Genomic DNA, 57,671 nt, shown 5'->3' on the forward strand with positions numbered 1-57,671 from the left:
AGAGGCTGAAAGAGATTATGAAAAAGCCCATGAGCTCCTTGAAGAGAGCGAAAAACTTCATGCTGAACTGAAGAAAGCAATGAGCAGGTGGGAAGATCGCAAACAACAAATTTATGAAAGAACAGAGGAAAAAGCAGAAAAAGCATTGCTTAAAGCGCGTCAAGAAGCAGAAGAAATTGTTCAGATGATGCGGAATATGAAAAACCAATCCGGAATGAAAGAGCATGAATGGATAGAAGCCAGAAAAATGCTTGATGAAGCAATGCCCAACCTGAGCAAAGAAAAACCAGCTGTATCTCTTGAAAAGAAGCAGGAAGAGAGCGAGTTAAAGCCAGGAGATGAAATTAAACTTCTTACGGTGAATCAGCTTGGCGAGGTTGTCAGTAAAGTTAATGATAAGGAATACATGGTACAGGTCGGCATTATGAAGGTAAAGGTGAAAAGATCTGATTTAGAGCTTGTTAAGAAGAAGAAAAAGAAACAGGCGGAACCAGTGGCTACTGTAAGAGGGAGTAATCAGCACGTAAAAACAGAATTAGACCTGCGCGGCGAGCGTTATGAGGACGCAATACACAAACTGGAAAAGTATGTTGACGATGTATTACTGGCTGGATATGCTCAGGCATCAATTATTCATGGCAAAGGAACCGGCGCATTACGAAAAGGGGTTCAGGAATTCGTTAAGCGGCATCCGCATATTAAAGGCTCCAGGTCAGGTGAAGCTGGAGAAGGCGGAAGCGGTGTTACGATAATTCGTTTTGAATAAGAGGTAATTTATTTAAATGTTAATGGACGTTGAAAAAAGGGATTAATCAATATATTATTGAGAATGGATAGCATACCATTACAATTGATCCCTTTTTTCCCAATGAAGGAGCGAAGAAAATGGAAGGCTTTTGGGAAAATATTTTAGTAATAACGGCAGCAAGATATAGTGTGTTTATCTTATCAACACTACTATTTTTAGCAATATTTGAGCTGGTGACTTCCTATAAAAACTGGGAGGAAATTAAAAATGGAAACATAGCCGTTGCTATGGCTACAGGCGGTAAACTATTTGGTATAGCAATGATTTTCAGATTTTCTATTGAACATAATGATCGATTATTAGTTTCTATGGGCTGGGGCGTATTTGGTTTTATCTTATTAATAGCCGGGTATCTGTTCTTTGAATTTTTAACCCCATTTATGAAAGTTGATGAAGAAATTGGTAATGGCAATAAGGCTGTCGGGTTTATCTCTATGGTTATTTCAGTAGGGTTAGCTTATGTTATTGGAGCCAGTATAGTAGGTTAGGAGTGGAAATTTTGGTATTTGAACGTTTAGCAAAGATATTAATGGCAGTAGGAATCATTTTTTTCGTGGTAGGAATTATCTACTTATTTCTCTAAAATTTAGATAATATTTTCAAAAATAGAAATTAATCGTTATAATAGGTATATACTATACTAAAGGAGGAGTGATTTAATGGTGGAGAAAAGACTTTGGCATGATCGTTATCCCGAAGATATACCGTTAACAATGGAGTATGATAAGTGTCCTCTGTATCAATATTTAATCGATGCCGCTCATCAGTACGGAGAAAAGAAAGCGCTTTATTTTATGGGGAAAGAAATAACATATAAAGAGCTTTATGAAGAATCGAAAAAAATAGCAAATTACCTGCAATCTATTGGTATTCGAAAAGGAGACAGGGTTGCTATTTTTTTACCGAATACACCTCAGGCTGTAATCAGTTACTATGGTATTTTAATGGCAGGAGCTATCGCTGTTCCCACGAACCCGCTTTATAAAGAAAGAGAACTAATCTTTCAAATGAATGATTCACAGGCCAGAGCAATTATTTGTTTAGATATATTATTTCCACGTGTGAATAGTGTTCGTAATCATACTCCATTAGAGCATGTCATTGTAACAGGTATCAAGGACTATCTTCCATTTCCCAAAAACGTGATCTATCCTTTTATACAGAAACGGGAATATAATATGGTTGTCAAAGTGGAACCTGGTAATGATACACATGTATGGAAGAAAATAATGGAACAATCCGTTGCTGACTATTTAGAATCATCCATTGATCCTATGGAAGATCTAGCTCTCCTGCAATATACCGGCGGAACAACAGGGAACCCAAAGGGAGTTATGCTGACTCATTATAATTTGAGCTCAAACGTACAGATGTGTGAAACCTGGCTTTCTGGAAGTGCAAAAAAAGACAAACAAGATTCAGTTGTTGGTATTCTTCCATTCTTTCACGTATATGGGATGACAGCAGTCATGAATTTTGCGATTAAAAAAGCAGCAAAAATTATTCTTATACCAAAATTTGATGCAGGTGATTTATTAAAGGTAATTGATAAACAAAAACCAAATCTTTTTCCAGGTGCTCCAACTATCTATATCGGTCTCTTAAACCACCCTGATATAGAGAAATATGATTTATCCTCTATCGAAGCATGTATTAGTGGTTCAGCTCCTTTACCTATTGAAATCCAGGAACGTTTTGAAAGAATTACCGGAGGAAAGCTGGTAGAAGGATATGGGTTGACTGAATCATCTCCTGTAACACATGCAAATTTTGTATATGCGGAACGTATTAATGGCAGTATCGGTGTTCCATGGCCGGATACGGATGCAAAAATTGTTCAAATGAGTAGTGACGGCTTAGAAGAGCTTCCAATGGGAGAAATAGGAGAAATTGCTGTGAAAGGTCCGCAAATCATGAAAGGATACTGGAATAATGAAGATGAGACAGCAAATAGCTTAAAGGATGGCTGGCTGTTAACCGGTGATCTGGGTTATGTGGATGAAAGAGGCTATTTTTATGTAGTCGATAGGAAGAAGGATATGATTATCGCCGGTGGCTTTAATATCTATCCAAGGGAAATTGAAGAAGTATTATATGAACATGAGGCTATTCAGGAAACTGTAGTGGCAGGAATACCAGATGCATACAGAGGTGAGACTGTAAAGGCATATATCGTCCTGAAAGAGGGCACAAGCTTAACGGAAGAAGAATTAAATGAGTATGCAAGAGAACATCTGGCAAGCTATAAAGTACCAAGAATTTATGAATTTCGTGATGAGTTACCGAAAACAGCAGTTGGAAAAATCTTAAGAAGAAAACTGGTAGACGAAGAGAAACAGAAACAAGAAGCACCATCTGTTTGAGCCTCGTGCTCTTTTTTTCTTTTTAGAGGATGTTTTAAAATCTGATAAGATAAACTAGTTTTTCATTGACATTAAACTGCAAGGATTGTATATTAAAAATATGAATGACTATTCACTCATTTTTTAATATACAATCAAGGAGAAAATTATGAATAACCAAAAGCCAAAATATCACCAAATTATTGAAGCTGCTGTGAAAGTAATTGCTGAGAATGGTTACCACGGATCACAAGTTTCAAAAATAGCCAAGGAAGCGAATGTTGCTGACGGTACAATTTATTTATATTTTAAAAATAAGGAGCATATTCTTGTATCACTATTTGAAGAAAAAATGGGAGAATTTATTGAACGGATAGCTAAAGCGATTGAAGGCAGTGAGTCCGCTTCAGATCAATTATATACATTGATTGAAATGCATTTCAGGCAGTTGTCTTCTGATTATTATTTAGCAATCGTAACACAGCTGGAGTTGAGGCAATCAAACATTTCTCTAAGACTGCAAATTAATCAAGTTCTGAAGCCTTATTTAAAAGTGATTGATGGTATTATCCAAAAAGGAATCGATCAGCATCAATTTAAAGAAGATCTTAATATGCCTTTAGTAAGGCAAATGATCTTCGGAACGCTAGATGAGATTGTGACAAATTGGGTTATGAAGGAACAGAAATATACTCTTGTTGACATGGTACCAGAAATCCACAGAATGCTGGCCAGTGCTTTAGCTTCTAAATAAGCGGTTAAAACAAAAAAGGAGTGGTAGTCTTGTCCATTATTGATTTAAAAACTGCAGAGAAGGTTGCTTATTTAACGATTAAAAGCCCTCCTGCAAATGCGTTATCTTCAAAAATTATTGCGAAGCTGGATGAGCTGTTAACACAGATTGAAAAAGGTGATGAAGCGAAAGTGATAGTCTTGCAGGGGGAAGGCAAGTTTTTCTCAGCAGGGGCAGATATTAAAGAATTCACCTCTCTTCAAGAAGCGTCTGAGTATGAAACTTTAGCAAAGAATGGCCAGGATATTTTTAGCAAGATAGAGCATTTTCCGCTTCCGGTCATTGCATCTATACATGGGGCCGCGTTAGGTGGAGGACTGGAACTTGCTATGGCTTGTCATATAAGGTATGCAACAGCTAATGCAAAAATAGGTCTCCCAGAAATGAATTTAGGGATTATTCCTGGATTTGCAGGAACGCAGCGGTTACCGCGTTATGTAGGAAATGCGAGAGCATACGAAATGATTTTAACTGGAGAACCCATTTCCGGAAAGCAGGCTGAGGAGTGGGGATTGGTTAACCGGACATTTGAAGAAGGAGAGCTTGAAGAAGCGGTTCGTAAATTAGCCGGAAAGATTGCTGCAAAAAGCAAGCCGGGAATTAACCGGATTATGAAGCTGATTCCGTATGCAAATACGAGCCAATTTAAAGAAGGAGTTAAAAAGGAAGCCAGTTTGTTTGGTGAGATTTTTGGCTCTGATGATGCTAAAGAAGGTGTAAGCGCTTTTATAGAAAAAAGAGCAGCTAATTTTCAAGATAAATAGATTCTAGTTTGTTAGGAGGAAAAAAGAATGAATATTTATGTATTATTAAAGAAAACATTTGATACAGAAGAAAAAATTACTGTTCAAGGTGGCAGAATTGAAGATGATGGTGCAGAATTTATCATTAATCCTTACGATGAATATGCAATAGAAGAAGCAATTGTACAAAGAGACGCCCATGACGGTGAAATAACTGTAGTTACTATTGGAGACGAAGATTCTGAAAAACAGCTCCGAACAGCACTTGCGATGGGAGCAGACAAAGCCGTTCTTATTAATACAGACGAAGATCTAGAAGATGGAGACCAATTTACTACTGCGAAAATTTTAGAGGCTTATTTTGAAGGTAAGGATGCTGATTTAATTTTAGCGGGAAATGTTGCTATTGATGAAGCAAGCGGTCAGGTTGGCCCAAGACTTGCAGAGCTTTTGGGCATACCTTATGTTACAACCATAACCAGTTTGTCCATAGATGGCGCTGCAGTATCGATTGAAAAGGATGTAGAGGGTGACGTGGAGGTTATTGAAACAAGTCTGCCTTTATTAGTTACGTGCCAGCAGGGTTTAAATGATCCACGCTATCCGTCTTTGCCGGGAATTATGAAAGCGAAGAAAAAACCACTTGAAGAATTGGAAATTGACGATTTAGACCTGGACGAAGATGATGTGGAAGCTAAAACAAAAACAATTGATATTTATCTGCCGCCGGAAAAAGAAGCCGGTAAGGTGTTAGAAGGAGAAATAGCGGATCAGGTGAAGGAGCTTGTGTCCTTGTTGAAAAATGACAAAAAAGTACTTTAACAGGATGTTCAAAAAGTCCAATAAAAATGACACTGCGAATTTCTACGTTGACGATTTTTTCCAATGGGACTGCGATTACTCGTCCCACCAAAAGCGTTACTCACGTATTTAAAAACATACGCTCCGTTTGGAAAAAGCTCGTCGCCTTGAACTTCTTGGTCCTTTTCATCGAACTTTTTGAACACGTAATTTAATGCAGCTGATAGTGAAAGGGGATAATAACAATGAGTGACAAGTTACTAGTGATTGGTGAAGTAAGAGATAATGATATAAGAAATGTTTCCTTCGAGGCAATTGCAGCAGCAAAACAAATTAGTGCTGATGCTGAAATCGTAGGAGTGCTGCTCAGTGACAATGATTTGACAAGCGCAGGTGAAGAATTTATTGCTCATGGAGCTGATAGTGTCATAACTGTCACACACGAAAATTTGAAAGAATATACATCAGAAGGATATGGACAGGCAATTTTAGAGATTATTGATGAGTTATCTCCAAACGGGATTGTTATGGGGCACACTTCAATTGGAAAGGATTTAACACCAAAAATTGCTAGCCGCTTATCTGCAGGACTAATCTCAGATGTTGTAGACATTGAAAAAGATGGAGACGATGCAGTTTATATCCGGCCAATTTATTCTGGAAAAGCATTTGAGAAAAAAGCATTTGAAGATGATTTCACATTTGTAACTATCCGGCCCAATAATATACCTGCACTTGAAAAGGATACATCAAGGTCCGGTGATGTAACAGCCAAGGATGTAGATATTAAAGATTTACGTACGATTGTTAAAGAAGTTGTACGTAAAGCATCTGAAGGTGTGGATCTTTCAGAAGCAAACGTGATAGTAGCAGGCGGACGCGGAGTAAAAAGTGCAGACGGATTTAAGCCGCTGTATGAGCTTGCGGAAGTGCTGGGCGGCGCTGTGGGGGCTTCCCGCGGAGCTTGTGATGCAGACTATTGTGATTATGCGCTGCAAATTGGGCAGACTGGAAAAGTAGTGACCCCTGATTTATATATTGCTGTAGGTATTTCTGGTGCTATTCAGCATTTAGCAGGAATGTCTAACTCAAAAGTAATTGTTGCTATTAATAAAGACCCTGAATCAAATATCTTTAATGTTGCTGATTATGGTATTGTAGGCGATTTATTTGAAGTGATTCCGCTGCTTATTGAAGAAATTAAAAAAGTAAAAGCATAATTAGCTGGACATTGCTATTTCAGTTCAAGAATGGATAAAGGCCTGTGAAAAGTAACGCACCACAGGCCTTTTAAAGCTTATTATATATATATGTCGAGCAAACTATTAGGAAGTATACTTATACGGTGATATACTCATACTAAGCTTATTATAAGCTGTATGATGTTTTAAGGAGGTAAAATAATGGCAATTAAAAATGTAACGGACCAAAACTTTACGGAAGAGACAGCAGAAGGTCTTGTTCTTGCAGATTTTTGGGCACCATGGTGCGGACCTTGTAAAATGATTGCTCCTGTTCTAGAAGAAATTGATGGAGAAATGGAAGAAAAAGTACAAATCGTCAAATTAGATGTTGATGAAAACCAGGAAACAGCAGGGAAATTTGGTGTGATGAGTATCCCGACACTTCTTTTATTTAAAGACGGTGAAGTTGTAGACCAAGTTATTGGTTTCCAACCTAAAGAGGCATTAACTGATTTAATTAATAAACATGCCTAATATAGTAAAGTCTTCGTTTTGCTGTCATAATAAAATATGATGGCAGAACAAAATCTTTTGTTATTTATTAGAAAAAAGAGAATCCCTTTGTCATCAAACAGATGAGAAGGGATTTTCTGATGCATAAAGGGCTGGTAATATATGAATAATGAAGCAATTGAAAAAAAACTGTCTATTCTTCCAATGCAGCCCGGCTGTTATCTGATGAAGGACAGGCATGGAACGATTATTTATGTAGGGAAATCTAAAAAACTTAGAAATCGTGTACGCTCCTATTTTCGTGGAGCAAATGACCGGAAAACACAGCGTTTAGTACAAGAGATTGCCGATTTTGAATATATGGTTACATCCTCAGAAATAGAAGCTCTTATTTTAGAAATGAATTTAATAAAAAAATATGATCCTAAATATAATGTAATGCTGAAGGATGATAAATCATATCCATATTTAAAAATTACATCAGAACGGCATCCGCGGTTAATTGTCACAAGACAGCTAAAAAAAGACAAAGGGAAATATTTTGGTCCTTACCCTAACGTTATAGCAGCAAGAGAAACAAAAAAGCTTCTTGACCGGATATATCCGCTTAGGAAGTGTAATAACCCTCCTGGGAGACCATGTCTTTATTATCATATGGGACAATGCTTAGCCTGCGGTAAAAATCCGCCTCCTAAAGAGGTTTATCAAGAAATCGTCCAAGAGATAACTTCCTTTTTACATGGCGGATTTAAAGATATTCGTAACCGTTTGACAAAAGAAATGACAGAAGCAAGCGAAGTATTAAATTTTGAAAGAGCAAAAGAACTTAGAGATACGATTCAATACATTGATGCGACCATGGAGCAGCAAAAAATGACTGCAAACGATCTGATAAACAGAGATGTTTTTGGATACAGTTATGATAAGGGCTGGATGTGTGTACAGGTCTTTTTTATTCGGCAAGGAAAATTAATTGAACGTGATGTCAGTGTATTTCCGTTTTACGATGATGCAGCAGAAACGATAATTAGCTTTATCGCAAGATTTTACTTACATGAAAATCATTTAAAACCAAAGCAGGTACTTGTTCCAATCGGTATCGATGATGAAATACTGGAAAAATTATTAGAAATAAATGTTCATACACCGCTTCGCGGGCGCAAAAAAGAAATGGTAGAATTAGCTTGTGAAAATGCAAAAATTGCTTTGAATGAAAAATTCCAATTAATTGAGCGTGATGAAGAAAGAACATTTCAAGCGGTAGAGGATTTAGGCAAATACTTAAATATAGAGATTCCACATCGGATTGAAGCGTTTGATAATTCTAATATTCAGGGGGCAGACCCTGTATCAGCGATGATTGTTTTCGAGGATGGAAAACCAAATAAAAAGGAATATCGGAAATACAAAATCAGAGATGTTAAAGGTCCGGATGATTATGATACAATGCGGGAAGTGATACGTCGCCGTTATTCGAGAGTGTTGCGCGAGGAACTTCCTTTGCCCGATTTAATTATTGTAGATGGCGGAAAAGGGCAGATGTCAGCAGCAACAGATGTATTAGAGAACGAGCTTGGTTTAAGTATTCCACTTGCCGGTCTTGCTAAAGATGACCGTCATAAAACAAGCGAATTGCTGTATGGTGATCCGCCTGAAGTGATCCCTTTACAGCGTCAGTCACAGGCATTTTATTTAGTACAGCGAATACAGGATGAGGTCCATCGCTTCGCAATTACTTTCCACAGACAATTAAGAGGAAAAGGATTGTTTCAATCAGAACTTGATCGTATTCCCGGTGTTGGCGAAAAGCGCCGTGTACTTCTATTAACGCATTTTAAATCGATAGAAGAAATAAAAAATGCGTCTTTAGAAGAGATGCGTAAAATAGGTATACCAAAAAATATTGCCACAGAAATTATCGGGCATTTAAAAGAACATGACAAAGAAAAAAACGATCGTGAAAAGGAATAATTTTCGCGATCGTTTTTTAAGCTGAATAATTTGTTATTCTGTTCCACAGGCGCATCTTTCAGTATAACTTTAAAAAAGATGTCAATCTTGTATATAAACTGTAAACTCAATTTGCTTCAGGCGGTGGTGTACAGATTCAAGGCATTCACAGTCCACACCTTCTAATTGTTGAAGCACTTCTGCTATTATTCCAGCTTCTAATCGAAAATCGGTTTCAATCTTTGAGTTTAGTTTAGTTACAATAGCATCGGACAAAAGATAAAATGTTTTTACTTTCTTCTTATCTTTTACGAGATCTAATGATCCCAAACCCATTTTTTCAAAAAATAAACTTAAATCTTCCAAACTGCTAAATTCGAATTTGCGAGCTAAATTCCTTCCTAAAAAATAAAGCAGTGTTTCTTTTTCTTCTCCAAACAGCTCTGGTAAGCCAATATAGCGTAAAATATCATATCCCGCACCATCGCTATGTAATTTTTCTAATTCATTTACATCTAATTTTTGATTACCGTCGTACTTTGGCACCACTTTCATCCTTTCCTACACGTCTCGTTCATGTTAAATGTCTAAGGTTATTATCTATTGCCGTCTATTAATTAGCAAGTATTGATACTAAAATTTTTAATATTTTCTGAGGATGTTTGATAGACTATCCTCTCCTGTAGTCACAAGTGAACTTAATTACCTCTATTATAATAACATTACCTGTGCTTTTTCTAAATCTTTTTCTAGGAATCATGTATCTTTCATTTCATTCCTGTATAAAAAATAGTATTTTTTCCTTTAGCAGCAGCGATATCATGATTATGTTTTTGTTATTAATGTTATTTCGATTAATAGTGCTTTGCTTTCTTTAAGAAGGTGGTTGGGAATTCTTGACGCTTTACCCTGTAAGAAGTACAATAATAGATGTTATTGGCTGTACTGTAAAAAATCATTTTTTTGCTTTCTTGTAAAGCGCTTTATTTTTTATAGTATACATATATTAAGGTATTAAGTTTTAAAGGGGGGTAAACATGGCAGAGCAGCGCGAGTTCTTCTTTAGAAGACTACATTCGCTACTGGGAGTTGTGCCGATTGGTATTTTCCTGGTACAACATCTTTTCATCAATCATCTTGCTGTGTATGGGGAAGAAGCGTTTAATGCGGCAGCTGGTATTATGCATCAATTACCATTTGTATTGGTATTGGAGACACTGGTAATCTATCTACCTATCTTGTTCCATGCAATTCTGGGTGTTTATATTGTTTTTACATCTAGATACAGCACACGCCGTTATGGTTTTTTCCGTAACTGGATGTTCGCATTACAGCGGTTTACTGGTATTGTACTTGTTATCTTCATTGCATGGCACGTATTTGAAACAAGAGTTCAGGTTGGTTTAGGAAATGTAGATGTAAACTATAGCCTTATGGAAGGCATTCTGTCCAGCACACCGATGTTTTGGTTCTATGTGGTCGGAGTACTTTCGGCTGTATTCCATTTCGCAAATGGATTATGGAGCTTCCTGGTAACATGGGGAATTACACAAACACCAAAATCACAGCGCATTTCCACGTATGTGTGTCTGATTGTATTCTTAGCAGTCGGTTATTTAGGTATAAGATCATTACTTGCATTCGCATATGGTATTTAAAAGGTAATGAAATGAAAGAAGGAGTGAGCTAACGAATGAGTAATCGAAAAGTTGCTGTTGTCGGCGGCGGTTTAGCCGGTTTAATGGCTACCATCAAAGCTGCTGAAGCAGGCGTCAGTGTAGACTTATTTTCTATTGTTCCAGTAAAACGCTCTCACTCTGTATGTGCACAAGGCGGTATAAATGGAGCTGTTAATACAAAAGGAGAAGGAGATTCTCCTGATCTGCATTTTGACGATACAGTTTATGGGGGAGATTTTCTCGCCAATCAACCGCAGGTAAAAGCAATGTGTGATGCTGCACCCGGTATTATACATATGTTTGACCGTATGGGAGTTATGTTTAACCGTACACCGGAAGGATTATTAGATTTCCGACGTTTTGGCGGTACTCAGATGCACCGTACTGCATATGCAGGAGCGACAACAGGGCAGCAATTATTATATGCATTAGATGAGCAGGTCCGCCGCTATGAGGTTGAAGGACTTGTAACTAAGTTTGAGGGCTGGGAATTCCTTGAAGCTGTTATTGACGATAACGGTGTTGGTAAAGGGATTGTGGCTCAAAATGTAAAAACACATGAAATTAAAGCATTTCGTTCAGATGCAACAATTTTTGCGACAGGAGGACCTGGAATCATCTTTGGTAAATCTACCAACTCTATGATTAATACAGGTTCTGCAGCAAGTAAGCTCTATTTGCAGGGGGCAAAATATGCAAATGGAGAATTTATTCAAATTCATCCGACAGCTATTCCCGGAGATGATAAACTGCGGTTAATGAGTGAATCAGCGCGTGGGGAAGGCGGGCGTGTCTGGACGTATAAAGATGGAGAGCCTTGGTACTTTTTAGAAGAGAAATATCCGGCATATGGAAATCTTGTGCCACGGGATATCGCAACCCGTGAAATTTTTGATGTCTGTGTAAATCAAAAACTGGGTATCAATGGAGAAAACATGGTTTATCTTGATTTATCTCATAAAGATGCGAAAGAGCTGGATATTAAGCTTGGAGGTATTATTGAGATTTATGAGAAATTTGTCGGGGAGGATCCTCGTAAGGTTCCAATGAAAATATTCCCTGCTGTTCACTATTCTATGGGCGGTTTATGGGTTGATGAAAAACAGATGACAAGTATCCCTGGAATTTTTGCTGCTGGCGAATGTGACTATTCTCAGCATGGTGGAAATCGTTTAGGCGCGAATTCTTTGTTATCTGCAATCTATGGCGGTATGGTGGCCGGACCTAATGCTATTGAATATATTGAAGGTTTGGATGAACATGTGGAGGAGCTTCCAGATGAACTCTATCAATCTCGTGAAGAAGCAGAACAGAATGATTTTGATAAGCTTATGAATATGCAGGGAACTGAAAATGCATATCAAATCCATAAAGAACTTGGAGAATGGATGACAGATAACGTAACAGTTGTTCGTGAAAATGAAAAACTGTTAAAAACAGATAAGAAAATTGTTGAATTGATGGAACGCTGGGAAAATATCAATATTAATGATACATCCCGCTGGAGCAATCAGGGAGTTATGTTTACCCGTCAATTAAAGCATATGCTTCAATTAGCGCGTGTGATTACAATTGGTGCATACAATCGTAATGAAAGCCGAGGAGCACATTATAAACCAGAGTTTCCAGAGCGTAATGATGAGGACTGGCTGAAAACAACCATTGCTGAATATGATGCCCAAAATAATGAGCCGGTATTTAGCTATGAAGAAGTGGATGTTTCCCTGATTCCACCTCGAAAACGAGATTATACAACCAAACATTAGAAAGGAGTAAATGAAATGGCTGAACAAAGTAAAGTTACCTTTATAATAACTAGACAAGACGGCCCGGATGCTGCTCCTTATGAGGAAACATTTGAGATTCCTTACAGGCAGAATATGAATGTTATTTCTGCTTTAATGGAAATCCGAAAAAATCCTGTAAATAGTAAAGGAGAGCAAACTACCCCGGTCATGTGGGATATGAACTGCTTAGAGGAGGTTTGTGGCGCCTGCTCCATGGTTATTAATGGAACGGCAAGACAGTCCTGTGCAGCATTGGTTGATCAGCTGGAGCAGCCAATCCGTTTAGAGCCAATGTCTACATTCCCGATTGTCCGTGATCTTATCGTAGACCGTGAACGCATGTTTGATGCATTAAAACAGGTGAAAGCATGGATTCCGATTGATGGAACGTACGATTTAGGACCTGGGCCAAGAATGCCGGAGAATAAACGTCAATGGGCATATGAATTATCTAAATGTATGACATGCGGCGTTTGCCTGGAAGCTTGTCCGAATGTAAATGACAGCTCGAATTTCATTGGCCCTGCTGCTATTTCGCAGGCACGTTTATTTAACGCTCATCCAACTGGAGAAATGAATGCCAGTGAGCGTCTAAACGGTTTAATGGAAGCTGGAGGAATTGACGGCTGTGGGAACTCTCAAAACTGTGTACAGGTTTGTCCAAAAGGTATCCCTTTGACAACTTCTATCGCAGCAATGAACCGCGCTACAAACATCCAGGCTTTCAAAAACTTCTTTGGAAGTGACACAGCACTTTAATACAAAATAAAGATTAACAACAATAGAAAACCCTAGCCATTCATCTGGTCAGGGTTTTTCTTAAACAAGCAATGAAAGCGCTTTGAAATATCGGTGGACGACGTGTATAAAATATATACAAGGGAGGTAATTATGTATGAGCCGTATCTCTTATATTGAAGATTTTACAACCTGGGAAGAAGGTTTTTCTTTTTATGTGCCGGTATCTGTCCGATTTTCTGAAACAGATATGTATGGTCATGTAAATAATGTTTCCCCATTTATTTATTTTGAAGAAGCACGTATCGCCTATTTAAACAACTTAGGATTTTTATCAAAGGATATGCGGCAGACTGACGGAGTAATTGTCGCTGATTTACAGTGTAATTACCTGAAGGAGCTTTATTTTGGAGACGATATTCAAGTTTATGTTAAAACAGCATCTGTTGGCACTACCTCTTTTGATATTCATTATAAAGTTGTAAAAAAAGAAGAAGTTGTTATGACAGCAAGGGGCAGGCTGGTTTATATTGATACTCAGAAGAAAGCTCCAAAGAAATTGTCGGATGAAATGAAGCAAAAGTTACTTTCAAGGTAGTCGTGCAGAATCATTGATTTATAAAGAAAAAGTCTGAGACAAAAGTGTTTTAATCTAGCGATTTCTGAACATAAATTGTGCGGATATCCATCTCAGAAATATACTTCGCTTTCTAAAGGAATCTACGTATATTTCCTGCGTTCCATTTGTATATCGTTTGATCTCAGGAATTAACATTTCTTTCTGTTTCAATTTTAGAAGACATCCCCGAGATGTCTTTTTTATAATAGGCAAAGTAAATAAAAAAGTCTGAGCTCCCCTTTCCAAAGCTCAGACTTAAACAGCACCTTCATATAGTTTCCATTCTTCCTGTAAGGAATGATGATAAAGAATACGTTTGAATGGTAAGCGCAGATGCCTCGAAATACCAGCAATAAACGTAAGCATTGTATTGAGTTCAAAACAAAATTTAAATAAAAGAAGAAATAAATGTATTTTTGACCTCGAACAATATCCTGTTTATCGCTCTCTCTTTTTCGTTTGATTACAGCTTTAATTCACCCATACGAAGCAATTCGACAACAGCCTGTGAACGGCCCTTTACCCCTAATTTTTGCATCGCGTTCGAAATGTGGTTTCTCACAGTTTTTTCTGAGATGAATAGCTCTTGGGCAATCTCTTTTGTTGTTTTATCTTGTACCAATAGTTCAAACACTTCTTTCTCGCGTTTGGTCAGTAGCTGCTTCGGTTTATACCCATTATCCTTCAAATGTTACCCCCTCCTTGCTTTATAGAACTGCATCATGAAGGGAAATTATTTAGTCGATATAGCTTATGAAGGCTGAAACAAAAGAGTGCGTACATTTTGAAAAGGACATTCAAAATTCTGGCTGGAATAACATATTTGGAAGAGAAGCCTTTTAAAATCTCCCACATCATGTGATAAGTGTAGAAGTCAATGTATCATGTGAAAATTTCATCAGCCTGCATTTTTACTTCTCGGAAAACAAGATATTTGAGATTTTACCCTAGCTAAGATTTCCTAATAAATTTTGAAATATTGCTTCAATGCAATAACATTTGAAGGCTTTTCCCTAAAAAAGTTTTCAAGAACCGTTTTTTAGTTTACTATGGATTACAAGCAGATGTTAAATGCCTCATAACAATCGCTACATAAATTATTGTTAAAAATTTTAGTGGATTTTTTAATTTTAGGGGGTACCATATTGGAAAAAAACCAAGAAGTAGAAGCAGTTAATAAAATGGAAAAAAAATTAAGATATATTTCTGGTATGATTAAACAAAACGGCCGGAAAATTTTACATCATTATCCGATTACCTCACCACAGTTTATTGCTTTACAATGGCTGCTGGAAGAAGGGGATCTGACAGTTGGTGAATTATCTAACCGTATTAGCCATGCATTTAGTACTACCACAGATTTAGTCGATCGTTTAGAGAAGAATGAACTGGTTGAGCGTGTTCGCGATACGAATGATCGTCGTGTTGTGCGAATTCATCTTCTGGAAAAAGGAAAGCACATTATTGAAGAAGTAATCCAAAAACGGCAAGAATACTTACGAGACGTTTTATCTCAATTCTCGGATGAGCAGAAAGAAACCTTAAATGAATTATTAAGCTTCCTGCATGATGAGATGAAACAGGTGAATGAAAAGTAGAGAAGGAAAAAAGGGAGAGAGAATTTTGAAACAGCCAATTGGTGTAATTGATTCTGGAGTGGGCGGGTTGACTGTCGTTCATGAATTAATGAGACAGCTTCCTAAAGAACCGCTTATTTACTTAGGAGATACAGCGAGATGCCCATATGGGCCAAGAACAGAAGAAGAAGTAAAACAATTTACTTGGGAAATGGTCCGCTTTTTACTTGGGAAAAATATAAAAATGCTCGTGATTGCCTGTAATACAGCAACGGCATTTACAATAAAGGACTTACAAAAGGAATTGGATATCCCTGTTATTGGCGTTATTAAGCCTGGTGCGAGGGCTGCAATTAAGTCAACTGAGAATAACTATATCGGGGTTATTGGAACAGAGGGAACTGTACGGAGCGGTGCATATAGCTACGCACTTCGTAAAATTAAATCCGATATTGAAGTTATTTCTTTAGCTTGCCCTTCATTTGTGCCGATGGTAGAAAAAGGGGTATTAGATGGACCAGAAGCCAAACAAGTAGTAGAAACTGCCTTAGCACCAATTTTAGAGCATGATAAGATGGATACACTAATTTTAGGCTGCACGCATTATCCTTTGTTAAAGGATACCATTCAGGAGGTTGTCGGTAAGAAGATTATCGTTATTTCTTCGAGTGAAGAGACAGCAAGGGAAACGAGTACAACATTGGACATTCATCAAATTGCAAATCATGATGACCACATGCCTCCGCACCAATTTTATGCCACTGGAGATTTGGATATTTTTATTGAAATTACCGAAAAAATATTTAAGGATAGTAATTTTGAAGTTCTTACGATTAAGCATGCTGACTTACAAAATATTTAGAGATAGAGCACCTGTACGATGGTTGAAAAGTTTATTTTCTCAGCATTGTACAAGTGTTTTTTATATGGATAAAAACTTTATGTAAGAAAGTAGCTTTGACCGATAAATTCGATTTAAACAATGCACAGGTTATGGATCATGTGGAAAGTTTGTTTTTTGTGTATCCACAATTATTCTTGTCTCATTTGAAAGAAATATAATCTGTTTAGGAGAAAATGGTCACCTGATCTTTTGATTAACTCAAACTAGGATTCAATACTCAAAAAGTCAATCTTTTAAATCAAGTTTTGTTTTAGAAACTATCGAATTCATGGTCTATTTCTAAAGGTGGGCTCGTATAAATAATAGTACAAACCATCTTGGGAGGTAGTTGCATGAGTAAAAAGTTAATCCAATTAATAGGAGCTTTTGGAATATTAGTCTTACTGGCAGGATGCTTTAATGGAGAGCAGTCATCAAAAGAGGTAGATCCTCCACAAAATGCAGAAGCAGTAAATGGTGAAGAGACAGTGGATGGGGAAGATGCTGCAGCTACCCCTGATGAAGTGGAGGATACTGTTTCAAGAGAGCTGTATTTAATTGATTCGAATGGTATGGTTGCTTCTCAGACTGTTGAACTTCCAGTTCCTGAAGCTAATCAAGTGGCACAGCAGGTTATTGAATATCTGGTTAAAGGCGGTCCAATAACACCAATGCTGCCGAACGGCTTCCAGGCCGTACTTCCAGAAGATACAGAAGTACTTGGTTTGGATCTACAGGAGGATGGAACGATTGTTGTTGACTTATCTGGAGAGTTTTCGGAATATGAAGCATCCTCTGAGCTTCCAATTATAGAAGCCGTTACGTATACCTTAACGCAATTTGATAATGTTCACAAAGTCAAGCTCCGGGTAGAAGGTGAGGACTTAGCAGAAATGCCTGTTAACGGTACGCCGCTCAATAATGGATATACACGGGCAAATGGAATTAATCTGATAAACAATGATACATTAGATTATTTCAGCAGCAATCCTGTCACTATGTTTTATCCAGTAGAAAAAGAAAATAACCGTTATTATGTTCCTGTAACACAATATGTAACGATGGATGATGAAAATGATTTAGCAGGTATTGTTAATGAACTGATAGAGGGCCCAGGTTATCAAAACAATGTTCTCAATGTATTTAATCCGGAAGCAGCATTAGCCGCAGAACCAGTTGTAGAAGAAGGAGTAGCTAATTTGATTTTCAATGAGGGCATCCTGATGGATCAGGAACAGCATATAATCTCTGATGAAGTAATGGAGACAATAGTGAGAACCTTGACATCTCAGCCGAATGTAGATGCAGTAAATGTCCAGGTTGAAAATGTGGATGAAGTATTCAATGAAAATGGAGAGCCGTATTCTGAACCGGTATCTGCACAATTTTTCACTCCAAGCGAAGAATTATAATGATATGAAAATATTGTACAGAGCACCTGAAGAGTGTGTTTAACCACTCTTTAGATGCTCTTTTTTTGTTTGCTGACAAAATCCTGTTATGAGATTGATTTTTCACTGCATCTTCCATCTTCCTCATGTTTCTTTTTTAGAAAATATGATAAGCTATGTAATGTGAAATAAGGAGGAAGACAAATGGGAAGACATGATAATAGAAAACAAAATGAACTGCGGTCCATTCAAATAACACCCGGTTATATTACGCATCCGGAAGGCTCTGTATTAATTGAGATGGGTCAGACAAAGGTTATTTGTAATGCGAGTATTGAAGATAGAGTGCCACCATTTATGAGAGGGCAGGGGAAAGGATGGATCACTGCAGAATATGCAATGCTGCCGCGGGCAACAGAACAGCGGAATATCCGTGAGTCTTCAAAAGGGAAAGTAAGCGGAAGAACGATGGAGATCCAGCGCCTGATTGGACGTGCATTACGTTCTGTCGTCGATCTTTCAAAAATTGGAGAACGGACAATTTGGATCGATTGCGATGTTATTCAAGCAGATGGAGGCACTAGAACGGCTTCTATCACGGGTGCATATGTAGCTATGGTAATTGCACTTCATCAGCTTGTAGAAAAGAAAGTACTTAAGGAACTTCCAGTAAGAGATTTCTTGGCTGCTATTTCTGTTGGTGTATTACCTGACGGACAAGAAGTACTCGATTTGAATTATCAGGAAGACAGTACAGCAAATGTAGATATGAATATTGTCATGACTGGACAAGGTGAATTTGTAGAGCTTCAGGGAACAGGAGAAGAAGCTACTTTCAGCGTGCAGCAATTACAAGCAATGCTGACCTTGGGCGAACAAGGTATCCAGGAGTTAATCAATCAGCAGAAACAAATACTTGGCTCTATCGCAGATTTAGTTAATCAAGAATAATTTCATTGGGGGATGGACACCATGAAGAAGGTTATTATTGCGACCAAAAATAAAGGGAAGGCAAAGGAATTTAAAGCATTTTTTGCCCCTTACAAAATAGAGGCTGTTTCCCTGCTTGATTTAGAAGAGGAAGTTCCTGATATTGAAGAAACAGGAGAAAGCTTCGTAGAAAATGCAGCTTTAAAAGCAGAAGAGATTTCAAGCCGATTTCAACAGCCGGTGCTTGCAGACGATTCGGGCCTGATAATCGATAGCCTGGAGGGAAGACCGGGTATTTATTCTGCGCGATATGCAGGGGAGCCGACAAATGATCGAGCAAATATAGATAAAGTTCTGGAGGAAATGAAACAGATACCTTTAGAAGAACGGAGTGCCCGCTTCGTATGTGTTTTGGCGATCGCCCGTCCTGATGAAGAGACAATATTTGTAACGGGTTATTGCGAAGGACATATTAAAACGGAACAGTGTGGAGAGAACGGTTTTGGCTATGATCCTATTTTTATACCAAAAGGATATACAGAAACAATGGCCCAGCTTGATCCATCTGAAAAAAATCAAATAAGCCACCGGAAACAGGCGATGAAGCAATTGGAAAAAAGAATACACTTGCTATAAATAAATATATTGAGGAGGGGTATGATGACAAGCGTTCTAATTACAAGTGACAGTCATGGGCTGACAAAAGAACTGGAAGAAATGAAGGAAAAACATACTGTGGACTTATACATCCATTGTGGGGATTCAGAGCTGGATTTTGATGCTGCTGAGTTAAGTCCTTTTTATAAAGTTGGCGGAAATTGTGATTTTGATTCGCTATACCCAGATCAGGAAGTACTGGACTTAAATGGTATTCGCTTCTTTGTAACTCATGGTCACCTCCATCAGGTAAAAGGAAATTTAACAAACCTGTCTTATGCAGCGGAAGAACATCGAGCAAATGTTGTATGCTTTGGACATACACATATTGCTGGTGCTGAAAAAATAGGGAATCAATTATTTATCAATCCAGGCAGCATCCGTATGCCCAGGAATCGTGTTGAAAAAACATATGCTATTCTAAGCTGGGAAAATACTGACCAAGTACAAGTCGACTTTTACACTTTAAAAGATGGAAAGGTAAAAGATATGACTTACCAAACTTCTTTGTAGAATCAGATTAGAAAAGCAGTTCATTCTTCTGTTGAAAAGAAGATATGAACTGCTTTTCTTCTTTAAATCAACGTTGTATCTAACGTGTTTTTCCTTTTGTATCAAGGGTTTTTAAGCTATATTATAAAGAATGAAAATAATGTTTAAAAATCTGTTGACAAAAACTTCTATCCAACATATAATATTACTTGTCCGTTAAAAACGGCATACATAAGAAATGCGAGAAATACAGTAGTTGCGGGTGTAGTTTAGTGGTAAAACCTCAGCCTTCCAAGCTGATGATGAGGGTTCGATTCCCTTCACCCGCTCCAGAATGTCCCAGTAGCTCAGCTGGATAGAGCAACAGCCTTCTAAGCTGTGGGTCGCAGGTTCGAATCCTGCCTGGGACGTAAATAAGATAAACGCTCAAACTCTTAATATATGAGGGATTGAGCGTTTTTTTGACGTACTTCCGAAAGAAGCCTCCCTCTTCAAGCGTGTGAAGGGTGTAGTCCAACGGTAAAGGGGAGATGAATTACGATTGGGCAATAGCCCAAAGATCTTTTCTTTTGACTTTTTTCTCAACATGATATAATCAGTCATATAAAATAAAAGGATTAATATTTCAATAAAATTAGACAGTAATAATCACTCCGTATTCTTGATGAGGTATGAATAAGTATAAACAAATCTATGAGCTGAATGCTTGAATCTCTTTTAGATTTCACAGAGTAAATCATTTATTATATGATTAATTATTGTTACTGACAGAAGCTTTCGATAGGATGAATAATTCTTATATCAATTTCAAAGAGAATGCATGGAGATTCCCGTAAAAGCGCGAAGTATTCTCAGGATAAATGCTGGAAGCTAAAATCTTTATTTCAGCTTATACAGTCCCAATAAACGGTTTAAATTTTACTGTATAAGGGAATAAAAGATTTGATGAACATTTTTTGGTAATCCAGAATAGAGGTGAACAAATGAAAGATAGTACAAAGGTAATCTTATTTCCAAACACAAAAAAGCAGCTGGAAGAAGAAGGACTAGATGCTTTAAGAAAAAAGAAATATAAAGAGGCACTCGAGAAATTAAATTGCCTCATTGAATATCATGAAGGAAGTCACGAAATATATATTGGTAAGTTAATGTGCCTGATGGAACTGGGAAGTTATAAAGAAGCTGAACGGCTCAGTGAAGAATTATTGGCAAATAAGGATGCACATTATTATCATTACTTCCATATTTACTTAACCATCCTCTTTCAAACAAGTCAGTATCAACACTTGATGGATTTGCTGGAGGTAGAATTTGAATACGATATGATTCCTGATATGCTTCAGGAGCCTTTTCAGCAGCTGTATGAAATGAGCGAGAACATGAAGATTGGAATTGATGAAGATAATAGCCCCGGTTTTATAGAAGAGCTTAAGGAAGCTGTAAACGGAAATGATTTTTTGAAACAATGGAACCTTATCGAACAGCTTCGGCGAATACATGCTGATCCAAAAGAAGACATTATTCAGCTGCTTGAAAACGAACAAGTTCATCCTGTTATAAAAACGGCACTATTAGAATGGTTCAGAGAAGCTGGTATAGAGAAGTCAGTTCATATACATAAGTTTGATACAAAGATGATGGTTCAGCCATCTAAACTGATTCAAATCTCTGAGGAGAACAGCTACATAGCTATAATGAGAGAATTAGAAAATCGGACGGTAGATAATCCTACTTTATTCAATTTACTTCAGCAGCTCATATACCGCTACTTTTATGTAACCTATCCATTCATACCTTCAGAAAATGATGTGGCTTCTATTACGGAGGCGATTCATACACTTGGGAACGATTATTTACAGGCAGATACCCGGCTGGAGGAGCTGGACACAGCTGCCCAATCATGGGTAGAATCTATAAAAATTTGTAATTCCCTTTATCTAAGTATTATTGAAGAGTAGTAAAATGCTTGAAACACATAAGATATATGTTATAATGAGGTGGTTGTAAATTAGGAAAAAACTATTGATCAAATGAATAATGAAATGCAATGATAGATTTGATTTTGGAGGGAATAATAATGACAACAAAATGGGAAAAACAAGAAGGCAACAAAGGTGTATTAACGTTTGAAGTTTCGTCTGAAGAATTTGACCAGGCGTTAGATCAAGCATTTAAAAAAGTATCAAAGGATGTACAAGTTCCAGGATTCCGTAAAGGGAAGATTCCCCGCGGTATTTTTGAAAAACGCTTTGGTGTAGAATCTCTATATCAAGATGCCGTAGATATTGTACTTCCAGGTGCTTATTCTAAAGCAGTTGATGAAGCTGAGATTTTCCCAATTGCACAACCATCTATTGATATTGACCAAATTGAAAAAGGACAGCCGCTTGTTTTCACTGCTGAAGTAGAAGTGAAACCGGAAGTGAAGCTTGGTGAATACAAAGGATTAGAAGTAGAAGAAAAATCTGTAGAAGTAACAGATGAAGATGTTGAGCAGGAAATTGAAAATCTTCGTGAACGTCATGCAGAATTAGTTGTGAAAGAAGATAGTGCAATTGAAAACGGTGATACAGCAGTAATTGATTTTGAAGGCTTTAAAGACGGAGAAGCTTTTGAAGGCGGACAAGGTGAAAATCATTCACTTGAAATTGGTTCAGGTCAATTTATCCCTGGATTTGAAGAGCAATTAATTGGCAAAAAAGCAGGCGATGAAACAGAAGTAAAAGTAACTTTCCCTGAAGAATACCATGCAGAAGATTTAGCTGGTCAAGAAGCAGTATTCAAAGTGAAAATTCATGAAGTAAAAGCAAAAGAATTGCCAGAGCTTGACGATGAATTTGCAAAAGATGTAGATGAAGATGTGGAAACACTTGATGAATTAAAAGCAAAAAAACGTGAAGAGCTCGAAACAAACAAAAAGCAGCAGGCTGAAAATGAAAAACGTGAAGAGCTGCTTCAACAAGCTTCAGACAATATTGAAGTAGAAGTTCCTGAAGCTATGGTAGATACAGAAGTAAATCAAATGGTTCGTGAATTCGAACAGCAGCTTCAAATGCAGGGTATGACTTTAGAAATGTACAGCCAATTTTCAGGGCAAGATGAGGATGCACTAAAAGAACAAATGCGTGCTGATGCCGAAAAACGCGTTAAAACAAATCTTACTTTAGAAGCAATTGCGGAAGCAGAAGATCTTAAAGCTTCTGAAGAAGATATTGATGCGGAACTTGAGAAGATGGGTTCTATGTATGGAGTTGAAAAAGAGCAGCTTGTTCAAATGCTTGGCGGTTCAACAGAAACGTTGGAAAATGATTTGAAAATGCGTGCGGCAATTGACTTCTTAGCAGAAAACAGCAAAACAAAATAAAGTGTTAAATAAAAAAAGAGGATACAAAAGACAAGGTGCGCCTAAATACGTGCCTTGTCTTTCCTGTTAATTAGGACGCAGTCGAAAAAACAATTTTTTTGTCAAAACTGCATTTTTCTTGCTTGGAAAAGCATACTATACAAATGGAATTGCAAATAGTTGACATTTAAAAGAATTGAGGCATACTGGAATGACAGACTTATCATACAATTGTTTATGGCAAATACAAAAAGTATATTATTTTGTATTTCTATATGTATCTGATATGATAAATTATAAAGCTGGCTGCTAATCTGTAACAGCACATCAAAGGCAATGGAATTGGTTATAGTCGAAAGGTAAGAAACGACAGCCCATGCCCTTTTGTGGGAAGAACCGATAAAAAGTTCAAAAGTTAGTAGCTGGCCCAGACGTTTATATATGTAATGAATGTGATGAGAAAGTCTTGGAGATTGTTGAGGAAGGCGGCGAAAAGTAATGTTTAAATTCAATGAAGAAAAAGGACAATTAAAATGTTCTTTTTGTGGCAAAAGTCAAGAGCAGGTGCGAAAACTGGTAGCTGGTCCTGGCGTTTATATATGTGATGAATGTATTGAACTGTGCACAGAAATTGTTGAGGAAGAGCTAGGTACAGAAGAAGGCATGGAAATGAATGAAATTCCAAAGCCGAAAGAAATTTGTGACACACTTGATGATTATGTAATTGGACAGGATAAGGCTAAAAGAAACCTTTCTGTTGCAGTATATAATCACTACAAACGTGTTAACTCAGGTATGAATAGCGGCGATGTGGAAATTTCCAAAAGTAATATTGCGATGATTGGGCCGACTGGTAGCGGTAAAACATTACTGGCTCAAACATTAGCAAGAATTATTAATGTACCTTTCGCGATGGCAGATGCAACATCATTAACAGAAGCTGGGTATGTAGGGGAAGATGTAGAAAATATTCTTCTTAAGCTGATTCAATCTGCAGACTATGATGTAGAAAAAGCAGAAAAAGGGATTATCTATATTGACGAAATTGATAAGGTAGCCAGAAAATCTGAAAATCCCTCTATTACCAGAGATGTTTCTGGGGAAGGTGTACAGCAGGCCCTTTTAAAAATTCTTGAAGGAACAGTAGCAAGTGTTCCACCTCAAGGCGGACGAAAACATCCGCATCAGGAATTTATTCAAATTGATACAACGAATATTCTATTTATCGTCGGTGGTGCATTTGACGGAATTGATCAGGTGATTAAACGCCGTATCGGTAAAAAGGTTATCGGTTTTGGTGCAAATGAAGAACAGGAAGAGTTAGATACAGCACAATTGCTGTCTAAAGTCCTTCCGGAGGATTTATTGCGCTATGGACTTATTCCAGAGTTTATCGGACGTATACCAGTAATCGGCAGTCTTACTCCGCTGGATGAGGATGCACTAATCGAAATTCTGACGAAGCCAAAGAATGCCTTGGTCAAGCAGTATCAAAAGTTATTTGAAATTGATAATGTAGAGCTTGAGTTTGAGCAGGATGCGCTGGAAGAGATTGCGAAGAAGGCTATTGAACGGAAAACAGGTGCACGTGGACTTCGTTCCATCATTGAAGGAATCATTGTAGATGTCATGTTTGATCTTCCTTCAAGAGAAGACGTAGAAAAGTGTGTGATTACAAAGGATACTGTTATTCAGGAAAATGGCACACCAAAACTTATTTTCCGTGATGGAACGATTCAGGAAGGAAATGAAAAGTTTCCAAAAGAAAGTGCATAAGCATAGTTAAATAAAAAATGCAGATTCTGAGGAGAATCTGCATTTTTTACTCTTTCTTATAGTAAAAAACTTTTCTTATTATTAAATTAGTGTAATAATCAGGCTCTATACTGAATGTGGTGGTGCCCTCCGTTCCATCGCCAGATGGAACGGAGACAAAAAAATACACTCTATTTCCTCTCTCTGGTAACCTTGAGTTGTCGAGACAAAAGGAATGGGAGAGGAAAAGAGTGCATCATCATTTTATCACAGAGTTGTTAGGAATTAAAGATACGCATGTAGATGTGTGGGATATCAGAGAAGAAGAAAGTTATTTTATTGCAGAATTATTCACGAAACAGCGTATGCAGAAATGTCCTTTTTGCCGTAAAAGAACCAAGCGGATACATGGCTATCGTTGGCAAAGCATTCAAGGACCAGCGTTTACAACCAAGGAAGTTCATCTTTCCCTGCGAAAACGACGTTATATTTGCACGTCGTGTCATCACACATTTTATGAGCGTCTACAAATGATTCATCGGTATCAACGTTGTATGGCGAGTGTGCAAACGACAGCGATGATGCATGCAGCGGTGAGTTCCTTTCGTACAGCGGCGCTAGTAACCGGAGTAACAGTGAATCGTGTCTTACGGTGGTTTGATCAGAAGGAGTTAACTACCAGCAAAGTGTTGCCGCGAGTCATTGCGATCGATGAGTTTAAAGGTGACGCGGATGGAGAGAGGTTTCAATTGAATGTGGTCGATGTGGAGAACCGAAGAATTATCGATATCTTGCCAAATCGAAAAGTGGAAACCATTGAAGCGTACTTAAAGTCCTGTGATACAGGTAAAGTAGAAATGGTAGTAATGGATTTATCTCAAGCGTTTAAACAAGCAATTCGAAAAGCACTGGGAAATCCTCTGATTATCGCTGACCGTTTTCACTTTATGCGTCAGGCCTATTGGGCTCTAGATGAGGTCCGCCGTGAAGTTCAAAAGGAGCTGCCCAAGAAAGATCGAATTCGAATGAAACGTTCCAAAAAACTTCTGTGGAAATCATGGACAACCTGTTCAGATGATCAGAAGAAGAAAGTCGAGCAATTATTAAGGATAGATCCCCGCTTAAAGGAAGCTTATGGTTTAAAGCATGAATTGGATACGTGGTTTAAGGAAAGTGATGCGCACAACGCAACTGCTGGATTAGAAGCGTGCCTGGAGAAGTTGAATGCATCCGCGTTAGAGGGATTTCATCGTGTCGCACGTACATTTAAAAGATGGCAACAAGAAATTCTGCATTCTTTTATGTATCCCTTTAATAATGGCTACATAGAAGGCGTTAATAATACGATTAAAGTATTAAAAAGATTATCTTATGGGATTAAACAGTTTGATCGAATGAGAAAGAAAATTCTATGGCAACAAGAGGTAAAGCTTGTCTTAAAGCAAGCTTATAAATAAAGAGGTGGAGGAATGATATTCCACCACCACATTTGACATAGAACCAATAATCATAGATACTTGTATAACTGTTTATACTAAAAGAAAGTATAACGGTGTTTACATTTAGATGATTTTTTTTTACACTGAGAAAGAGCCTTACAAAGAAAAATAAATAATAAAAGAACATAGGGGGTGAATGTATGACAGCAAACTATTTGAAGATGCCGCTGTTGCCTTTACGGGGATTAATCGTATTTCCGTCGATGGTGTTGCACCTTGATGTTGGCAGAGATAAGTCTATTGCTTCTTTAGAACAGGCTATGTTGGCTGATCAGTACATATTTTTAGCTTCACAAAAGAAAATGAATTCAGATGATCCTAATCCTGCAGATATATACAATGTTGGGACAGTGGCAAAGATTAAACAGATTACCAAGCTTCCAAATGGGACACAGAGAGTACTCGTTGAAGGGTTTTACCGGGCTGGAATTGTCCGTTACCTGGAGGAAGAAGAAAACTTTATCGTAGAGGTAGAGGAAAAGGAAGATATTGTAGGAAATGCATTTGAAACAGAAGCTTTAATGCGTACATTACTTGAGCAATTCCAGCAATACATAAAAGTTTCCCGTAAATTAACAGAAGAGACATTTGAAACAGTCGGCGATATTGATAATCCCGGCCGTTTAGCAGATATGATTACTTCACATCTTTCTTTGAAGCTAAATGATAAGCAGGAGATACTAGAAGCTTTTGATGTGATGGAGAGAATACATAAACTCTTAGATATTATTGCTGATGAGCGAAAAATTTTATCCATTGAGAAGAGAATCGGACAAAAGATTAAAACATCGATGGAAAAGACCCAAAAAGAATATTACTTAAGGGAGCAATTAAAAGTTATCCAGAAAGAACTGGGAGACCGTGACGGCAAATCTGGTGATTTAGAGCAGCTTCGGACAAAAATTGAACAATCCGATATGCCTGAAAACATTACCAGTGTTGCGATGAAAGAGCTCGGCCGGTATGAAAGAGTACCGCAATCATCCGCAGAAAGCTCTGTGATCCGAAACTATATTGAATGGCTTGTTGCTCTCCCGTGGCAAACTAAAACAAAAGATAATATTCAAATGAAAAAGGCTGAAAAGGTATTAAATGCTGACCACTATGGTTTAGAAAAAGTGAAGGAACGAATTTTAGAATATTTGGCGGTTCAAAAGCTTACCAACACAATAAAAGGACCTATTCTTTGTTTAGTTGGTCCTCCAGGAGTCGGGAAGACCTCTTTAGCAAAATCAATCGCTAATGCCATTGACCGGAATTTTGTTCGCATTTCTTTAGGCGGAGTTCGGGATGAAGCAGAAATACGCGGCCATCGCCGCACCTATATTGGAGCAATGCCGGGAAGAATTATGCAAGGAATGAGGCGGGCTGCAACGGTCAATCCAGTATTTTTATTAGATGAAATTGAGAAAATGTCAAATGATTTTCGTGGTGACCCATCTTCGGCAATGCTGGAGGTTCTGGATCCGGAGCAAAATCATAACTTCAGTGATCACTATATTGAAGAAACCTATGATTTATCCAATGTATTGTTTATTGCTACAGCAAATAATATAAACAGTATTCCAGAACCGTTGCTTGACCGGATGGAATTAATATCTATCCCGGGCTATACAGAGGTTGAAAAGCTGCATATCGCAAAACGCCATCTCCTGCCGAAACAAATTAAAGAAAACGGACTGACAAAGAGTAAAATTCAAATTCGTGAGTCTGCTATCATGAAATTAATCCGTAGATATACCAGGGAAGCCGGTGTCCGCGGTCTGGAAAGACAGCTTGCGACGTTATGCCGTAAAGCAGCAAAAGAACTCGTCTCAGATGAAAGTAAGGATCGGATTATTGTAACCGAACGTATTGTTGAAGAATATTTAGGCAAGCCAGTATATCGATATGGATTGATTGAAGAAGAAAACCAAATTGGTGCTGCAACGGGGCTTGCATATACAACAGCCGGTGGAGATATTTTATCGATTGAAGTGACACACTATCCAGGGAAAGGTAATTTAAAGCTTACGGGTAAACTTGGAGGCGTTATGCAGGAATCTGCTCAGGCTGCTTTCAGTTATGTAAGGTCTCGTGCAGAACAGTTGAATATTGATTCCGACTTCTATGAAAAATATGATATTCATATCCATGTTCCTGCCGGAGCGACACCGAAAGATGGTCCTTCAGCGGGAATCACCATTGCAACAGCACTTGTATCCTCGCTGACAGGACGTGCTATCCGGAGAGAGGTAGGAATGACTGGTGAAATCACACTTCGGGGGCGCGTTTTGCCTATTGGCGGACTAAAAGAAAAAGCATTAAGTGCGCACAGGGCGGGGCTGAGAACGATTATTTTACCTGAGGATAATGAAAAGGATATAGAAAATATTCCGGAAAGTGTTCGCGAAGGGCTGGAATTTATACCAGTGAAACACTTAGATGAAGTATTAGAAATTGCATTGGTAAAGGAGGAAGAGTAATATGAAGGTTAATCAAGCAGAGATCGTTATCAGTGCAGTCAGTGAGAAACAATATCCACAGGAGCAGTATCCAGAATTTGCACTTGCAGGGCGATCCAATGTTGGGAAGTCTTCCTTAATTAACCGGCTAATTAACCGAAAAAATTTAGCAAGAACTTCTTCCAAACCCGGCAAAACACAAACATTAAATTTCTATCTGATTAATGAGTCCATTTATTTTGTAGATGTTCCAGGCTATGGTTACGCACAGGTGTCCAAGAAGGAACGTGCAAAATGGGGCGGCATGATGGAAGAATATTTTAAAAACAGAGAAACGCTCCGGGCGGTTATTCTGATTACAGATTTGCGCCATGAGCCGACAGAGGATGATATTCAGATGTATGATTATCTGAAATATTTTGGGCTCCCTGTTATCGTAATTGGAACAAAGCTGGATAAAATTCCAAAGACAAGACGGTATAAACATATTAAACGTTCCAAAAAAGTTCTTGAGATGGATCCAGAGGATATTTTTATTCCGTTTTCAGCAGAAACATCAGAAGGCAAAGATGACGTTTGGAGCGCTATCAGATCTTTTATGTAAATGGATAATGGATAAAAATAAAGGATACGGTTATCAGAAGCAAAAGCTTCTGGCCGTATCCTTTATTTACGTTTCAGCATAATAATACCTAATAGAATAAGCAGAACTGGCCAAAAGCGTTCTAATAATAAAATGATGGGCTCTAGCCAGCTTGTATAAATAGAAAGCTGTTCAGCAAAAAGAAACAGCAAACCTGTCAGGATAAAGAAAACACCTGAGAAAAAGCCTTTTTTCGTTTTAGTATAACGAATGATAAAGGCGAGTCCGATAATAATTAAATAAACAGACCAATCGTCTACCCAAAAAGAATAATGCTTTATCCCGTGCAGATGAATTCCAACCCCGAATAATAATGTACCTATAAATAAATTCTGATATGTTCTGGTTGTATAGCTGTGAATAATAACACCAAGGCCAATTACGATTAATAAAGATTGCCATGAATAAAAGTCAACAAAAAATGGAATCCGAAGTTCCCGGAGCAGAAGAAAAATACCCACTCCAATACATAAATAAGCAAGCAATGAATGCTTTCTTTTCATTAAGAAGTTCCCCCTTGTTTCTTGTCTTGCTGTACTCTATAAAAATTCTAATTAACCAGCATGTAAATAAAGCGTGTCCCTTGCTATAAAAAGCCAGTTATGTTACATTACAGTCGGAATGAGTTGTTGTAACGGACGTTTTTTACTTGGACTGAATCGTGTTATCCTACATATCATTAACTTACATACATAGAAATTGTTTCAGATTCTGTTCACATTTTAGCACGAAAAGCATTTCATTACATGTTATAATGATTATTAGATAATAATAGTAAAAAGTATGAATCATTTTATCATAGTGGGGGTAGTACTGTGCATATTTTAAAGGTTGGTTTTAATTACAAAACAACCCCTGTAGAAATTAGGGAAAAGTTCACATTTAATGAAGAAAAATTAGCAGAAGCAATGATTGCATTAAAGGATCAGAAAAGTATTCTTGAAGATGTAATTGTTTCAACATGCAATCGGACAGAAGTGTATGCAGTTGTCGACCAGCTTCATACCGGAAGATATTATATTAAGCAATTTTTAGCAGATTGGTTTAAGGAGGAAAAAGAAACATTTTCAACTTATCTGCAAATTACAGAGGATGACGGTGCAATTGAGCATTTATTCCGGGTGACAACCGGACTTGATTCCATGGTGCTTGGAGAAACACAGATTCTTGGTCAGTTGAAACAGGCCTTTTCAAAAGGACAGCTGGCAAATACAACAGGTACTATTTTTAATGAGTTGTTCAAACAAGCCATTACATTCGGTAAACGAATGCATAAAGAGACCGGTATTGGCGAACACGCTGTATCAATCAGTTATGCTGCAGTTGAATTAGCAAAAGAAAAATTCGGAGACTTGAGTGATAAGCATGTTGCTATTTTAGGAGCAGGGAAAATGGGCGAACTGGCGGCAAAAAACATTCAAAGTGCCGGTGTAAAAGAAATCACTGTTATTAATCGGACAAAGGAAAAAGCAGCGTTAATGGCTGAAAAATTTCAGGGTAATGCAGCAGAAATGAATGAACTGCCCTCTGTTTTAGAAGCTGCTGATATATTAATCAGTTCTACCGGCTCAGAGTCTGTCGTTTTATCAAAAGAAGATATTGAAAAAGCACAAAAGAAACGCCAGGAAAATCCATTATTCTTAGTTGATATTGCTGTTCCAAGGGATATTGATCCGGAGGTTGCCGAGATGGCTGATGTTGCTTTATATGATATTGATCACCTGCAGCATATAGTAGATGATCACTTGGAATCCAGAAAAGCAGCAGCAGTGCAAATCGAATTATCCCTTGAAGAAGAAATTGTTCAATTTAAAGAATGGATGAAAACACTGGGTGTTATACCAGTTATATCAGCACTCAGACAAAAAGCATTATCTATTCAATCTGAAACAATGAAAAGTATAGAGCGGAAAATTCCAAGCTTAACTGAGCGTGAGAAAAAAGTACTTAATAAGCACACGAAAAGTATTATTAATCAGCTGCTGAAAGAGCCAATTACGCAAGCAAAAGAGCTGGCCGGTACAGAACAGGCAAACGAGGCTTTACAGTTGTTTGTTGATATTTTTGGAATAGAGAATGAAGTAAAAGAGGAACTTGAGAAACAAATAAAGAAAAATGATACATTAAACAAATTTACTCAAGAGGACATTGCCTCTTTTCCAGTAGTTGAACGGGTACCTACTGCTTAATTGGACGGAACTCTGCCATTTTACATCATTCACATCCAACCAGAAGGTAATTTAATCACTTTCTGGTTGCTTTTTATTGTAGAAGAATTGCCAAACTGCAAAGAATCGAGGAGGATACATCGTGCGAAAAATAATTGTTGGTTCCAGAAAAAGTAATTTAGCAATTACACAAACAAAGTGGGTTATTGATCAGCTGAAAAAAGCTGGTGTGGAAAATGAATTCGAGATTAAAAAAATTGTTACAAAGGGAGATCAAATCCTTGATGTTACATTATCAAAGGTTGGCGGAAAAGGACTTTTCGTGAAAGAAATTGAAAAAGCAATGTTTGACAAAGAGATAGATTTTGCGGTCCATAGTATGAAGGATATGCCTTCTGCTCTCCCGGAAGGTTTAGAAATTTCCTCTATTCCCATCAGAGAAGATCATCGTGATGCTTATATCGCAAAAGATAATGTGAAATTAGCAGACCTAAAAAAAGGCTCTATCGTCGGGACAAGCAGTTTACGCAGAGGTGCACAAATTCTTGCGGCCAGACCTGATTTAGAAATCAAGTGGATCCGAGGAAATGTGGAAACGCGTATTCGTAAATTAAATGAAGAGGACTATGACGCTATTATTTTGGCTGTATCCGGTTTGAAGCGTGTTGGTTTAAGTGAGAGTCTGATTACAGAATACCTAGATCCAGAAATATGTGTACCTGCTGTAGGGCAGGGAGCACTGGCTATTGAAAGCCGCGCAGATGACTTGGAATTACAAGAAATTGTCCTAAAAATTCATGATGAATATACAGCAAAGACAGTATTAGCTGAACGTACTTTCTTACATTTATTAGAAGGCGGCTGTCAAGTACCTATCGGCGGGTATGCTTATTTAGATGGTGAAGAAATTGTATTAACTGCTTTAGTGGGGACACCAGATGGAAAAACAGTCCTGAAAGAGGTTGTCCGCGGAAATGACTCTGTCCAGGTTGGTAAGCAGGCAGCAGAGTTATTAATTGAACAGGGAGCCAAAGATATTGTGGAGCGGGTCAAAGAGGAGATGGAATAATCATGGAGAAGCCGCTTCATGGGGAGCGCATATTAATTACGAGAGAAGAGACAAAAGCTGCTGAAATGGCAAAAAAAGTCATAAAGTTAGGCGGAAGTCCTGTTATCACTCCAATGATTGAAATAAAGTTTTTGAAGAACCTTGGGGATATTTCTATAATGAAGCGGCTTTCCAGCTTTAGCTGGGTATTTATAACAAGCGCAAACGGTGTGGACGGTTTTTTTCAATTGCTCCGTAAACAAAATATAAAACTTCCGGAAGAAGTGAAGATAGGGATTGTCGGAAAGAAAACAGAAGAGGCATTGCATACGTATGGCTATGAAGCTTCTTTTATTCCGGCAACTTATGATGCGCTGGCGATGGCAGAGGAGTTTCTTGCGTTCTACACATCAGATAAACCGGTGCTGTTGATTCGAGGTAATTTATCCCGGCCTACGCTTCCGGAAAAACTGGAAGAAGAACAGATTACTTATGAAGTTCTGGAAGTATATGAGACAACATACTGTATAGAATCGAAACGGAAGCTGAATCAGGAGCTTCCAACAGTCAGCTATATAACATTTACAAGCCCATCAACAGTAGAAGCGTTTGTTCAATTAGCAGAGTATATTCCAAATACGGCAACGTATATTTGCATTGGTAAAACAACGGAGGAAAAGGCAAAACAATTAGGGATTCCTGATGTGTATACTTCAACTCCGTATACAACAGATGCTATGTTAGACTTAATTGCAAAGATAGTAAATGAAAGGAAGATAAATCATGAGTGAATTCACATTTGACAGACATAGACGATTGCGTTCATCCGTTTCGATGCGTGCGCTCGTTCAAGAAACACATTTAAGAGCAACAGATTTTATTTATCCAATTTTTGTGATTGAAGGGGAGGACATCCGGAATGAGGTCCCTTCTATGCCTGGCGTTTACCAGCTTTCTTTTGATCATTTATTGGAAGAAGTAGAGGAAGCTTATCAATTAGGGATTCGTTCATTGATTTTGTTTGGCGTAGTAGAAGAAAAGGATGAAATTGGATCAGAGGCTTTTCATGATCATGGAATTATTCAGGAAGCAACAAGAATAGTGAAACAAGCCTATCCGGAAATGCTTGTTGTTGCGGATACCTGCCTATGTGAATATACGTCGCATGGACATTGCGGTGTGATTGAAAATGGAGATGTGTCAAATGATGCTTCTCTGAAATTGTTAGCTAAAACAGCTGTTTCTCAAGCGAAAGCAGGAGCTGATATTATTGCACCTTCCAACATGATGGATGGTTTTGTGACAGTAATCCGCCATGCTTTAGATGAAGCAGGCTTTCATCACATTCCAATTATGTCCTATGCAGTAAAATATGCATCTGCTTATTATGGTCCATTCCGTGACGCTGCAGACAGCACGCCGCAGTTTGGTGACCGGAAGACATACCAGATGAACCCGGCTAACCGTTTGGAGGCAATCCGTGAAGCAAAATCTGATATCAAAGAAGGCGCAGATTTCTTAATTGTAAAGCCTAGTCTGTCTTATATGGACATTATGCGTGAGGTAAGAGATAATTTTGATGTTCCTGTCGTTGCATATAATGTGAGTGGAGAGTATGCCATGATTAAAGCAGCTGCTTTAAATGGCTGGATTGATGAGAAAAAACTGGTTACAGAAACACTGCTGTCTATGAAACGTGCAGGTGCGGATTTAATTATTACCTATTTTGCAAAAGATGTGGCAAAATGGTTGCAGGAAGAGAAATAAAGGAGGAAGAGCATGGAAAATACAAGATCAGTAGATGCCTATAAAGAAGCCGTTGATTTAATGCCTGGTGGAGTGAATTCTCCAGTCCGCGCATTTAAATCTGTCGGATTAGACCCAATCTTTATGGAAAAAGGAAAAGGTTCTAAAATTACGGATATTGATGGTAATACGTATATTGATTATGTATTAAGCTGGGGGCCGTTAATTTTAGGTCATGCGGATGAACGTGTTACAGGTAGCTTAAAAGAAGTTGTTGAGAAAGGGACAAGCTTTGGAGCTCCTTCATTATTGGAAAATAAACTGGCAAAGCTTGTGATTGATCGTGTCCCTTCCATTGAGATGGTGCGGATGGTGAACTCAGGAACAGAGGCAACGATGAGTGCGATTCGTCTGGCACGCGGTTATACTGACAGAGACTTGATTATTAAATTTGAAGGAAGCTATCATGGTCATGGTGATTCCTTACTGATTAAAGCTGGTTCCGGCGTCGCAACTCTTGGTCTTCCGGACAGCCCTGGGGTTCCTGCGAATATCGCAAAAAGCACCATTACAGTTCCTTATAATGATATGGACAGCTTAAAATTGGCTTTTGAGCATTATGGCGATAAAATTGCAGCAGTCATTATGGAGCCTGTGTGTGGAAATATGGGCGTTGTGCCTCCAAAAGAAGGTTTCTTAAAAGAAGTACGCGAAATTACGAAAGAAAACGGCTCTCTACTTATCTTTGATGAGGTGATGACAGGGTTTCGTGTCGGCTACTACAGTGCACAAGGACATTTTGATGTAACACCGGATTTAACTTGTCTAGGTAAAGTAATTGGCGGCGGCCTTCCTGTAGGTGCTTACGGAGGGAAGCGTGAAATTGTTGAACAGATTGCACCAACTGGTCCAATTTATCAGGCTGGAACATTATCTGGTAATCCGTTGGCAATGACAGCAGGCTATGAGTCTTTAGCTGCTTTAACAGAAGCTTCTTATGAAGAAATTAACAAGAAAGTCGACCGGCTTGCTGAAGGCTTCCGCCTGGCCGCAGATAAATATAATATCCCGCTTCATATTAACCGTGCTGGTTCTATGGTCGGTGTATTCTTTACTGATCAGGAAGTAGTTGATTTTGAAACGGCTCAGTCTTCTAATTTAGATTATTTTGCACAATATTACCGTACGATGATTGAAGAAGGTGTATTCCTGCCTCCATCTCAATTTGAGGGATTATTCTTATCTACTGCACATTCAGACGAGGATATTGAAAAGACAATTGAAGCAATTGACACAGCTTTTGCGAAGATTGAAAAGTAAAGAAAATAATATTTTATAAAACTTTAATGAAAAGGGAAATTTAAATTCTATGCGAATTTGGATTTCTTTTTTTTTAATTGTGCAGCAAGCCGACTAGAACAGCGCATACCCTAAAAATATGCAATTTGACACTACATAGTTTTTGAGAAATTTAAAAAGCGAATATGAAGCGGGTAATGATAAACGGAAAACTTTTTGGAAGAGATGAATTGGTATTGTTCATTCTTCCGCAAAAGGAAATATCGGTACAGAGGTTTTGCAGGTGAAAGAAAGCTCGACGGCAGACACTGCTGAAATAAAGCCAAATGATATTATTTTAGAAATGGATGGAGATAAAATAACAGGATATGAAGCATTTGAATTAACTTTAAATAATAGAGCTGTTCATTCTTATGTTCATCTTATCATCTTAAGAAAAAATAAACGGATAAGCGTGAATTGTATGGTAGATAATTACCCAGAAACTTATTGAAAAGAGCAGTTTGTTATTTTTCACTCTTCATAAAATATTGCATATATGTTTTCAAACTGAATCTAAGACGGGAATTTAAAAGCCTGTAATCCTATACATAAAAAAGTATCTAGAGTTACAGGTTTTTAATATTTACTGTGAGTCATTTCTCCTCCTTAGCATATTCCGCTGTCCCAAATCATATAATTGATAACGAATGATCCGCATCTGGACTGTTTGCGAGAGGAGGAATACATTTGTCAGTAGATTCTAATTCATTTATTTTTGAACTGGAAGAATCACTGTTTTTTGAAAAAGGACAGGAAGTAGAGGAAATCAGGGGTATTTCCATTGAACCAGAAATAACAATCGAGTCATTAGATAACTATATTTCTATTCGCGGTGCTATTGAGCTTCAAGGGGAATACCAAAAAGTAAATGTTGATGAAGAAGAGGGAGAAGTGCTTGACTTTGACCAGATTCAGGCAAAGCGTTTTGTAGAGAGCATCCGGGAGGTTAACGGTCTATATCTATTTACACATAAATTCCCTGTAGATATATCTGTGCCGCCTCACCGGGTGAAAAATTTAGAGGATGTAACTGTACAGATTGAAACCTTTGATTATGATTTACTAGGACCAGATAACTTGAAAATATCCGCTGCAGTTGAAATACATGGTATTTTACAGGATGAAGTCTACCGTCCTCGAGAGGACGATCTGGAGGAAGAGGAAGCGGATCAAGAGCAGGTAGGGGATACATTTTCATTTGAAATTGAGCATCCTGAAGAAACGTTAACACGTAATGAACAAACTACTTCAGAAGAAAAAACAGCACAAGAAGAGCAAACAGTATCGGAAGAACAAACAACAGTGGAAAAGCAAGCAGAGGATGACCCGGATAGATGGAAAATAAAATCACAGCCTCTATCTGAATATTTTCAGTCTCTATCGGAGGCAAAGGTTTCAGAGGAAGAAAAAGATGATGAGGAACAGATGGATGAACAATTAGAAATGGTTGAAGACATTATATCGATAGAAGAGACAGATGAAAAAGAAGATATAGAAGAAGAGTCAGGCTGGGATATAACAGATGAGTCGGAAATAATTGATTATATAGAGGATACAATTTATCAAGATACACCGAGAGATGAAGAGATAACAGAGAGCGAGGAAACGGAGAAATCAGAAGAAAGAGCAGAAAGTGAATCCATATTATCCGAAATTTTCAGAGAAGCAGGAGAAAATCATTATGCAAGAATGCGGCTATGTATTGTTCAGGAGAATGATACAATTGATACCATAGCTGAACGGTTTGCAATCAGTCCATTGCAATTAATTAAGCATAATCAGTTAGATGCAGATTATGAAGTGAATGAAGGGCAGCTGCTCTATATTCCGGCAAATCAATAAATGAATAAACCTGCACAAATAAGAAAAAAGCTTATTTGTGTAGGGATTTTACATAATTTAGGTTTTAAAACAGTAACGATGTTACTGTACCAAATACAGAATGAAGCAGGTTTGCCTAAAACACGAGCGAATTCAAGTTCTTCTAAATAAGAGGTGACATGGGATGAATTTATGGAAAAAAGTGCTGGAAGCATATCATATCTACCCCGTCAGTATCGAAAAACAGACAGAACGAGTGGTAAAGGTATTTGACGGTATGCAGGAGTATGCATTAAAGCGCAGTTTTTTAACTGAACAGACAATTGAAAATTGGCAGCATGTCTACCATATTGCTCGTGAACAAAATGTAACAGAAATCTTACCTGTGTATTTGACCAGGGATAATACATTTTTTCATAAAGAAGAAAATTTTTATTACTATTTATCACCCTGGATTGACGCTCCGGAAATAACTGATTCTACGTATCATATAGAGAGAACTCTACAGACGCTTGCGCAAATTCATAAAAAAACACGGCAGACCAGCCGCATTAGATCAAATCGTCTAAAAGATTCATTTCAAGGCTTTGAAAGCTTTTGTAAAGCATCCTTAGATCTGCTGCATAATCGTGTTACAGATTATGAAAGCAGAAAATACATGTCTCCATTTGAACTTCTTTATTGCACACATTATAAAGGAGTTTGTCATGCTGTAGGTTTGCTGCAGGATAAACTTGAAAAAATCTATGGTGAGGAAGAAACAGATATTTTATGGTCCACCAGCTTATGCCATCAGCGAGTGGATGACACGCATTCAAAGGGCGGTTATTTAATTAATTGGGAATCGGGCGGTTTTGAGCATCCGGCACGTGATTTATCACATTATTTCCGGGGCTTGACGGGTGCTTATAATCAGCCCGAGAAATCAATACAGCAGGCATTTACGGTCTATCAAAAAACAAATCATCTGACTGTGAAGGAAATGCATCTTATTTCTGTCTATTTGCTTAACCCATCAACCTATTTAAGTGTGCTCAAAAATTATACAAACCGCCGCACAAAAAAGTCAATGGTAAATCAGGTGAAGGAGCTGCAACAGCAATTTCGCCGTTTAGAATTCGGTATGAACTGGGTGGATTTTATACAAGAAACATATGAGTCAAAGGAGGAACAGCCAGATTAGATCCATTGCATGTAAAAAGAAAGAGCAAGGCCAATTAATACAGCCAGTATTAAAATATCAAATGCTGTAGGTATTAAAAGCGTTCTAATAATTTGAAACACCAAAATAGGTGTAATACAGGTCTCTACAATAAAAATACATTTTCTTGCCCAAGGCGGTATACGGTAACGATAATAACGGGACATATTTTTTCCCTCCAGTTTATTTCATTAAGGATAGATTTCTGCAGTTTGATATAATATGTTATGTATAAACCTGTGAAAAGTGTGTCAATAATATAGATACACTTTTTTATGATAATTTTTTGTTTGCTTAACAATTTTATCTGGGAAAATGCCTATTTACCGGTAATTATATGAAAATATAGTTGACGTTCTCTGGTGGAAAGGATAAAATAAATGTTACTAAGAAAACATATGAATGCGTGGAAGAGAAGTAGTAAAGAATAAACGCTCTTAGAGAGGGAAATCATGCGGTGAAAATTTCCTGAGAAGGTTGTTCTTGAAGTCGTCTCTGATGCAGAGTCTCTGAAAATGTAGTAGGAGATTCCGGTTGTCAGCCGATATTCATGACCTTAAGTGTGCTTTATAAAAGCTGTAACGGCTTTTAATTATAAGCAAACAAAGGTGGTACCACGGAAATATACCTTTTCGTCCTTTATCAGGATGAAAGGGTTTTTTTAGTTTTCATAAGAATGAAGGAGGTTTTTAACATGTCAGATAAACAAAATCAGCTTCCTCCGAAATACAATCCGCAAGAAGTGGAAAAAGGAAGATATCAATTTTGGTTAGATGGTAAATTTTTTGAAGCAAAAGATGACCCGGAAAAGGAGCCTTATTCTATTGTTATTCCGCCGCCAAATGTTACAGGCCGTTTGCATTTAGGGCATGCATGGGATACAACAATGCAGGATACAATTACACGTATGAAGCGCATGCAGGGTTATGATGTACTGTGGCTTCCTGGAATGGATCATGCAGGAATCGCAACACAGGCAAAGGTAGAAGCAAAATTAAAAGAAATGGGAACAAATCGTTACGAGCTTGGCCGTGAGAAATTTCTTAAAAAATCTTGGGAATGGAAAGAAGAATATGCAAGCTTTATCCGCTCACAGTGGGAGAAGCTTGGACTTGGATTAGACTATTCCCGGGAACGCTTTACTTTGGATGAAGGTTTATCTGAAGCCGTTCGGGAAGTGTTTGTCCGTCTTTATGAAAAAGGACTTATTTACCGCGGAGAGTACATTATTAACTGGGATCCTTCCACAAAAACAGCGCTCTCCGATATTGAGGTTATTTACGAAGAAATCCCGGGTAAGTTTTATCATATGCGCTACCCGATTAAAGATAGTGAGGAAACGATTGAAATTGCAACAACCCGTCCGGAAACAATGCTTGGAGATACTGCAGTAGCTGTACATCCGAAAGATGAACGCTATCAGCATTTAATTGGCAAAACGGTTATTTTACCGATTGTAGGCAGAGAAATGCAGATTGTTGCCGATGAATATGTAGATATGGAGCTTGGATCTGGAGCGGTTAAAATTACACCAGCGCATGATCCAAATGACTTTGAAATCGGTAACCGCCATGATTTAGAGCGCGTGCTTATTATGAATGAAGATGGAACCATGAATGAGAATGCAGGGAAATATCAGGGGTTAGACAGATTTGAATGCCGTAAGCAAATTGTCAAAGACCTTCAGGAATCAGGTGTTCTATTTGAGATTGAAGAACGTCCACATCAGGTTGGGCATTCGGAGAGAAGCGGTGCAGTTGTTGAGCCTTATTTGTCAACGCAATGGTTTGTAAAAATGGAGCCATTGGCAGAAGCAGCTTTAAACATGCAGGATTCTGATGAGGAAAAAGTTAATTTTGTTCCAGAACGATTTGAAAAAACATATTTTAACTGGATGGACAATATCCGTGACTGGTGTATTTCCAGACAATTATGGTGGGGGCATCGGATTCCAGCCTGGTACCATAAAGAAACAGGAGAAATCTATGTAGGCAAAGAAGCTCCGTCAGATGCCGAAAACTGGGAACAGGATGAAGATGTATTAGATACATGGTTCTCATCTGCATTATGGCCATTTTCTACCATGGGCTGGCCAAATGAGGAAGCAGCTGATTTGAAACGTTATTTTCCAACCAACGTATTAGTAACAGGCTATGATATCATTTTCTTCTGGGTATCCCGGATGATTTTCCAATCAAAAGAATTTATGAATGAACGCCCGTTTCAAGATACCTTGCTGCATGGTTTAATCCGCGATGCAGAAGGAAGAAAAATGAGTAAATCCTTGGGTAACGGTGTAGACCCAATGGATGTTATTGATAAATATGGAGCAGATTCACTGCGTTATTTCTTAATGACCGGATCAACACCTGGACAGGATCTGCGTTTCCATTGGGAAAGAATCGAGTCTACCTGGAATTTTGCCAATAAAGTATGGAATGCCTCCCGTTTTTCTCTTATGAATATGGAAGGATTCACGTATGAGGATATTGATTTAACTGGAGACTTAACTGTTGCTGACAGATGGATCTTATCCCGTTTGAATGAAACAATCGATCACGTAACAAGAAATGCCGATAAATATGAATTTGGTGAAGCGGGAAGACATCTCTATAACTTTATCTGGGATGAATTCTGTGATTGGTATATTGAAATGGCAAAACTGACATTATACGGTGAAGACGAAGTGAAGAAAAAGACAACTCGTTCTGTTTTAGCCCATGTTTTAGACCAGACCATGCGTATGCTGCATCCATTTATGCCGTTTATCACGGAGGAAATTTGGCAGCAGCTCCCTCATGAAGGACCGTCTATCACCGTCAGTGAATGGCCGAAAGTAAATCCGGAATATGATGATAAAGAGGCAGTGTCTGAAATGCAGCGTTTAGTTGCAATTATCAAATCCGTTCGTAACAGCCGGGCAGAGGTGGATACACCAATGTCTAAACAAATCGATATGCTTATCTCAGCGGAAAGTAATGCGCTCGTTCAAGAATTAGAGAAAAACCGAGAATATTTAGAGCGTTTCTGTAATCCCGGCTCATTACAAATTGCAACGGATATCGCAGTTCCGGATAAAGCAATGACTTCTGTGGTGACTGGTGCAGAAATCTTCCTTCCATTAGAGGGCTTAATCGATTTTGGCAAAGAGATTGCCCGCTTGGAAAATGAGCTGAAAAAATGGAATAAAGAAGTAGAAAGAGTGCAAAAGAAGCTTTCTAACCAAGGATTTATAAGTAAAGCGCCAGAAGCATTAGTAGAAGAAGAAAAGCAGAAAGAAAAAGACTATCTGGATAAACAGGCGAAAGTAAAAGCCCGTTTGGCAGAGTTGAAAAATTAATATGAAAAAATAGCTGTGTGGAAACATTATCGCACAGCTATTTTTTCTTTTATATAACTTATATACGCTTCTAAAATATTGATATCAGTCAGCATACTCAAGGTACGAGAGCCGACAGCATCTTCAATTTCATTAAATATAAGTTTTCCATCCTCTGTAAACATAAAGTCAATACCGACAAGTCCAAAATCATAAGCATCTATAATCTTTTGAATGGTTCTTATTTCGGTTTTATTTAAAGTGTACAAGGATGCTGTTCCTCCGAGAGAATAATTTGCCCGAAAATCATTTGCATTAGACCGTAAAACAGCAGCAATGATTTTTTTATTAATGACAAATACCCGTAAATCCTTCCCGGGCTGAATATTTTTAGGAGATTGTAATAAGAAATCCTCTGTACAGCTTTTTCGATATGCTTCCCATTCCTGCTGGTTATCAATCATCGTAACCTGGTTTCCACCTTTGCCCTTAGCCGCTTTGGCAACAAATGGGAAATTTAGTGGCAAAGAGGAAGGAATAAGTTTTCCGTGAAAAAAATAGCTTTCCGGTACTGGTATACCCAGCTGCTGCATAGCTAGATATCCATGAGCCTTATGATTAAATGTTTCTGAAATCACCGCATTATTAAATACAGTAACCCCCATCTGCTCCAGCTGCTTATTTAAAAGCGGATCCATTGTCCTGACAACAGCAAAATCAGCATAGACTTCTTTTCCTTTTGTATTAATAATCTGTTTATCTCTTCGAATACCAATAGAAATATCTTCTCGTAATAGTAGTGTTAGTTCAATTGACTGCTTTTTGGCTTCATCAATAAACCAGTCAATATAACTTTTATTTCGTATGGAATCAGCTTCTGTATAGATTAACCAGCCATTCATTGGAAAAGCTCCTTTTTTATATATGCTATCATATGGTCTGCAGCGTTGATCCCTGTACATTCATACAGATTTCGGATATGTGCGTTAGCATTTATTTCACAAATCAACCATTCGTTATTTGGTCCAAATAATAAATCAACACCTGCAAAATCCGCTCCGATTGCTTTTACAGCTGCAACGGCAAGCTTCTCTATTTCATCATTAATGGTAAATGGGAGCATCTTTCCTCCATTCGTTACATTTGCCCGGAAATCCTGACCGTTTTGGCGTTCCACAGCTGTAATTGCCTGATCGCCAATGACTTGAACGCGAATATCCCGCCCCCTGCTTTCCTCAATATAAGTCTGAAATAAAAATGGGCGCTGTCCAATCAGAGAGATAACACTGGTTAGTTTTTCTTTATAATGAACTAAATGAACCTGCTCTCCAAAGGAGCCAAATGTTTCCTTCACAATCATTGGAAAACCGAGATAATCGATTACTTTCTGTATATAACAGGAAGAAAGGTTCTCTGCATGATATTTTTTAGGAGCAATGATGGTGTTAGGAATGGGAAGCTGCTGCTTCTCGAGCATTTGATAAGTATAAATTTTATCATCACTGATTTCAATTGCTTTTGAAGAATTAAATACGCGTACTCCAAGCCGTTCCAACTGTCTTGCTAAGTAAATATCCTTGTCAATAAAAAAAGCAAAGTCAGGCAGTTTACCATTATTTGATATAGATGACACAGTGCTTTTTTTCGGGCATAATAAAGTTATTAAATCATCATTTTTTAAGCAGATTGTATTAATTCCTTGCTTTGCAGCAGCATCTTTAATCATATCTGCATAGTCCAGGAATTTGTCTGTTGCAATACTTCCATTAATAATAATCCAGCCAAAACAATTCAAAATAGAACATCCTTTCTGTGATACAGTGAAACCTGATTTAACGAATGGTTTATCCCGATAAGAACAAGGAACACAAGCTAACGTCTTCGAATCCTTCGAAAACGCTTGTGTGACCAACATCGTGTTGGCCTGAACCAATCAGGAGATGAAGAGGCCGTTTTCCGCCAAACCCTAAAAAATAATAACACTGTAAGAAAAAGGCGGAATTACGAACACTCATGCCGTGATAATTAGTATACGATGAAATAGATGAAGGGGGAAAGAGAGATGCATTCAGACATCACTAATTTTTTTAAAGAAAGGCAGAAACTTGGTATACAGCCGGGCTTAGATCGCATTGAGGCTTTGCTAAAAGCTTTAGATCATCCAGAGAAAAAATTTGCATCTATTCATATTGCCGGAACAAATGGAAAAGGGTCTACAGGTACCTTTCTGCAAGCTGCATTAAGAGCAAATCGTTATCGTATAGGTACCTTTACATCACCTAGTTTACAAGGCCTTACGGGCTTTATACTTAATAACGGAGAACCAGTCTCTGAGGAAGCTTTTACTGCATTATTTCAAGAAATAAAACCGGTGATTCAGCAAATGGATAAGGATGGCAGGGCACCGAGCCACTTTGAAATTATCACTGCGCTGGCTTTTTTATATTTTTCCAGGAATGTAGATATAGCTATTGTAGAAGCCGGTATGGGAGGAAGAGAAGATACAACAAATGTTATTAACCCCATTTTATCAATTATTACGACAGTTTCTAAAGATCATACTGCATTTTTGGGTAATACACTTGAGGAAATAGCTGCCCATAAAGCGGGGATTATTAAACCATTTACTCCTATTATAACAGGGGTGGAGGGAGAAGGGCTTATTCCTATTATCAACGAAGCAAATGAAAAGAGAGCAGTATTATATCGATTTGGGATGGACTTCACGATTACAGATTTACAGATTGATGAGTTTGAATGGAAAAACCTTGCTTCAAAATATCGTGTAAAACTCCGGACAATTGGTTTACATCAGCATCACAATGCTTCCGTAGCAATACAAGCTTTAAAGGTATTAAAGAATAGATTCGGTCATTTGGATATGCGTGTATCGATTGATGCTATGCAAAAGGTTACGATACCGGGAAGAATGGAAAAAATCCATGATAATCCATTTATTCTGGTCGACGGTGCACATAATGAAGAAGGAATAAAGGCTTTTATTAAAACGGTGAGAGCAATTTATCCAAGAAGAAAAGTGCTGGTTTTATTTGCCGCTTTCAAGGATAAGGATGTAGCAGAAATGCAAAGATTGCTGGCAGATGTTTTTCCAAATTTGTATATAACTTCTTTTGAACATCCCAGGGCTCTTACATTAACAGATTATCCGCTGCAAAATAAAGGGGAGCAGGTAGAAAATTGGCAGGCATGGATTGAAGATAAGATAAAAATGTCTACAGCGCCTGTTCTGATAACAGGATCATTCCATTTTATTGATTTAATCCGTTCTTTTGTTAAATCTTTGAAGGAATCAGATTAAATAACAGAAAATGATAAGAACAAAAAGAATATTGTAGAACGATTATAAAAGCTGATGTCATAATTCGCCTTACTTTTTACAAGAGCTATGCTAGAGTAAAACCAATACTAGCATTGGAGGGCCGGATTGATGACAAAACAAAAACCACATATGATAGATGATACGAAAGGTACTTGGACATATAAAGTTAAAACATCCTCCAAAGAAGATGCAGTAGACGCAGAATCTGCGGCAACTGTTGAAAATGAACAAGAAGAACCTGACTTCTCAACGCTATCAGCAGTTAACAGCATGAATAAAGGGAAGCCCCTAAGAAAAAGAAATATAATATGGAAAGCTATCCTGGTCAGTGGGGTAAGTGCTATTTTTGTTGGAACGATTATAGGTTTTATTCTTTTCCGGATGTTTGTACAGGTTGATACACCTGCGAGTGCTGGGAATCCGACGCAGGGAACTACACCGGTTGCACAGCCGGAAAAAGAAGAAGCAGAGTCAGATATAGTAACGGGTTCACTAGATTCACTAGAGACATATATTATTCAGGCTGGTATTTTTTCGGAACTAGAAAACGCAGATCCTTTAATAGAAAGTTTAACAAGTTTGGATATTCCAACTGTATTTTTGGAAAAGGATGGACAGTTTTATCTGATGGCAGGAGTTGGTCCGTCAGAAGATGCAGTAAAATCTCTTGCTGCGTCACTTGCTAATAATCAAGCCGACCTTTATGTGAAGAAATGGAGTACAGAAGCGAGAGAAATAGAAATGACAGAAGCAGAAAGTGCCTGGATAACAGAGTTTCAATCTTTTTTTGATGAACAGCTCAAGCAGGCCGATTTAAATCAGCCGATTGCAGATGAAGAGATAACCGTACTGGTAGACAAGGCTCCTGAGAGGGCAGATAGGATAGCTGAATTAGTAACCAGTTTAACAGAAATGATGGGAAAACCTTCTTCTTATCAATTATTAAACTGGGTGAAGGTATATGATGAATTATAGCGGATAACGTGCATAGCAGGTTTTATAAAATCCCCTAAGGAAAGCGTGGTCCCAAACACCAGCTTTCCTTAGGGGATTTTTATCAAAACAGGCGAGAAGACTCCCTCTTCAAGCGCTTGAAGGCTTTAATCGAAGCGATAAGGGGAAGGTGAATCGCCTGCCGACAAGAGATTGCTTTTGAGCAGTAATTGCTCGTAAATAAACAGAACAAGCGTTCTTTTGCGGTCCTTCTTCTGATATAATAGACAGGAGGAGGGAAGGGACCATGAAAGTAAAAAAAGTGTTTCGTTTTCGTATCTATCCGAACAAAAACCAAATCACTTTCATCCATAAGACAATGGGCTGTACCCGTTTTGTCTACAACTATTTTACAGGAAAACAAAAACAAAAAGATATTTACTGGTATAGGGTGAATGAAATGGTGCAAAACGGATAGCTCCTTCAAAATAATTGGAAGGGCGAATTTTTCAATAAAAATAAGTCGATTAAAGCGGTTCAGGAATTGAAGAAAAACTATCCCTTCCTCAAAGAAGTCGATAGCATTGCCCTTCAAAAAGCGGTGGAAAACGTGAACGATGCCTATACCCGTTATTACAAGAAACAGAATAGGACGCCTCGTTTTAAATCTAAGAAGAACCCTATTCAATCGTATACTACGAAATATGTCAATGGAAATATTGCCGTGTTCGATAAACATATTAAGCTGCCCAAGCTAGGGCTTGTTCGTATGGCTAAAAGTCAGGAAGTGGAAGGCCGTATGATGAATGTAACAGTCCGACGCAACCCTGCCGGTAAATACTTTGTTTTGATATTAGTTGAAGCCGAAGTTGAGCCTCATGAAAAGGCTGGTACCTGCGTAGGCATCGATGTCGGATTAACGGATTTTGCAACCCTTTCCGATGGCACCGTGTATGGAAATACAAGATTCTTCCGGACATTAGAAAAGAAACTCACAAAAGCACAGGTAATTCTGTCCAGAAGACAAATAGGATCAGCAAATTGGCAGAAACAAAAACGAAAAGTAGCCCGGCTTCATGAAAAAATTGCTAATAAAAGAAAAGATATGTTAGATAAGATCTCCACCGATAAGGAGGCAAGCTAAGAACGCCGCGTCCAGCGGCAACGCTTGCATGACCAACATCATGTTGGCCTAAACCACGATATCATCGGAATAGAAGATTTATCTGTGAAAACCATGTTAAAAAATCGAAATCTATCGAAATCCATTAGCGACGTGTCCTGGTCTGCGTTCCAAACGATGCTGGCATATAAAGCGGCCTGGTATGAAAAACAGGTTGTTAAGGTTGCTAAAAACTATCCATCCAGTCAGCTGTGTTCTCATTGTGGACATCAAAACCAAGGCGTTAAAAATCTCGCCTTGCGTCCATGGACATGTGACATCTGTCAATGCCATCATCAAAGAGATGTTAACGCAAGCAGGAATCTTCGTAAGGAAGCATTGCGATTAACCGCAGGAACTGTGGGGATAGCCTAATCCATAACTGACCAATGGGTTGGTGTTCTTAGGAATCTCCCACTTCAAACAACTAATAAGGTTGATAAGTGGGGTAGTTCAAGAGGCTTTCAGAGATAACGAAAAGAAGATTTTTTTATAAAATTCTTTTTTTGCTTTGGTAAAAAGACTTTAAAGAACCAATTTCTTATTAGAAAAAATCAATTATAACTTGCTGATATTGCTTAGAAATAAGTAATTGCCAATTTGTAGAAGAAGATTAGTATCGGTATGATATAGATAAAAGAAAGGTGGGATAACATGGGAAAACCAATTTTTATTCGGGATTTACCAACGGAAGACAGGCCAAGAGAACGTTTATTAAAGCATGGTGCTGATAAGCTGAGCAATCAAGAAATATTATCTATATTAATTGGCAGCGGCTCTAAAAATGATCCTGTTCAACTGCTTGCAGACCGTATTCTTATGCATTTTGAAGGTATTAAATTATTAAGGGATGCTACGGTAGAAGAATTAACAGCTATTAAGGGGATAGGTGTTGCAAAAAGTTTAAATATATTGGCTGCAATTGAGCTTGGAAAAAGAATCAGCAGTTATAAGTCGATAGATACCTATATGATCCGTTCTCCAGAAGATGGAGCGAATTATGTTATGGAAGAGATGCGTAATTTAGCACAGGAGCATTTTGTAGCTCTTTTTTTAAATACAAAAAATCAAATCATTCATCGGCAAACCCTTTTTATTGGCTCTTTAAATGCTTCAATAGTACATCCTCGTGAACTGTTCCGCGAGGCGGTCAGACGTTCTGCTGCCTCTGTTTTAGTTTGTCATAATCATCCTTCAGGAGACCCGACACCATCACAGGAGGATATCCTTGTTACCAAGCGTCTTGTTGAATCAGGAAAAATAATTGGAATAGAGGTTATTGATCATCTTGTTATTGGGAATGAACGCTTTGTGTCGTTAAAACAAAAAGGATACTTATAAATACTATCTATTTTAGATTTTTTTTCGTATAATTGTATATGGAATTAATTTTCAGCGCCATTTTTCAAAAAATGTAAAAGTGGCGCTTCTTAAAATTGTATAAACAAAGCTTGATTCATGAGAGGGTTCAGTCTATAATACGTGCTGATATAAAACGAGAAACTGAAAATATAATTATTGATGGAAGAACGAGAGAGGATGAAATATATGGGGATATTTAATATTTCTCAGGATTTAGGAATTGATTTAGGAACAGCAAATACATTAGTCTATGTAAAGGGCAAGGGCGTTATTGTCCGCGAGCCATCAGTTGTGGCAAAGAATTTAGAGACTGGTGCAGTTGAGGCTGTCGGAAGTGATGCAAGAATGATGATTGGACGTACACCTGGAAATATTTCTGTTGTCCGCCCGATGAAGGACGGGGTAATTGCAGATTACGATACAACTTCCATTATGATGAGTTACTATATGAAAAAAGCAATGAAGAAGCGTTCTCTCTTTGCTAGGAAACCAAATGTAATGGTTTGTGTGCCGTCTGGTATCACTATGGTTGAGGAAAGAGCAGTTATTGATGCAACAAAACAGGCAGGAGCAAAAGAAGCTTATCCGATAGCAGAGCCTTTTGCAGCAGCAATTGGAGCGGGGTTGCCTGTTTGGGAGCCGACAGGCAGTATGATTGTTGATATTGGCGGTGGAACCACTGAAATTGCTGTTATTTCTTTAGGAGGGATCGTAACCAGTAATTCTATCCGGATTGCGGGAGATGACATGGATGAAGCGATTATCTCTTACATAAGAAAAAATTATAGCCTAATGATTGGAGAAAGATCCGCTGAATCGATTAAAATGGATATAGCAGCAGCTAAACAAGGCATTGTTGGAGAAGAAATGGATTTAAGAGGGCGTGATTTATTGACGGGATTGCCAAAAACGATTACAGTTACTTCTGAAGAAATTTCCGGAGCTTTGGATGATAATATTGATGCAATTGTTAATGCCGTCAAAGCAACATTAGAAAAAACACCGCCAGAATTATCTGCTGATATTATGGATCGGGGTATTGTTTTATCGGGAGGCGGCGCTCTTTTAAAAAATCTTGATAAGGTAATTAGTGAGGAAACAAAAATTCCGGTATTTGTTACAGATGAACCGTTGGAAAGTGTAGCAATCGGAACGGGCAAATCACTTGATTATATTGATCAATTCCGTTCTGCTCCAAGTGTGTCTTCACGCGCTTTAAATTAATAAGTAGGTGTTTGTATGAATTTTTTTCGAAGTAAGAAATTATTTGTGATCCTAATTGGATTTATTGTACTAGTAGTATTAATAGGATATTCTTTAAACAGTCGTGGGCATTTAAACTTTGCCGAGAAGATTGTCAGTGATTCTGTAGGGTGGGTGCAAAATATTGCACAGGCTCCAGTTACGTTTGTTACTGATATTGTGTCAAATGTTAGTGATTTTAAGACAACATATGAAGAAAATCAGGTATTAAGAGAACAATTATCTCAACAAAAAAGCATGGTATATGATTTGCAAAAGCTGGAGGATGAGAATGAAGAGCTGCGCTCCATTATCGATATGACGGAAACAGCTCGGGATTATGAACCGATCTATGCGACCGTGATTGCCCGTTCGCCGGAGCAATGGGTGGACCAGGTAACCATTAATCGCGGAGAGAATGACGGAATCCAGGAAAATATGGTTGTCAGAACAGCAGAAGGAATGATTGGAAAAGTCCTTCATACTTCCAAGGGTACATCTACAGTACAATTATTGACCGGATTTGATGAATTTAACCGTGTTTCCGCAACGGTTTTACGGGAAGATGACAAAGATATTTTTGGAATGATTGAAGGATTTGATGAGGAAACAGAGATGCTCTTGTTCCGTATTATTGAAGAGTCTGATGCCGATATCGAAGAAGGGGATACAGTATATTCCTCAGAACTGGGCGGAGAATTTCCGGCAGGTATTACAATTGGTGAAGTCAAAGAAGTTGTTGCTGATCAATACGGATTAACAAGGATTGCAATGATCGAACCGGCTGCAGACTTATTTGATATCCGGAATGTGATTGTTGTGAATCGTTCCATAGATCAGCCGGAAGATGAAGAAGAAGGGGATGAAGAGTCTTGACCAGGCGTGTAATATTCCCTTTGATTCTTTTTGCAGTAATGGTACTCTCTGGAGTAGCTTTAGAGCTTTTGCCTCATCAGCTGTTAATGGGTACATATATGATTGTGCCCCACTGGCTGTTTGTCATGCTGATTTATATTGCTATTTTCTACGACCGGAATGACACTTATTATGCTGTTTTATATGCGCTTATTTTTGGATTGCTTTTCGATATCGTTTATACAGGTATATTAGGTGTCTATATGTTCTCTTATGCACTTGTTATTTATATTGTCCGCGGTTTGAAGAAAATGTTGCAGGGAAACTTTTATGTACTGCTAATGCTGTCAGCTTTTGGAATAGCCATAGCTGATGTTAGTATTTATGCCATTTTTACTGTTATCGGATTTACAGATATGCCGATTGAAGTATACTTATTGACCCGGTTAATACCTACAATTCTTATGAATCTATTATTCCTGGTATTAATTTATCCGTTTATTATAAAACCAATGCGGAAATGGGGTACAGAATTAACATAATCTGACCGTTTGAAATAAACCGAACAAACCGAATTATTTATTAAAGAGCGGCAGACTCTGCTCAGTCGGCATCATTCATTAGATGCAGCTGTAGAAAAAAGAGGTGAATGTATCGTGCAAGAAACGAAACCGACCATCACAATTAAAGGTACAAGAGATGGTTTGATTTTATTTATTGATGAAAATTCTTCCTTTGAGGAGATTTTACAAGACCTGATAAAAAAACTGGACGCCAGCACCCCCCAAAAAGAAGAGCCTGTTGTTTCGGTTAAAGTAAAACTCGGCCATCGTTATCTGACGGAGGAACAGCGCCATCAATTAAAAGGTATTATTGAAGAAAAAAACCGTTTTCAAATTGAGGCAATGGAATCAGATGTGATACCAATTAAAGATGCAAAAACATGGCTGGATGAAAGTCAATTAAAGGTAGTTAATCAGATTGTCAGATCCGGACAAGTACTTGAAACAAAAGGAGATTTATTATTAATTGGAGATGTAAATCCCGGCGGCAGGGTAAGAGCCAGCGGGAACATCTATATTATGGGGAACTTATTAGGAATTGCGCATGCCGGTATAGAAGGAGATCAAGAGGCTTTTATAGCTGCCTCCTATATGAAGCCGGCACAGCTTCGAATTGCAGAATATATTAGTCGGGCACCTGATTATGAAGCTGATGGAGTATACATGGAATGCGGAATCATTGATCCAGATCAGAATAAGATTGTGATCGATTCGATTAAAACACTTTCTAAACAGAGAAAGGTGATTAGCGCATTTGAGAGGAGAATGAATAATGGGTGAAGCGATTGTAATTACATCCGGGAAGGGTGGGGTTGGTAAAACAACTACATCTGCAAATATTGGTACATCTTTAGCTTTGATGGATAAAAAAGTATGTTTAATTGATACAGATATTGGCCTGCGTAATTTAGATGTAATTATGGGACTTGAAAATCGGATTATTTATGATATTGTCGATGTTATTCAGGGACGATGCAAGCTGCAGCAGGCTCTGATCAAAGATAAACGTTTTGATTACCTTTCATTGCTCCCTGCTGCACAAACAAGTGATAAATCTGCTGTAACGACAGAAGGCATGAAAGAGATTGTTTCAGAACTGAAGCAAGAGTATGATTATATTATTATTGATTGTCCTGCCGGTATTGAACAAGGCTTTCAAAATGCAATTGCCGGTGCTGACAGAGCAATTGTAGTAACAACTCCTGAAAATTCAAGTGTACGGGATGCCGATCGCATCATAGGGCTTATCGAAAAAGAGGATATGATAGAACCTCCCAGACTAATTATTAACCGAATTCGCAATCATATGATGAAAAATGGCGATATGCTGGATATTGATGATATTGTTCAACTGTTAGCGATTGATTTAATAGGTATTGTAGCTGATGATGAAGAAATGATTAAAGCTGCAAATAAAGGAGAACCAATTTCTCTCTCTCCAAATTTTAAAGCTTCTATCAGCTATCGTAATATAGCCAGAAGAATTCTGGGAGAAACAGTTCCCTTGCAGTCATTGGAGGAAGAAAAAGGTTTTATGCAAAAGGTAAAAGCATTTTTTAAAATATAATAATTAATAAAGAAAACATCCGACAGGAAAAAATCCATCGGATGTTTATTTTTTAATAACCGGTAAAAGCTTCCCCAATCGTTTGTCGATAAGGTCTTTCATTAAAGTAATAATCTAAACACTCATTATCCTCAACAGAAATCCGCTCCCTGTCAGGGTATTCAATATAAATGGTATGCTTCTTTTCACGGTGAAAACGGGTCAATACATCTAAAAAACTGTCCTGGGGAGACGCGTAAATTGGTTTAATAGCACGTACAATATTATCTCCTTCGTATCTCTTTAAAAGAAAACGAATAAAAACATAAAAGCGATATTTCCATTCCTTCCAATTTTCCTGTATTAAGAAGAGCCAGATAAGAAAACTGCTTAACGTAAATGGAAAGAAAAGAAGCTGTCCTAAAATGATTATTGCGCATATCACTAAAGAACTGATAATTGTTGTATAATATGCTTTTTTAAAGGTTAAGAAAGTAGTTAAAGCTAAGAAAACAAGCTTTCCGCCGTCCAACGGCCAAATTGGCAGCAGATTAAACAGGAGAATAATTGTATTATAATAAAGTATTAATTCAAAATAATAATCCGGAATTACTCCAGAGGAAGATACGGCATATAAAAAGCCATAAATTAAAATTTGTACAAACGGCCCTGCAATTATAACGATTGCTTCCTCGCGGACAGGGCGAGTGCCGTGTTCATCTGTTTTCATAACTCCGCCAAAAGCCCAAAGTACAATAGATGAAATTCGCCACTTAAACGAAGAAGCAGCGATGTAGTGCCCTAATTCATGGAGAAAAACAATGCTGAAAATAATAGCAAGCTCTGTAAAAGAGCCTGTCAAAAAAGAAATGATAATAAATATCCATAGAATAGGGTGGAAATGAATGAGTTGTATAGAAGTTTTAAGGCTGTTGATCAACCAGAATCACCTGCTCAGGATCAATATATTTGTTCTCTTGCTCAATTGCGAAAAAAACAGATTGATTGCCGCTTTCTTTTCCTAATGCTCCAAGAACTTGACCATTAGAAATATGCTGATATAAGTGAACTTCGATTGAATCTAAAAAACCATACTGCGTTGTAGAACCGTCTGCGTGTTGAATCTTTACCGTTTTATCTGTAGAACGGTCATTTCCAGCAAACACGACAATACCTTCTCCAACTGCTGCCACATTTTCTTCTCCTTCTGTATCAATATAGACACCTTGACCATTTTCATGGAAGTGTTCTGAAATGGTGCCGTTCACCGGAAGATATGTTGAATCGGTAACAACCTCCTCTGTAATCGTACTTGGTCGGAAAGATAAAGGAGTACCAAATACTTCAGAATACCACGCGTTAACTTTTGCAAAAGGAAATTGATTTGTTAAAGTGGAAGTTATCCATTCTCTTGGCTGCTCCATAAAAGGTTTGTCTACTTCAGTAACAAGTGCTGTTCCCAGAAAAAGCGAAACGGACAATAGAGCTTTCACTGCAATACTGGTAATACGGGAATTATTTTCAGGAATTGCTGAATTTGTATGGCTGGAAGATATAGAAGGATAAAAACCGTGAGATTCTTCCATATCCGGTAATGCGTTACTTTGTAAATAATCCTCTTGGTTGCCCTGTTTTGCTCTATTCAGTCCTTTTACTTTCTGACGCATTTCAATTGATTTACGAATTTTTTTTAAGTTTTTATCCATCCATCTCACAATCCTTTTTTAAAGATAGTAATATTAGAAATAAATTTCTTCTTAGATTGGTACAAGTATATATATGCTGAACAAGCTGTCTATATGAGTAAATGCATGAAAGATAAAAACGGACATTACTTAATAATAAATTTTCTTGGCTGCAGCATTAGTCTATTTATAAATTAAGATATAATAACTCAACTTTCGCGCCTAAAAAAATGTACTTATTGTAGTGATAGGTTTTGATCGCTCCTTTCATCTGTCTCTTGACAAAGCATAAACCCTATCTAGAAAGAAGGTAACGTGTATGGACACCGCTGCGGCGGGCCGTTTTGCTTTTCAAGTTAGCTGAAGCCGTCCCCATGGAAAGCGGAGTGGTTGGTTGCAGGAGCTATACACAATCTTCATTTCAAAAGTAAGATAATTTAACAAAATGCAAGCAGGATAATGAAGAACATGTTTAACCTAGAATGGCAAGGTGTAGATGCTTATTCTCAGGTGCGAAAGTTGAGTAATAATAGGTAAGAATATTGAATTATGTATTAGAGGGGAGTGTATTTATATTGAGCAATATAAAAAGTTATCAAGATGAATCAGAGCATAATTCAGATATCATGTTGAATATTGATAAATATTTGAGTAATTCTGTTGATAATGAGGAGGTTCCCGGTGCAGTAATATTAATTGTGAAGGATAAGAAAGTGCAGTTGCATAAAGAGTATGGCTTTTCTCAAATTATACCTTATTCATTGCCAATGAATAAGGTATCGATTTTTGATATAGCCTCATTAACAAAAGTGGTTGCTGTTTGGCCGGCAGTTATGTTCTTGATAGATAAGGGATACATAAATATGAATGATGAATTATTTCGCTTTTATGGGGATGAAATAGATTCAGAACTCAAATATACAACGATATTTCAACATTTAACGCATACTTCCGGTCTTTCTGAGAGAACTTATTTAAAGCAATTTGGCAATAATAAAAAAGACATTATGACAGGACTGTTAAAGGATGGTCTAGAATATCCTCCTGATAAACAGGTTATCTACAGTAACAGGGGTTTTATTATTTTGGGTGATATTATAGAAAAAGTCAGTGGAATGAGCCTTGATCGACTCGTGAAAGAAAATATTTGGGATGTTCTGAATATGAACGATACAATTTTTAATCCAGACCAAAATTTAATTGAAAGAATTGTTTCAACAGAATTTTATCCGGCTGACAATCTGGTTAAGCGTGGAACTGTGCATGATGAGAATGCAGAACTGTTAGACGGAATTGCCGGGCATGCCGGAGTATTTTCAACAGTAGGTGATATAGGCAAATTATGCGCTATGTTATTGAATTCCTTAAGCGGAGAAGAAAATAAAATTATTTCTCAAAAATTAATAAAGGATTCATTTATTAATTACACAACACAATTAAATGAAAGCAGGGGATTAGGCTGGGCAATATTCCATAAATCTGAAAATAGTAAGATTGTCGGGCACTATGGTTTTACCGGTACAACAATATGGATTGATTTAAAGAAAAATATGTATACAGTTCTTCTGACAAACAGAGTCCACCCAAGTAGAGAAAACAAAAATATTCATTCTATACGGGCATATGTGAAGGAGCTTTTAATGAGCGTGAAATAGTTTTTGAAATATAAAAGCTTCCATACTATATTATTGTTAAGAGTTTTTATCTAAGATCATTAAAAAAGGTTGACAATGGAACCCGTAAAATGATAAGATTTATCTGTTATTCTAAGTAGCACCCGTGCTACAACCGCGCAGAACAGGTCTTAAAACTGTAAACTGCAGTACCTGAATGGCGAGTCTGAGTTAAATGAGGAGGTGCATATAAATGTACGCAATTATTGAAACTGGTGGTAAACAAGTTAAAGTAACTGAAGGACAAGAAATCTATGTAGAGAAGGTTGCTGGTGAAGTAAATGACACAGTAACTTTTGAAAAAGTCCTATTCGTCGGAGGAGACGATGTGAAGGTTGGTGCTCCATACGTTGAGGGCGCATCTGTAACAGCTAAGGTTGAAAAGCATGGCCGTCAAAAGAAAATTGATGTTGTGAAGTTCAAGCCTAAAAAGAACTATCATCGTAAACAAGGTCATCGTCAGCCATACACAAAACTTGTAGTTGATAAAATCAGCTTATAAGGATTCTGTTATTCATAATGATTCAAATAACTGTTTTTCAATCAGATAATCAAGTTACAGCATTTGAACTTACTGGACATGCAGAGAGCGGTCCTTATGGATATGATCTTGTATGTGCTGGTGTTTCAGCTGTGACATTTGGCGCTGTGAATGCAATTATGAAGTTATGTGAGACAGACCTCAATATCGATCAGGGAGCTGACGGCGGTTATCTTTCTGTCCAGCTTCCAAAGAATATAAGCTCCGAAAAACTTGAAAAGATACAATGGTTAGTACAGGGGATGATTGTCTCCTTAGAAACTATTGAAGAAAGTTATGGGGAGCACGTTCGACTGAATTTCTCATAAGGAGGTGCATTTTTATGTTACGTCTTGATTTACAATTTTTCGCATCTAAAAAAGGTGTAGGTAGCTCTAAAAACGGTCGTGATTCACAATCAAAACGACTTGGTTCTAAACGTGCTGATGGACAGTTTGTAACTGGCGGTTCAATCCTTTATCGTCAACGCGGTACAAAAATTTATCCAGGTGAGAACGTTGGCCGCGGTGGAGATGACACTCTTTACGCTAAAATCGATGGTGTTGTAAAATTCG

The 57,671-nt window shown here is 37.8% G+C and carries 54 protein-coding genes, 2 tRNA genes, 2 pseudogenes and 2 other annotated features (2 of these 60 running past the window's edge); of the genes and pseudogenes, 50 read left to right on the forward strand and 8 right to left on the reverse strand.

From position 1 onward, the window contains the following. The 9 genes from MHH51_RS10900 to uvrC all read left to right on the forward strand — a co-directional run. Nucleotides 1-766, forward strand: partial view of an endonuclease MutS2 gene (locus tag MHH51_RS10900; RefSeq protein ID WP_156985418.1) — the end only. 1,580 nt of this gene lie to the left of the window's left edge; 766 of the gene's 2,346 nt are visible here — the last part of the coding sequence; its start codon lies beyond the left edge, outside the window; it ends in the stop codon at nucleotides 764-766. Between the two features lie 119 nt (nucleotides 767-885). Beyond that, nucleotides 886-1,296: a DUF350 domain-containing protein gene (locus MHH51_RS10905; RefSeq protein WP_147207954.1), complete on the forward strand. Its 411-nt coding sequence runs from the start codon at nucleotides 886-888 to the stop codon at nucleotides 1,294-1,296. A 171-nt stretch (nucleotides 1,297-1,467) separates the two neighbouring features. After that, entirely contained in the window at nucleotides 1,468-3,171 is a 1,704-nt protein-coding gene (locus MHH51_RS10910; protein WP_339286057.1) for a long-chain-fatty-acid--CoA ligase, read from the forward strand. A 148-nt stretch (nucleotides 3,172-3,319) separates the two neighbouring features. Further along, nucleotides 3,320-3,904 carry a TetR/AcrR family transcriptional regulator gene (locus tag MHH51_RS10915; RefSeq protein WP_339286058.1) on the forward strand — a complete coding sequence of 195 codons (585 nt, stop codon included), beginning with the start codon at nucleotides 3,320-3,322 and terminating at the stop codon, nucleotides 3,902-3,904. A 29-nt stretch (nucleotides 3,905-3,933) separates the two neighbouring features. Further along, the gene (locus tag MHH51_RS10920; protein WP_147207951.1) at nucleotides 3,934-4,707 is read left to right on the forward strand and encodes an enoyl-CoA hydratase; all 774 of its coding nucleotides are present in this window, start codon (nucleotides 3,934-3,936) and stop codon (nucleotides 4,705-4,707) included. 27 nt (nucleotides 4,708-4,734) lie between these two features. After that, nucleotides 4,735-5,508 carry an electron transfer flavoprotein subunit beta/FixA family protein gene (locus tag MHH51_RS10925; RefSeq protein ID WP_339286061.1) on the forward strand — a complete coding sequence of 258 codons (774 nt, stop codon included), beginning with the start codon at nucleotides 4,735-4,737 and terminating at the stop codon, nucleotides 5,506-5,508. Between the two features lie 224 nt (nucleotides 5,509-5,732). Beyond that, nucleotides 5,733-6,707 (forward strand): electron transfer flavoprotein subunit alpha/FixB family protein, encoded by a 975-nt coding sequence (locus MHH51_RS10930; protein WP_147207949.1) that lies wholly within the window; start codon nucleotides 5,733-5,735, stop codon nucleotides 6,705-6,707. A 183-nt stretch (nucleotides 6,708-6,890) separates the two neighbouring features. Then, nucleotides 6,891-7,205: a thioredoxin gene (trxA, locus tag MHH51_RS10935; protein ID WP_147207948.1), complete on the forward strand. Its 315-nt coding sequence runs from the start codon at nucleotides 6,891-6,893 to the stop codon at nucleotides 7,203-7,205. Nucleotides 7,206-7,346: 141 nt separating this feature from the next. Continuing rightward, the gene (uvrC, locus tag MHH51_RS10940; protein ID WP_147207947.1) at nucleotides 7,347-9,155 is read left to right on the forward strand and encodes an excinuclease ABC subunit UvrC; all 1,809 of its coding nucleotides are present in this window, start codon (nucleotides 7,347-7,349) and stop codon (nucleotides 9,153-9,155) included. Between the two features lie 81 nt (nucleotides 9,156-9,236). On the opposite strand, the gene MHH51_RS10945 is transcribed toward uvrC, so the two are convergent. Further along, nucleotides 9,237-9,680 (reverse strand): DUF2507 domain-containing protein, encoded by a 444-nt coding sequence (locus MHH51_RS10945; RefSeq protein ID WP_339286064.1) that lies wholly within the window; start codon nucleotides 9,678-9,680, stop codon nucleotides 9,237-9,239. Nucleotides 9,681-10,171: 491 nt separating this feature from the next. On the opposite strand from MHH51_RS10945, the gene MHH51_RS10950 reads away from it, so the two are divergent. The 4 genes from MHH51_RS10950 (at nucleotide 10,172) to MHH51_RS10965 (ending at nucleotide 13,936) form a co-directional block, all read left to right on the forward strand. Then, nucleotides 10,172-10,792 (forward strand): succinate dehydrogenase cytochrome b558 subunit, encoded by a 621-nt coding sequence (locus MHH51_RS10950; protein WP_147207945.1) that lies wholly within the window; start codon nucleotides 10,172-10,174, stop codon nucleotides 10,790-10,792. Between the two features lie 35 nt (nucleotides 10,793-10,827). Further along, complete coding sequence (gene sdhA / locus MHH51_RS10955; protein ID WP_339286066.1) at nucleotides 10,828-12,579, forward strand: succinate dehydrogenase flavoprotein subunit; 1,752 nt, start codon at nucleotides 10,828-10,830, stop codon at nucleotides 12,577-12,579. A 15-nt stretch (nucleotides 12,580-12,594) separates the two neighbouring features. Continuing rightward, complete coding sequence (gene sdhB / locus MHH51_RS10960; protein ID WP_147207943.1) at nucleotides 12,595-13,359, forward strand: succinate dehydrogenase iron-sulfur subunit; 765 nt, start codon at nucleotides 12,595-12,597, stop codon at nucleotides 13,357-13,359. A 136-nt stretch (nucleotides 13,360-13,495) separates the two neighbouring features. Beyond that, a complete protein-coding gene (locus tag MHH51_RS10965) occupies nucleotides 13,496-13,936 on the forward strand; it encodes a thioesterase family protein (RefSeq protein WP_147207942.1) in 441 nt (146 codons plus the stop codon). A 484-nt stretch (nucleotides 13,937-14,420) separates the two neighbouring features. Here MHH51_RS10965 and MHH51_RS10970 read toward each other — a convergent pair whose 3' ends face one another. Next, nucleotides 14,421-14,645, reverse strand: coding sequence for a response regulator transcription factor (locus MHH51_RS10970; protein ID WP_040981732.1), 225 nt, complete (start codon nucleotides 14,643-14,645; stop codon nucleotides 14,421-14,423). A gap of 457 nt (nucleotides 14,646-15,102) precedes the next feature. On the opposite strand from MHH51_RS10970, the gene MHH51_RS10975 reads away from it, so the two are divergent. From MHH51_RS10975 to yihA, 15 genes and pseudogenes are all read left to right on the forward strand, one after another. Next, a complete protein-coding gene (locus MHH51_RS10975; RefSeq protein ID WP_077603199.1) occupies nucleotides 15,103-15,555 on the forward strand; it encodes a MarR family transcriptional regulator in 453 nt (150 codons plus the stop codon). 25 nt (nucleotides 15,556-15,580) lie between these two features. Continuing rightward, nucleotides 15,581-16,396 (forward strand): glutamate racemase, encoded by an 816-nt coding sequence (racE, locus tag MHH51_RS10980; RefSeq protein WP_339286068.1) that lies wholly within the window; start codon nucleotides 15,581-15,583, stop codon nucleotides 16,394-16,396. Nucleotides 16,397-16,770: 374 nt separating this feature from the next. Beyond that, nucleotides 16,771-17,829: a GerMN domain-containing protein gene (locus MHH51_RS10985; RefSeq protein WP_156985413.1), complete on the forward strand. Its 1,059-nt coding sequence runs from the start codon at nucleotides 16,771-16,773 to the stop codon at nucleotides 17,827-17,829. A 183-nt stretch (nucleotides 17,830-18,012) separates the two neighbouring features. Further along, complete coding sequence (gene rph, locus MHH51_RS10990; protein WP_339286071.1) at nucleotides 18,013-18,759, forward strand: ribonuclease PH; 747 nt, start codon at nucleotides 18,013-18,015, stop codon at nucleotides 18,757-18,759. A gap of 21 nt (nucleotides 18,760-18,780) precedes the next feature. After that, a complete protein-coding gene (locus MHH51_RS10995; protein ID WP_339286072.1) occupies nucleotides 18,781-19,374 on the forward strand; it encodes an XTP/dITP diphosphatase in 594 nt (197 codons plus the stop codon). Between the two features lie 24 nt (nucleotides 19,375-19,398). Beyond that, nucleotides 19,399-19,908, forward strand: coding sequence for a metallophosphoesterase (locus tag MHH51_RS11000; RefSeq protein WP_147207937.1), 510 nt, complete (start codon nucleotides 19,399-19,401; stop codon nucleotides 19,906-19,908). A 237-nt stretch (nucleotides 19,909-20,145) separates the two neighbouring features. After that, nucleotides 20,146-20,219, forward strand: a tRNA-Gly gene (locus MHH51_RS11005). Between the two features lie 4 nt (nucleotides 20,220-20,223). Then, nucleotides 20,224-20,297, forward strand: a tRNA-Arg gene (locus MHH51_RS11010). 573 nt (nucleotides 20,298-20,870) lie between these two features. Next, the gene (locus MHH51_RS11015) at nucleotides 20,871-21,845 is read left to right on the forward strand and encodes a tetratricopeptide repeat protein (protein WP_339286074.1); all 975 of its coding nucleotides are present in this window, start codon (nucleotides 20,871-20,873) and stop codon (nucleotides 21,843-21,845) included. 119 nt (nucleotides 21,846-21,964) lie between these two features. After that, entirely contained in the window at nucleotides 21,965-23,251 is a 1,287-nt protein-coding gene (tig, locus tag MHH51_RS11020; RefSeq protein ID WP_147207932.1) for a trigger factor, read from the forward strand. 394 nt (nucleotides 23,252-23,645) lie between these two features. Further along, a pseudogene (locus tag MHH51_RS11025) lies at nucleotides 23,646-23,729 on the forward strand (ClpX C4-type zinc finger protein); the annotation flags it as partial. After that, the gene (gene clpX, locus MHH51_RS11030) at nucleotides 23,729-25,006 is read left to right on the forward strand and encodes an ATP-dependent protease ATP-binding subunit ClpX (protein WP_147207931.1); all 1,278 of its coding nucleotides are present in this window, start codon (nucleotides 23,729-23,731) and stop codon (nucleotides 25,004-25,006) included. The pseudogene MHH51_RS11025 and the gene clpX, both read left to right, overlap by 1 nt. A 230-nt stretch (nucleotides 25,007-25,236) precedes the next feature. Continuing rightward, on the forward strand, nucleotides 25,237-26,442 hold the full coding sequence (locus MHH51_RS11035) for an ISL3 family transposase (protein WP_339233414.1): 1,206 nt from the start codon (nucleotides 25,237-25,239) through the stop codon (nucleotides 26,440-26,442). A 182-nt stretch (nucleotides 26,443-26,624) separates the two neighbouring features. Continuing rightward, nucleotides 26,625-28,949, forward strand: coding sequence for an endopeptidase La (gene lon, locus MHH51_RS11040; protein WP_339286077.1), 2,325 nt, complete (start codon nucleotides 26,625-26,627; stop codon nucleotides 28,947-28,949). Nucleotide 28,950: 1 nt separating this feature from the next. Beyond that, the gene (gene yihA, locus MHH51_RS11045; RefSeq protein ID WP_156985405.1) at nucleotides 28,951-29,532 is read left to right on the forward strand and encodes a ribosome biogenesis GTP-binding protein YihA/YsxC; all 582 of its coding nucleotides are present in this window, start codon (nucleotides 28,951-28,953) and stop codon (nucleotides 29,530-29,532) included. Nucleotides 29,533-29,594: 62 nt separating this feature from the next. Here yihA and MHH51_RS11050 read toward each other — a convergent pair whose 3' ends face one another. After that, entirely contained in the window at nucleotides 29,595-30,074 is a 480-nt protein-coding gene (locus tag MHH51_RS11050; protein WP_147207928.1) for a DUF5668 domain-containing protein, read from the reverse strand. A 312-nt stretch (nucleotides 30,075-30,386) separates the two neighbouring features. Between MHH51_RS11050 and hemA the strand changes: the two genes are divergently transcribed. From hemA to ysxE, 8 genes are all read left to right on the forward strand, one after another. Next, entirely contained in the window at nucleotides 30,387-31,760 is a 1,374-nt protein-coding gene (gene hemA / locus MHH51_RS11055) for a glutamyl-tRNA reductase (RefSeq protein WP_339286079.1), read from the forward strand. 121 nt (nucleotides 31,761-31,881) lie between these two features. After that, entirely contained in the window at nucleotides 31,882-32,808 is a 927-nt protein-coding gene (hemC, locus tag MHH51_RS11060) for a hydroxymethylbilane synthase (protein WP_147207926.1), read from the forward strand. A gap of 2 nt (nucleotides 32,809-32,810) precedes the next feature. Continuing rightward, entirely contained in the window at nucleotides 32,811-33,578 is a 768-nt protein-coding gene (locus MHH51_RS11065) for a uroporphyrinogen-III synthase (protein ID WP_339286081.1), read from the forward strand. Further along, a complete protein-coding gene (gene hemB / locus MHH51_RS11070) occupies nucleotides 33,571-34,554 on the forward strand; it encodes a porphobilinogen synthase (RefSeq protein ID WP_339286083.1) in 984 nt (327 codons plus the stop codon). The genes MHH51_RS11065 and hemB overlap by 8 nt, the downstream gene beginning before the upstream one ends. Before the next feature lie 12 nt (nucleotides 34,555-34,566). Continuing rightward, entirely contained in the window at nucleotides 34,567-35,853 is a 1,287-nt protein-coding gene (gene hemL / locus MHH51_RS11075; protein WP_339286085.1) for a glutamate-1-semialdehyde 2,1-aminomutase, read from the forward strand. 214 nt (nucleotides 35,854-36,067) lie between these two features. Beyond that, nucleotides 36,068-36,325: a PDZ domain-containing protein gene (locus MHH51_RS11080; RefSeq protein WP_339286300.1), complete on the forward strand. Its 258-nt coding sequence runs from the start codon at nucleotides 36,068-36,070 to the stop codon at nucleotides 36,323-36,325. A 236-nt stretch (nucleotides 36,326-36,561) separates the two neighbouring features. Further along, nucleotides 36,562-37,716, forward strand: coding sequence for a stage VI sporulation protein D (gene spoVID / locus MHH51_RS11085; protein WP_339286087.1), 1,155 nt, complete (start codon nucleotides 36,562-36,564; stop codon nucleotides 37,714-37,716). Nucleotides 37,717-37,879: 163 nt separating this feature from the next. Continuing rightward, on the forward strand, nucleotides 37,880-38,878 hold the full coding sequence (ysxE, locus tag MHH51_RS11090; protein WP_147207920.1) for a spore coat protein YsxE: 999 nt from the start codon (nucleotides 37,880-37,882) through the stop codon (nucleotides 38,876-38,878). Here the strand turns inward: ysxE and MHH51_RS11095 are convergent. After that, nucleotides 38,875-39,063 carry a hypothetical protein gene (locus MHH51_RS11095; RefSeq protein WP_147207919.1) on the reverse strand — a complete coding sequence of 63 codons (189 nt, stop codon included), beginning with the start codon at nucleotides 39,061-39,063 and terminating at the stop codon, nucleotides 38,875-38,877. The two genes, ysxE and MHH51_RS11095, sit on opposite strands and share 4 nt — an antisense overlap. 231 nt (nucleotides 39,064-39,294) lie before the next feature. After that, nucleotides 39,295-39,539, forward strand: a binding site (T-box leader). Nucleotides 39,540-39,590: 51 nt separating this feature from the next. Between MHH51_RS11095 and MHH51_RS11100 the strand changes: the two genes are divergently transcribed. Then, the gene (locus tag MHH51_RS11100) at nucleotides 39,591-42,236 is read left to right on the forward strand and encodes a valine--tRNA ligase (protein WP_339286088.1); all 2,646 of its coding nucleotides are present in this window, start codon (nucleotides 39,591-39,593) and stop codon (nucleotides 42,234-42,236) included. A gap of 26 nt (nucleotides 42,237-42,262) precedes the next feature. Here MHH51_RS11100 and MHH51_RS11105 read toward each other — a convergent pair whose 3' ends face one another. After that, on the reverse strand, nucleotides 42,263-43,117 hold the full coding sequence (locus MHH51_RS11105; protein ID WP_147207917.1) for an ATP-grasp domain-containing protein: 855 nt from the start codon (nucleotides 43,115-43,117) through the stop codon (nucleotides 42,263-42,265). Continuing rightward, nucleotides 43,114-44,010 (reverse strand): RimK family alpha-L-glutamate ligase, encoded by an 897-nt coding sequence (locus MHH51_RS11110; protein WP_339286091.1) that lies wholly within the window; start codon nucleotides 44,008-44,010, stop codon nucleotides 43,114-43,116. Before MHH51_RS11110 ends, MHH51_RS11105 begins: the two co-directional genes overlap by 4 nt. A gap of 267 nt (nucleotides 44,011-44,277) precedes the next feature. Here MHH51_RS11110 and MHH51_RS11115 point away from each other — a divergent pair, with 267 nt between their 5' ends. The 9 genes and pseudogenes from MHH51_RS11115 to minD all read left to right on the forward strand — a co-directional run bounded on the left by MHH51_RS11115 (nucleotide 44,278) and on the right by minD (nucleotide 53,239). After that, a complete protein-coding gene (locus tag MHH51_RS11115; protein ID WP_198048572.1) occupies nucleotides 44,278-45,534 on the forward strand; it encodes a folylpolyglutamate synthase/dihydrofolate synthase family protein in 1,257 nt (418 codons plus the stop codon). Nucleotides 45,535-45,663: 129 nt separating this feature from the next. Then, nucleotides 45,664-46,530 (forward strand): SPOR domain-containing protein, encoded by an 867-nt coding sequence (locus tag MHH51_RS11120; protein WP_339286093.1) that lies wholly within the window; start codon nucleotides 45,664-45,666, stop codon nucleotides 46,528-46,530. A gap of 265 nt (nucleotides 46,531-46,795) precedes the next feature. Then, nucleotides 46,796-48,025, forward strand: a pseudogene (gene tnpB / locus MHH51_RS11125) (IS200/IS605 family element RNA-guided endonuclease TnpB). 279 nt (nucleotides 48,026-48,304) lie between these two features. Continuing rightward, the gene (radC, locus tag MHH51_RS11130; RefSeq protein ID WP_147207913.1) at nucleotides 48,305-48,991 is read left to right on the forward strand and encodes a DNA repair protein RadC; all 687 of its coding nucleotides are present in this window, start codon (nucleotides 48,305-48,307) and stop codon (nucleotides 48,989-48,991) included. Nucleotides 48,992-49,198: 207 nt separating this feature from the next. After that, complete coding sequence (locus tag MHH51_RS11135; RefSeq protein ID WP_147207912.1) at nucleotides 49,199-50,236, forward strand: rod shape-determining protein; 1,038 nt, start codon at nucleotides 49,199-49,201, stop codon at nucleotides 50,234-50,236. 15 nt (nucleotides 50,237-50,251) lie between these two features. Next, entirely contained in the window at nucleotides 50,252-51,130 is an 879-nt protein-coding gene (mreC, locus tag MHH51_RS11140; RefSeq protein WP_147207911.1) for a rod shape-determining protein MreC, read from the forward strand. Beyond that, nucleotides 51,127-51,651, forward strand: coding sequence for a rod shape-determining protein MreD (mreD, locus tag MHH51_RS11145; protein ID WP_339286096.1), 525 nt, complete (start codon nucleotides 51,127-51,129; stop codon nucleotides 51,649-51,651). The genes mreC and mreD overlap by 4 nt, the downstream gene beginning before the upstream one ends. 114 nt (nucleotides 51,652-51,765) lie before the next feature. Continuing rightward, on the forward strand, nucleotides 51,766-52,452 hold the full coding sequence (minC, locus tag MHH51_RS11150) for a septum site-determining protein MinC (protein ID WP_147207909.1): 687 nt from the start codon (nucleotides 51,766-51,768) through the stop codon (nucleotides 52,450-52,452). Next, nucleotides 52,445-53,239: a septum site-determining protein MinD gene (minD, locus tag MHH51_RS11155; protein ID WP_147207908.1), complete on the forward strand. Its 795-nt coding sequence runs from the start codon at nucleotides 52,445-52,447 to the stop codon at nucleotides 53,237-53,239. The genes minC and minD overlap by 8 nt, the downstream gene beginning before the upstream one ends. A 52-nt stretch (nucleotides 53,240-53,291) precedes the next feature. On the opposite strand, the gene MHH51_RS11160 is transcribed toward minD, so the two are convergent. Continuing rightward, entirely contained in the window at nucleotides 53,292-54,158 is an 867-nt protein-coding gene (locus tag MHH51_RS11160) for a M50 family metallopeptidase (RefSeq protein WP_307725827.1), read from the reverse strand. Further along, nucleotides 54,142-54,924, reverse strand: coding sequence for a M23 family metallopeptidase (locus tag MHH51_RS11165; protein WP_339286099.1), 783 nt, complete (start codon nucleotides 54,922-54,924; stop codon nucleotides 54,142-54,144). Before MHH51_RS11165 ends, MHH51_RS11160 begins: the two co-directional genes overlap by 17 nt. Nucleotides 54,925-55,478: 554 nt before the next feature. Between MHH51_RS11165 and MHH51_RS11170 the strand changes: the two genes are divergently transcribed. The 4 genes from MHH51_RS11170 to rpmA form a co-directional block, all read left to right on the forward strand. Beyond that, nucleotides 55,479-56,558 carry a serine hydrolase domain-containing protein gene (locus MHH51_RS11170; RefSeq protein WP_339286101.1) on the forward strand — a complete coding sequence of 360 codons (1,080 nt, stop codon included), beginning with the start codon at nucleotides 55,479-55,481 and terminating at the stop codon, nucleotides 56,556-56,558. Between the two features lie 121 nt (nucleotides 56,559-56,679). Then, nucleotides 56,680-56,754 (forward strand) — a sequence feature (ribosomal protein L21 leader region). A gap of 15 nt (nucleotides 56,755-56,769) precedes the next feature. Next, on the forward strand, nucleotides 56,770-57,078 hold the full coding sequence (gene rplU, locus MHH51_RS11175; protein ID WP_147207905.1) for a 50S ribosomal protein L21: 309 nt from the start codon (nucleotides 56,770-56,772) through the stop codon (nucleotides 57,076-57,078). Nucleotides 57,079-57,095: 17 nt separating this feature from the next. After that, complete coding sequence (locus tag MHH51_RS11180) at nucleotides 57,096-57,425, forward strand: ribosomal-processing cysteine protease Prp (RefSeq protein WP_147207904.1); 330 nt, start codon at nucleotides 57,096-57,098, stop codon at nucleotides 57,423-57,425. 14 nt (nucleotides 57,426-57,439) lie between these two features. Continuing rightward, nucleotides 57,440-57,671, forward strand: partial view of a 50S ribosomal protein L27 gene (gene rpmA, locus MHH51_RS11185; protein WP_147207903.1) — the 5' portion only. Its footprint extends 59 nt past the window's final position; only the first 232 of its 291 coding nucleotides appear in the window; it begins with the start codon at nucleotides 57,440-57,442; the stop codon falls past the right edge of the window.

Origin of the sequence: Oceanobacillus sp. FSL K6-3682 (assembly GCF_037976165.1) — a bacterium.
Taxonomy (GTDB): Bacteria; Bacillota; Bacilli; order Bacillales; family Amphibacillaceae; genus Oceanobacillus; species Oceanobacillus sojae.

Bases quoted from the DNA above. Each gene is read 5' to 3' on its own strand.
- MHH51_RS10905 (WP_147207954.1), top strand. From the start codon at position 886: ATGGAAGGCTTTTGGGAAAATATTTTAGTAATAACGGCAGCAAGATAT.
- MHH51_RS10910 (WP_339286057.1), top strand. From the start codon at position 1,468: ATGGTGGAGAAAAGACTTTGGCATGATCGTTATCCCGAAGATATACCG.
- MHH51_RS10915 (WP_339286058.1), top strand. From the start codon at position 3,320: ATGAATAACCAAAAGCCAAAATATCACCAAATTATTGAAGCTGCTGTG.
- MHH51_RS10925 (WP_339286061.1), top strand. From the start codon at position 4,735: ATGAATATTTATGTATTATTAAAGAAAACATTTGATACAGAAGAAAAA.
- MHH51_RS10930 (WP_147207949.1), top strand. From the start codon at position 5,733: ATGAGTGACAAGTTACTAGTGATTGGTGAAGTAAGAGATAATGATATA.
- trxA (WP_147207948.1), top strand. From the start codon at position 6,891: ATGGCAATTAAAAATGTAACGGACCAAAACTTTACGGAAGAGACAGCA.
- uvrC (WP_147207947.1), top strand. From the start codon at position 7,347: ATGAATAATGAAGCAATTGAAAAAAAACTGTCTATTCTTCCAATGCAG.
- MHH51_RS10950 (WP_147207945.1), top strand. From the start codon at position 10,172: ATGGCAGAGCAGCGCGAGTTCTTCTTTAGAAGACTACATTCGCTACTG.
- sdhA (WP_339286066.1), top strand. From the start codon at position 10,828: ATGAGTAATCGAAAAGTTGCTGTTGTCGGCGGCGGTTTAGCCGGTTTA.
- sdhB (WP_147207943.1), top strand. From the start codon at position 12,595: ATGGCTGAACAAAGTAAAGTTACCTTTATAATAACTAGACAAGACGGC.
- MHH51_RS10965 (WP_147207942.1), top strand. From the start codon at position 13,496: ATGAGCCGTATCTCTTATATTGAAGATTTTACAACCTGGGAAGAAGGT.
- MHH51_RS10985 (WP_156985413.1), top strand. From the start codon at position 16,771: ATGAGTAAAAAGTTAATCCAATTAATAGGAGCTTTTGGAATATTAGTC.
- rph (WP_339286071.1), top strand. From the start codon at position 18,013: ATGGGAAGACATGATAATAGAAAACAAAATGAACTGCGGTCCATTCAA.
- MHH51_RS10995 (WP_339286072.1), top strand. From the start codon at position 18,781: ATGAAGAAGGTTATTATTGCGACCAAAAATAAAGGGAAGGCAAAGGAA.
- MHH51_RS11000 (WP_147207937.1), top strand. From the start codon at position 19,399: ATGACAAGCGTTCTAATTACAAGTGACAGTCATGGGCTGACAAAAGAA.
- MHH51_RS11015 (WP_339286074.1), top strand. From the start codon at position 20,871: ATGAAAGATAGTACAAAGGTAATCTTATTTCCAAACACAAAAAAGCAG.
- tig (WP_147207932.1), top strand. From the start codon at position 21,965: ATGACAACAAAATGGGAAAAACAAGAAGGCAACAAAGGTGTATTAACG.
- clpX (WP_147207931.1), top strand. From the start codon at position 23,729: ATGTTTAAATTCAATGAAGAAAAAGGACAATTAAAATGTTCTTTTTGT.
- lon (WP_339286077.1), top strand. From the start codon at position 26,625: ATGACAGCAAACTATTTGAAGATGCCGCTGTTGCCTTTACGGGGATTA.
- yihA (WP_156985405.1), top strand. From the start codon at position 28,951: ATGAAGGTTAATCAAGCAGAGATCGTTATCAGTGCAGTCAGTGAGAAA.
- MHH51_RS11050 (WP_147207928.1), bottom strand. From the start codon at position 30,074: ATGAAAAGAAAGCATTCATTGCTTGCTTATTTATGTATTGGAGTGGGT.
- MHH51_RS11065 (WP_339286081.1), top strand. From the start codon at position 32,811: ATGGAGAAGCCGCTTCATGGGGAGCGCATATTAATTACGAGAGAAGAG.
- hemB (WP_339286083.1), top strand. From the start codon at position 33,571: ATGAGTGAATTCACATTTGACAGACATAGACGATTGCGTTCATCCGTT.
- hemL (WP_339286085.1), top strand. From the start codon at position 34,567: ATGGAAAATACAAGATCAGTAGATGCCTATAAAGAAGCCGTTGATTTA.
- ysxE (WP_147207920.1), top strand. From the start codon at position 37,880: ATGAATTTATGGAAAAAAGTGCTGGAAGCATATCATATCTACCCCGTC.
- MHH51_RS11095 (WP_147207919.1), bottom strand. From the start codon at position 39,063: ATGTCCCGTTATTATCGTTACCGTATACCGCCTTGGGCAAGAAAATGT.
- MHH51_RS11100 (WP_339286088.1), top strand. From the start codon at position 39,591: ATGTCAGATAAACAAAATCAGCTTCCTCCGAAATACAATCCGCAAGAA.
- MHH51_RS11105 (WP_147207917.1), bottom strand. From the start codon at position 43,117: ATGAATGGCTGGTTAATCTATACAGAAGCTGATTCCATACGAAATAAA.
- MHH51_RS11115 (WP_198048572.1), top strand. From the start codon at position 44,278: ATGCATTCAGACATCACTAATTTTTTTAAAGAAAGGCAGAAACTTGGT.
- MHH51_RS11120 (WP_339286093.1), top strand. From the start codon at position 45,664: ATGACAAAACAAAAACCACATATGATAGATGATACGAAAGGTACTTGG.
- radC (WP_147207913.1), top strand. From the start codon at position 48,305: ATGGGAAAACCAATTTTTATTCGGGATTTACCAACGGAAGACAGGCCA.
- MHH51_RS11135 (WP_147207912.1), top strand. From the start codon at position 49,199: ATGGGGATATTTAATATTTCTCAGGATTTAGGAATTGATTTAGGAACA.
- mreC (WP_147207911.1), top strand. From the start codon at position 50,252: ATGAATTTTTTTCGAAGTAAGAAATTATTTGTGATCCTAATTGGATTT.
- minD (WP_147207908.1), top strand. From the start codon at position 52,445: ATGGGTGAAGCGATTGTAATTACATCCGGGAAGGGTGGGGTTGGTAAA.
- MHH51_RS11165 (WP_339286099.1), bottom strand. From the start codon at position 54,924: ATGGATAAAAACTTAAAAAAAATTCGTAAATCAATTGAAATGCGTCAG.
- rplU (WP_147207905.1), top strand. From the start codon at position 56,770: ATGTACGCAATTATTGAAACTGGTGGTAAACAAGTTAAAGTAACTGAA.
- MHH51_RS11180 (WP_147207904.1), top strand. From the start codon at position 57,096: ATGATTCAAATAACTGTTTTTCAATCAGATAATCAAGTTACAGCATTT.